We start from the raw sequence: 57,671 nt of genomic DNA, 5'->3' as shown, positions 1-57,671 counted from the left end.
TGAAAACTTAGAAATTATAGGTTCAGATAGAATCTATGTAGGTTCTTATAAAGATTATAATATAAATAAAAGTTCAATTTTATTTGAATTAGAAGATACACCTTATGCAAAATTAGAAAATATTAATGATAATACTTGTAGAGTTATTATTTCAAGTAATTCTAATTGTATAGGGAAATCTATTACATTAATTGCAAAAAATAATAATGAAGTTGTAGATAGAAAAAAAATATTAATAATTAGTTAGGTGGTGTTTACTTTTGTTATATGGAAATCCAAATAAAATAATAAGTGAAGTAGGCACTAAATTAATGAATAATCAAAGATTTGCAAAATTATTATATTATGCAGATAAAAATGGTTATGATTATATTGATATTGATGAATTGCCTGATGTAGAAAACCCTATAGAAACTTTAAAAAATAATAAAGTATTTTATGGAAGAAGATTCGGTAAAATATATAAAAGTGCTGATGCAGGGGTTTATATAAGAATGGGTGAATTTAGTTTAGAATCTAGTAAGTTCATTGATAGAAGTTACATTGAAATAGGTGTAGTTTGTCACGAGAAATATTTAGATACTTTAAACGGTGATAGAAACTTATGTTTGATAGATACAATCCAAAAAGTAATAGATGATATGAGATATATAGGGGATTTAAAATTTAGAAGAGCATTACCTATCAGAGATTTACCCGTTGAATATGAAGGTTTCTATATGGCTATAGAAATATTAGACTATAATGGAAATAACCTTAACAGATAAATTTATATCAGGGTGTGATATAAATTTAAGCAATAAAAAATTAGGTATAATTCATCAACCTAAAATAAAAGAATTAATAGAAAAAGATATAAAAATTTCAGATATTACAACTTTATTTTCTTTGATAGAACATTCATATTGGAAATTAAGTAGAGATATTTTTATAGAAAAATTACCTAGTAAATTCATTTTAGCTTTAACAATTGATAAAATAAATGAGAATAAGACAAATCATATAAATAATTTATTTATAGCATTATCTATTTTATACGAAGTTGATATAAATAATATTATTATTGATAGTTTTGATAATGAGATAGCAATATTAATTAAAGATAAAAATGTTTTAATAAACGAAGATAATTTTGATATATTTCTTGATGTGGTTTTAAATATGTTTAAAATAGATAAGAATGAATTACATAAACCTTTAAAAAAAGAAGATGAATGGGTGGAACTTTCAGGAACACAAAGAGAAAAAGATATGATAGAGTTCTTTAAAAAAAGAAAAAAAGAAAGAGAAGAAAAAGAAAAATTACATTTAAATGATTATATAAATATAGTTGTACATATAGGTAAATATACTTATGATTATGTAATTTCTTTAACTTATTGGCAATTAATGAATAGTTTAAAATCATTACAAATAATAGAAAAATATAAAGAGATGTTGGGTTATACTTGGTCTTATAAATTTGATATTAAGAGTGAAGATAATCCACATTGGATAAAAGAAATTAAATTAGAACAAGACACTATTGAATTATAGTGTCTTTTTTTATACAAAAAATTAAAATAAGAAAGGAAATGATTAGATGGCTCAATTTGCTATAAAAGACGCAGGTAATATAATAATGAAATCTAATGCTACTGGTAAACCTTTATTCTACTCAAGAGCATTAAACAAATTCAACTTCAAAGTTGATTCAGAATCAGTATATGCAAAAGCTAAAGGAAGTAACTACATAGCTTTTGACGGTGCTATAACAGCTACTATAACTATGGAACAAGAAGTTATAACATTCCCTCAGTTATCTTTAATACTAGCTTCTGACTTAGTGGAAGGTGAAGCTAACATATCTCAAAGACAAATAGGTGAAGCTGACGGACTTAAAAAAGTTACATTAACTAATGTTAAATTCATAAATGGTTCAACTTCTGCCTTCTTAGTTGAGGAAGATGGTGTAACTATAGGAAAAGAAATAGAAGGTAAATTCACTCAGCAAGATAGCAATCTTGAGTTCCTTGCAACTGGAACATTAGATGAAGGTACTAAAGTTGCTATATTCTATTCTATAACTAAACCAAACGTTAAGAAAATAGTTGTTAAAGACGAAGCATCAGCATCTAACTACAGAATAGAAGCAGATATAGCTGTTAAAACTGCTGAAGGTAAATATATGACACTTTATGCTACATTCTTCAACTGTAAAGCACAGAGAAGTATAGAATTTGGTCTTGATGCAGAAAACCCAGTAAACTTCCAAACTACACTAGATGTTCTTCCTAATGAAAAAGGAGAATACGTTGAGTTCTCATTCGTAGAAGATGATCAGGCAGAAGCTATGGCTATGTTCAATGCTATGGGTGTTCCAACAAGAAAAGCATCTAAATAGTTTATAAAACAATTAAATAAAGAAAATAAATAAAGTAGAGGGTACTTTTGTACCCTTTACCATTTATTCTTGTTTGTGTGTTTAGATGTGGAATATAGAAATAAGAATAAATGAAGGGGTGATAATATGTTTTATTCTCCAAATTTTTCTTTTGATAATATAGACAATGATATGATGGATATTGTTTTAGTAACAACAATTAATGATGATATATTAAATAATATAGGCACAACTTATATAGAAAGTATAAAAAGTCAAAATACAACAACAGACAATCCGTATTATTTATTAGAATCAAAAGAAACGGAAACTTTATTGCTAGAATTTGCTTATGTAGATTTAAGAGATAATTCTCCTCTTGTTTGGGATGAAGATAAAATAGATGAGGTAGTTAATTGGTTGTATAAAGATAGTTTTAAACCATTTGTATCTCAAGATAACGATGAAATTACTTATTATTTAAAAGCTACAAAAATATATAAAAGATTTAATAATGAAATGAAGGGTATGCTTGAAGTTGAGTTCCAACCATATACAGCATACGGTTATAAAAATTTTATAAAAAGAATAATATGTGAAGATGAAATAGAGAGTAAGATAAATAATGAATCTACAACATCAGAAGAATATTATGAACCTGTAATTGAAGTAATAGCAAAATCTGATGGAGATATAGAAATACAAAATTTAAGTATAATAGAAGATAAACCTTTAATAATTAGTGATATGAAAGCTAATGAGAAAATTATAATAGATAATTTTACTTATACTGTTCAAAATGAATTGGGAGAAAATAAATTTCTTTCAGTAAATAGGAATTGGATAAGATTAAAAAAGAAAAAAAATATATTAAAAATAAAAGGAAATTGTGAAGTTTTGATAAAATGCAATTTTCCTAAAATAGTATAATGAGGTGATATTTTGGTAAATATAGATAAATTCAAAGCAAATGAAATTAGAAAAATATTTGAATTAGAAGATTCAGAAGGCAATATAGAAAAAATAATTTTAAAAAATCCAACAAAAAAAGTTAGAACTGAATTTAGCGATGTTGCTACAAAACAATCAGAAGATAATTTTAATTTAATCGAATATTTAATAAAAGAATTAACTAATATAGAATTAAATAAACCTTTAAAAGAAATATTAGAAGGGGAATATGTAGAACCTGTATTAGAAGATGTTGTAAAAGAGTTATCTACAATAGTATTAGAACTTGTAAGAGGATATGTTCGTGCTAGTTCTGTAAATATAGAAATGAAAGAAGCAGAAGATACATTAAAGGAATTCTTAAAAGAAAATGGTATTCAATAGTTTAAATGACTTAAAATCTTATGTAGAAAAAAAACATAAACAAACTATAAAAGTAATAGCTGAAAAAGAACAAAGAATATTAAGAGATGAAGTAATGTCGCAAGTATATGAAGCATATAGTCCTAATTGGTACACTAGAACTTGGGCATTATATAATAATATACAATATACAATCAATGGTAATTCTGTATCATTAAAATTAGCAAATAATGGAAATTGGCACTCTGTTTATAGTGGTGAAGAAGTATATGCGTTAGCTACTTTAGACGCAGGTACAACTTGGGCAAGAGGTGGAACGAATGTTCAAGAAAAAACATTAAATAGAGTTTCAAAAGAATTACCTAAAGTGTATAAAACAACAATGAATAGTTTAGGTGTGCCAGTAAAATAAATATAATAAAGAAGTTGATAAAGGAGGAGTAACTAAAATAGTTACTCCTTTATTTTTTTTAATTAAATTTTTGTGTGTTTAAGCAACTTCTTTTTTTGTGTAGTTTTCTATAAATAAAAAGTCAATTTTATTAAAAGGGAGTGGTTGTTTGAGTGCAGAAGAATTTCAAATTAAGACCGAAGTCAAATTAGATACAAGTAAAGCAGAAGCAGAATTAAAGAATTTTACAAATAAGAATGATAAAAAAATACCCGTATCTGTTGATTTAAAGATAAAGAATATTGGTAAAAATTTAAACTCAGATTTAAAATCTATAAGTAAAAAATTAAATCAAAATTTACAAATAAACGCTGATACTATTCAAGGTTTCCAAAAACTTGACAATATATTAAAAAATATAAAAAGTACATTAAATAGTTTAGAGAATAGTTTAGGAAGTTCAAAAATTAATATATTTAATATGGACGGATTGAATCCTAGAATATTTGATGAAAGTATAAATTCTATAGAAAACTATGTAAATAAAATTGAAAATGCAACAAAACGTTTAAATAATGCACAAGATAAAATAAAGAAAAATACTTCAACTAATGAAATAAAACCTGAGGTAGATACAAGTAAAGCCGAAGAACAATTATCTAAATTTGAAAACAGAATGGAAGTATTAAGACATAAATTCAATAATTTAGATATAAAAATTGTTGGTTCTAATAATATAGAAAGTATAAATCAACAAATAGATGGTATTATAAATAAAGCTAAAACTAATTTATCTAATGGCTTAAAAATTAATACACCTGAAGTAGATTTAGATGTTAAAAATTTAAGAGAACAACTTAATTTATTAAAAAAGATACAAACTCAATATAATAATTTTAATAACATTAGAATGAATTTAAGTCCTGAAATAGATACAAGTTCTTTGAAGGAAGTTGATGATGCCTTTGAAGATGTTTTCAGAAGAATAACTAATATGAAGGACTTAAATTTAGATTTAAATGTAGATGGATTATTAAGTTCTATAAAAAATTTAAATAGTGAATTAAAACAAACTAATACTGATTTTTTAGGTATAAAGAAAATTGCTAGTGATTTTAGAAATGAAGTTGCTTCTTATTCTATTGGTGAGGTATTAGGTGATGCAACAGCAGATTTTGCTAGAAGTATAGGTCAATCTTATATAGAATTAGATAGGTCTATGAGAGAAATTAAAAAAGTTGCACAACCTAGCGATATAGATACTAAATCAGAATTAAATGCTATTAGAAAAGAAGCTATAGGGATAGCTAAAGATGTTGGTATGGCATCATCAGATGTTCAAAATGCTATAGGTTCAGCACTTCAAGCAGGTATAGGTGGTATGAAAGAATCTATAGAAGTTGCTAAACAATCTATGATATTAGCAAATGTTGGTGATATGACACAAGATTCTGCATCTAAAGCTATAAATACGGTTGTTAAATCTTTCGATTTGAATCCATTGAAATCCTATCAAGTAGCAGTTAATGGAACGATTAAGAAAACTACTGAATTAAAAAATGCAATGGATATGATGAACTTTGCAGGTAATAATTATGCGATTGGTACAGATGGTATAGCAGAAGCTATGAAACGTGGTGGTGCTGTATTATCTACATATAATGTATCTTTAGCAGATTCTATAGGTTTAATAACTGCAACAAATGAAGCACTACAAGACCCTGCAAGAGTAGGTAATGGTTTAAAAACTATTGCAATAAATTTAGCAGGTATGAAAGCAAGTGCAAAAGATGGTTCATTAGATATGAACAAAACAGCTATGGCATTAAAACAAATAGCTGATGTAGATATTTATTCAGATAAAAAAAATGGTGAACTTAAAAATATGGTTCAGATTCTTGATGAAGTTCAAGGTAAATGGAAAACTATGTCTGATGCTGAACAAAAAGCTTTATCAGAAGCAATAGCCGGTAAGATATTTGTTGCCAATCAATAAAGAGATTTATTGATGAATGGTGGGGTGTGTCGGTCAACTAGATTATAAAATCAAGGTGGTAAGAGAGCCTAAGTCCTAAAAGGATATGGTAATACCGAGGGTTGTAATATCTAATACAATCTGTAACGCATAGGTACTGACCGTTATAATGAAAGGAATAATGTACCCAAGAGCCTCCACCACGATATATTAAAGATATATCACTTATAGAGGTGGCTACTATAAGTCCTAACGTAATACGAGGGTGAAAATATATGCTTGTCTTATAAGAAATTATAAGAAGTAATAGGATAAAAAACCTATGAAGTAAAATAACGAAACAACAAGCCACAGTTTTCCAATCTTTAATGCAAAACTATGATGCTTTTAAAGAAATACAACAAAGATTTGCAAGTGGTGAACATTTCCAATCAGCACAAAAGGAAAATGAACAATATGTAAATTCACTAGATGGTAAATTAAATAAATTAAAAGAAACTTGGGTAGATACTTTTTCTACAATAGTTAATTCTGATTTTGCTTATGGAGCATTAGATGGTTTAATTGCAATATCAGAAGCTATTAATAAAATAGTAAATGCCTTATCTAAAATAAAAGGTGGCTTAACAGGTGGTTTATTTGCTACCATATCAATGCTTAAAAATATACCAAAAGCATTTGGTCTAGAAGAAAAAAATCCTATAAGTCAAATTAAAAACTTAGACAATATAAAATCACAATTAGAAGAATTAAAAACATATATGTCTAATACAGCAACATCTACAGAAACAGATTCTGAGAGAATTAGAAATGCTACAGAGAACGCTACAAATGTAGATATAGATAATGAAACTGAAAGAAGAAATACACCTGAAACTTCTGTAGAAACTGTTATGGAAGATTTAAGCGAAAATTCCAGACAACAAGGTATTGAAATAGGTACTGAAACAATAGAAGGCATTAGTGAGGGTATTGAGAGAAATAATAGAGATATAGAAACTCAATCAAGAAATATAGGCAACAGATTCTCTCAAGGATTCGGTAATGCAGTAGAAAAAGGTAAAGAGAAAATAACAGGTTTTAAAGAAAGCATAAAATCTGTAGGTTCTTCTTTAGTTTCTATTGGTAAAGATGCTTTAATGTCTTTCGGTGTAGGAATGGCTTTAGAATTAGGTGCTAGAGCAGTATATGGCTTATATGATTCTATAGCACATAAATATGAAAATCAGAAACAAGCTATACAAGAAAAAACAGAAGCTATAAAACAAGAAAGTCAAGCACATAAAAGTAATCTTAATTGGATGCAACAAAATGCTAATAGATATGATGAATTAATTAAAAAAGAACAACAATATAATAAAATAGATAAATCTCAATGGTCTAATAGTCAAAAAGCCGAAATGGAAGAACTAATGGGAATGAAACAAGAATTAGCTGAAATGTTCCCTGAATTAGTTGCAGGTTATGATGAAATGGGTAATCCTATTATTGCTATGACGGATAGTATGCAAGGTTTAATTAATAAGACTAAAGAACAAATAGCCTTATTAGAATCTCAAAGAAAACAACAAGCTATAAGTTTAGGTGATAGTGCAAGAGAAGAATTGCATAAAAAAAATATAGTAGGAGTAACTCAAGAAAGTAAAACACAAGATAATTATGATTCTATGATTAATAGTGCAAAAGAATTACATAATTTAAGTGTTTTAAATTCAACTGATGTAGATTCATATTTTGATAAACGAACTAAACTACAAAACCAACTAACTGATTCTCAAAAGAAATTTAATGAAGAATATCAAAAAACAGCACAATTAGAAAATGAAATACAATCAGGACAACTAGCAAAATTTCAAAATCAAGGAAATTATCAAAAGCTACAAGCAGACCGGCAAGGTAATATCAATAATTTAATTTCTTCTTTAGATTGGGGAGAATTGAATGATAGTGAACTTAGTGAATGGCAAGTTGGAATAGACAAAATAATTAACCAATATCCACAATTAGGTAAAGGTGCTAATGATATAATAAATAAATTAAATGATGTTAATTCAGCATTTGCTGGTAATAAAATAGGTACATCAGATTATATTAAACAAATTGATTCTTTATCTAGACAATTTTCAAAATTAACTGGTATAGATTACAATACTGTAAAAAAAGGCTTTACGCAAATGTTTACAGGTTTTGATGAAAAAGCACAGGGCAGAATTAATTTATTAAAAGCATTTAATAAAGAATTAAAAGATGTGGAAACAGATGCTATAGCAAAAAGTTTAGTAGACCAATATGATGATGCTATAAAATTAGATGATTTAATAGCAGAAGGTAATGTTGATACAATTCTTAAATTCACAAAGAGTGGAAATTCTTTATCACAAGAAGTTAATGATTATGTTGCAAATGCTGTAAAAGATGGTAATTTAAGCGATATAGAAAAGACAGTAACTATTTTCTTAAATGAAGTTGTAAAACACGGTGGTGTGGCAAATCAAAAAGATTCAGATTATCTCCAAAAAATATTAGATGGAGATATAAGTGAAAAAGAAATAACAGTTGGAATTAAAATGGCTGATGGAACAGAATATACAGCTGAACAATTAAAACAATTAGTTGGTATTAATGATTTAGAGGGTATTAAAGGTACTCAAGGAGAAATCAAGGTTGCAGATATCTTTAATACGGATGGGCTTGAAGAAAAGAAAAATCTTATTAATAATGCTTTTAAAGAAATAACATTTGGTGCAACTAGAAAAGAAGCATTTGAAGGAATTAAAAATTCTTCTTTAAGTACAAAAACAGAAATAGATTCGTTAGCACAAGCTGTTAGTAAAATACCTGAATCAAAAAGAACTAATTTTGTATCTAATTATGCAGATGCTTTTAAGGGTGTAGAAAATATGGAAGAAGGTATTAAAAACCTTCCTGATGAAGCAAAATTAGTATATAATATAGGTATAGAAAATGGTAGTGATTTAGAGAATTTACAAAAAGAGTTAGATTCTTTAAAAGGTAAAGCAGGACAAAAAATTACTACTTATTTAGAATTACAACAAATAGGTGTAGAAGATTTTGAAGCTTTTGTAAATTTAGATGATACCCATAAGCAAATACTTATAGATTATTTAGAAAATAATCCTATGAGTGCTGAATTATTTAAACAATTAGTTACTGAATATCCAGACCAAATAGATAAATATATAAATATATTAACTGATAGTGGATTAACAGAAGAAGAAATATCTAAAATTAAATCTGTAGATGAATTAATTGAAAAGTTACCACCTGAAGCTCAATCTAAGGTTAAATTATTAGTAGATGATTCTGAAAAGAAAAAATTAGAAGAACCAACTACTAGTGGAGAAGTAAAAGTTACTAAAAAGATAGATAAACAAGGTAATACTAAAGCTAATATAGATACAAAAGATGCTTCAAAAGCTATAGATAATTTAAATAGTAAAATTCAAAAATTAAAAAGTAAAAAAATTACTATTACTGTAGCAACACAAACAGCTCGGAAAAATATTAGTGGTTTAATTACAAGAATTAATCAAGTTAATACTGCATTAAATAGTATTAAAGGTAAGACTATAACTGTTAATACTGCTCAAGCTCGGCAAAATATAAGTGGCTTAATAAGAAAAGTAGAAGAATTTAATTCTAAAGTAGGAAATAAAACTGTCACTTTTAGTTCTAACACAGCACAAGCTAGTAAAAACATTACAGGATTAATAAAAAATGCTGAAAGATATAAAGGTAAGACGTACCACGCTAGTTTTATTGCCCATACTGCTCAAGCATACCAAAAGATAACAGCTTTAATTTCTAAATGTAAAGCATATGGTGGTAAAACATATCACGCTAGTTTTATTGCCCATACTGCACACGCATATTCAAAAATTAGTGCATTAGTAAGCAAAGCTCAATCTTATGGTGGAAGAACATTCCATGCTAGTATGACAGTTACAAAGAATATTATTACTAATACTAAACCTAGTGGAAAGCCACAGAAAAGTATTGATAATATAACTAGAACTGTTACAACTACTTATGATAATGAAGGTATAATGCCTATAGATGAACCTAATGCTATAGACGATTCTCAAGTTGTTAATGTAAATACTAGAGCAAGTTCTTCTAAAGATAATGAAAAAGAAGTAAAAAAACGGACAGAACCTCTTAAAGAAGCATCTATGTTAATGCACGAAATGATAAATAAAATTATCAAAGATACAGTAGGACGGACAGAAAAGTTAAGTAATATTATAAAACAAGGAACTACTGTTGTATTAACATCTATTACTAATAATGTAAAAGATATATTAGATGCTTTAAAATTTGATATTAATAGATTACAAGAATTAGATAATACTATTGCTAGGATATCTCATAGTATAGAAGTATTAGATAAGAGATTGGATAATAGTGTTGGTAGTGAAAGGATATCATTTTTACAAAGACAAAATACTGAGTTAAAGAAAAGAATAAAACTTAATGAAGAACTTCTTAAACAAAAGAAAAAAGAAAAAGATATCTATAAACAAGAATTAAAGAAAAAAGGTATCAAATTTACAAAAGATGATAATATTCAAAACTACGAAGAAACTATGCTGAAATTAAAAAGAGAGATGGAAAAGCTTGATGAAGCAAGTGAAAAAGCATCCGAAAAAGAAAGTAAGCGTAATGAAAAACGTAAAAAAGAAATAGAAGAACTTATCAAATTAATGGAAGCCTTTAACAAAATTGTTTATGGGGATATTTTTGATATAGAAAGTTCTATAGTAGAGGATTCTAATCAAATAGAAGAAAACGAATTAGAAATTAAACAAATAGAATATGAAAAATGGGTAGTTGGTTTAGAATCAGCATTTAAAAATGTTAACAAAGAATTACAAAAATTAACTAACCAATTAGATATGCTAGATGTTAAAATGGAACACGCTTGGGGTAAAGAAAAATTAGATTTAATGCAAAAACAAATAGATTTAATCAAACAAAGTCAAAGTGCTTTAAGAGATAATTTAACTGTTATGCAATCTGCACAAAATTCAGCAAAAGAAAAACTTATAGAATATGGTTTCAAGTTTAATTCTAATGGCGATATAGAAAACTTTGTTGAACAAATGAATCATTTAAAAGATACTTCTAAAGAATTTGATACTATTCAAGGTTTAGTAGATGGATATTTTGATTTATATTTAGAACAAATTCCTGAAGCTGAAAGAGAATTAGCTGAGTTTACAAATCAAATAAAAGATATCTATAAAGAACAGCTTAATGCTACCAAAGAGCTTGAAGATAAAATTATAGATATGTATAAAAAACAACTCGAAGAACGTAAAAAACTAATCGATGAAGAATTAGAAAAAAGACTAGATGCACTTAAAAAAGAACAAGATGCTTATAAACGTGCTAGAGAAGAACAAAATTATAAAAATGATTTTAATGAACAAGCTGATAAAGTAAAAGAGCTTGAAAAACAAATTGAATACGCTAGAAAAGATACTTCTTTAACAGGACAGAAAAAACTTAAAGAATTATTAAAGCAGTTAGAAGAAGAAAAGAAAAAACTTGATGAAATTACTCAAGATAGAATAGACCAACAAGTTGATAACGCTTTTAAAGATGAAGAAGATAGACTTGAACAAGGTGCAGAAGATGAAAAAGATAGATTAGATAAAGAATTCTCTGATGAAGAACTTCTTAAAAAGGCTCAAGAAGCAATTAAGAATGGACTGTTTATAGGTATAGACGGTGAAGTTAAAAATTTACAAAGTGCTTTACTTGAATATATAGATAAATGGGAAGAAGGTCTTTCAGCTACTGGAGCAATAATAAAATCAGAATGGATAACTAATCTTGAAATTGCTACAGATGTTGCAGGTAAATTATCTAATATATTAGATAACATTGGTTTAGGAAGTCTTAATACTAATGATGTTTACACTAAGAGTGGTAGAAATGTAGAAACGAATAGTAGAAATTTAGGTACTTCTATAAATTATAATGAACCATTAGTTGTTGTTCAAGGTAATGTAGATAACAATAATATAAAACAAATTGAACGTACTATTAATGAAGCTATAGATAGAAATAACAGAGAAATTTTAAGAAAAATATAGTCTATTTGTTGTTAATATTGGAGGAGTTATGAATAAAAAAAATATATTTATAATATTAACAATAATAATACTTTTTATAGGTGGATTATTTTTGTTTAAATCTACAAAATCTAATGAAAATTTTTGTTATAATATAGACTGGAATGACAATATAAAAGAATTAAGAAATAAAATGACAGAAATGAAATTTTATGATTATGAAAATAAAGAAAAAAGACCTGTTAGTGGTGATGAGGTGTCTAATGATAATAGAAGTTCTCGTATTAATATAAGATATATAAAAGCCAATTCACCATCATTAAGTTTAGATGATATACCTTTAGAATGGTATCGATGTATAGGTTTTTTTGACGATAAAGAAAATATAACTTATTTAGAAGAAACTTATCGTGCAGTTGATTATAATTTTGACGAGAATCTTACCGAATACGAACGGTATGAAAAATCATATAGAGATTTAGAAGATATATATGATTCAATAATTTTAAGTTTAGAGGATAATGGTGCAGAATATATTGAAGAAAAATTTGATAGTACGGGTTTAAATTCTGAAGGTTTATTATATAAATTTAAAGACCATTATCTTTTAGTTAGAAAATTTGATGATGAATATTTAAGAGTTGAAGTAGAACACTATAATCCTAAATATACAAAAAAAGAAGTATTAAAAGGCACTTGGTTTGCAGATACAAAAAATAGTGATATATAAATTAAAAGAGCTACCTTTTTGTCAGGTAGTTCTTTTTATTATAAATAAAGTAGGTGGTAATTATAGAAAACAAATTATATTTAAAAGAAATGAAAAAAGATTATTCTTATATATTAACTAATACATCAGGAAAAGTAATTGGAATGATACCACCACAATATGTAGATTTTCTTACTAGAAAATTAGATGATATAGATGAATTACAATTAACTATTCCTAAGTATATAGAAAATAGAATAACATTTGAAAAAGAAGAATATTTTTTGTATAAAGAAATATTAAATGAAAGAGTAATTTTATTGAATAATGAAGCTTTTATAATAAAGGATATCCAAGATAAAGGTGAAGATTATTTAGTAATAACTGCTTTTTCTAAAGAAATTAAACTACAAAAAATAGATATTAAATTTGAAGAAGCATATGTAAGATTATTCACAGCTAATCTTGATGATAATATATTTTCTTTAAATGATTTACTCTATGAACAAACAGGTTGGAGAGTTGGTTATGTAGAAGAAAATATAGCTTATACTATTACAACTAATGAAGATGGGAGTATAAATAAAGAAGAAAATATAAGGTGGCAAGATAGCGTAAATACAAATTGGTATGATTATTTACATAAAACTATAGCAGAACAATTTAATGCTTTTATATTTTTTAATACATCAAATAAAACTATAAACTTATATAGTGAGAAAAATTATGGTGAAAGATTAGGTTTATACTTAGCTAAAGACCAATATATTACAGAAATAACTAAAAAAACTGATAGTAGTGATATAACAACTAGGCTTGAATTAATAGGTGATGAAGAAATGGATATTGTTGGTGCTACTGTTACAGGATATTCATTTTTAGAAAATTTCTCTTATTATATAGAGAATAGAGAAATGAGTGATGAATTAATAGATGCTTTAGCATTATATTACAAAATGGTAGAAATAAGAACGCCTGAATGGAATGAATTACAAAAGGTAAAATTAGAAAAACAATCTTTATTATATGATAAACAAAGAGATTTTGCTAATATAGAAGCCAATATTATAGCTTGTGATTCTATGATTAAAAGTTACAATGCTGTTAAAGATTCTGTAAATGAAGCATTATGGGTTACTAAAAAAGCTGAATATATAGACCAAGAAACAATATATAAAAATGAAATTAAAAAATTGCAAGATGAGATAGCATTGTTAGATGAAGCTATACTTAATATTACATTATTATGTAAAAAAGAAACAGCAACAGATGAAAACGGAAAATTAATATTTACAACAACATTATTAGATGAATTAAAAGAATTTGTATCTACGGACACATATCAAGAAGATTCTTTTCTAAGAGTAGAGGACTTTATAGAAGCAGGGAAACTTAAACTTGAGAAAATATGTAGACCTACAAATTCTTTTTCTATATCTGTAATTAATTTTATGGCTAGATTATTAGACAATGATTTTAGAAAACATTGGAATGGTGTTATTGGATTAGGTGACATAATTATATTATATGATAAAGAAACAAAACACGAAGAACTCATATTCTTAACAGAATATACCCAAGATTTTTCTGAAAACGAATTATCTTTAACATTATCTAATAAAAAGAAATCTAGTGATAATGCAAGAGATATTGCAGATTTATTAAGAGATGCTAAATATACTGCAAGAAGTTTAAATGCTAAAAACTATTTATTAATGAGAGAAAAATACAATAAATTATAAGAGGTGTTTAATATGAACGAAAAAATATTTATAGAAAAAGCAAGAGAACTAGTTTACGAATATACAAATGATAATAGAATATCTGTAGATGATGTTTATGTTGTTTGGAGTTGTAAAACTCTACAAAATAACAAAGCATTATTATCAACACCAATAGAAGATGGTATGTATTATGAAATTACATATAATGGCGATAAGAATGAAATATATTTTGATGCTTATAAAAAAGTATTAAACAAAAAAGTAGATTTATAAAAATAACAATTTTAATGAGAGGTGATTTAATTGGGAGTATTTGATAATTCACCTACATCGCATTATATAAGATTAACGGGAATTATCGTAACTTATAATGATAAGATATATAATGTAGAAGATTTTTACACAGATAAAAAATATATTTATTGGGAAGCAGATAACCCTTATGTTTTAAAAGCAGATAATCTTTTACTCAATACAAGTTTAAGAAGATTTTTAATAATGCTTAATGATAAAGGTATGTCGCAACCCGTAGAAAGTCCCGTAGAGGGATTTACAGTTTCTTATGATGGTAACTCTATTGAAAATATCAGAAAAGATATAATTGGTATCCACGATAGTGATGAAATTATGGGAGATAGAGTTACAGCAATAGAAATAGATGTTGAAGGAATACATACTACTGTAGGTAAATGGGATGAAAAAGACGGAAGTATAACTGAAAGCATTACTCAAATAAAACAAAATGCAGATAGTATAAGATTATCCTTAGAGAAAACTCAAAAGGAATTTTCTGATAATACAGAATTAGTACTTTTAAGAGAAAGGTTAAATAAATCTTTTATAGATTTAACTGCAAGTCTAGGTATTGCTAAAGGTGATTTTACAGACTTTTTCCACGATACTATTATAGAACAAGAAGTTGAAAAGCCTAAAATACTTACGCATTTAGAAGTGTTAAAAAATAAAGAAGCTAAATTATATTTAGAATTAGATACTGTTATTGCTTTAGTTGAAGCACAAGGACAAACAGAAAGTCTTAATGCAATAAAGCAAGGAAAAACATTATTAACAAATTCTATGAAAAATTTATATGATATGACAGAAACAATAATATCAGATGGAACTATTGTGCCTTCTGAAGATGTTACTGTTGTTACCTTATTCGGTAAATGTGAATTTGCAATAACTTCTTTAAAAAGAACATTAGATGATATAGTGTTCTTAGGTTCAGGAGGTATGCTAACAGAATATATAGCTGATATATATTATACTGTTAATGGTGTTAAAGAAACATTTACTGAAACCATAACAAATATGAAAAATCAAACAAGTATTTTAAAAGCTGAGTTCCAACAACAAGTTAATGATGTTACTAATGCTTTAAATACTTACAAAGATTATGTTAGTAATGCTTTGAAAGATGGAATAATTGACGAAGCAGAGAAAAAAATAATGAAACAAAGACTTGATGAGTTGGAGAAAGAGAAAAAAGATATAACTTATCAGTACGATAAATATAAAGCTGACCCAATGATTTCAGATGTAAGCAGAGCAACATTAACTAAAGATTATGAAGATTATATTAATAAACACGAAACATTAATTCAAACCGTAGAAGATGTTATATCAGATAATATGACAGATGATGCAGAAAAACTTAGAGTTGATACTGCATTTACAAATTATGCTACTTCTTTAAACAATTTTAAAACTACTATGGATAAAACTATAGATGAGTTAAATAAGAACAAATATAATCAAGCTATTGAAGAAGCTAAAAAGAATACAGAAAAAGAATTGAATGATGTTAGAAATGAATTAGATAATCTTAATAATGAAATGAATACTACTTTCAAAGATAATGTGATAGATGAAACTGAAAGAAGAAATATTGAATTAGATATGCAAAATATTGAAAAAGAAAAAGTAGATATTGATAATCAGTTTCAATTATATTACAATAACAAATCTCTTGACGGACAAAAGAAAACTGATTTTAAAAATGCTTATGATACTTATATTACTGATTATAATGCTTTACAGAAATTAGTTCAAGGAATTTTAGCCAAACAAGAATTAGTTACTGAAAAAGATAAAGATGATATAAAAAATGCAAAAGAAAAATTATTTGCAAGTTTAAATTTATTCTTAGATAATGCTAAAAAAGTAGTTGAATATATTAATACAAAAGAAAATGATGCTCTTAAAAATGAAATGAATAATGAGTTCGGCGATGTTAATAACGCACTTGGAGCATTAAAAGATGAAATGAACACTTCATTTAAGGACGGAGTATTAGATGAAGTTGAAATAAAAAGTCTAAATGATAGACTACTTCAAATTGAAAAGGAAAAGAAAGAAGTAGATGAAGTATATAATGAGATATACAATAACCCACATTTAATATAAGAGAGGTGATATGAATAAATGGCTTGGAGTATTAAAAATATTGAAAACCAAGTAAGTAATGTTGAGGGTGCTTATACATTAACTTATGCTATTGAAGGTATGCCAACAATTAAGAAACACGAATTAAGTACTAACAATGGTGTATTTTATAAAGAGATAACCCCAGTTGGAAACTTAACGGGATTCTCAGTTAATGTAGAAGCTACTTCAGAATTAAAGAACTGTTATATACGATGCACAGATTCTGAAGGACATTCTCAAACTTCAAATTTATTTACAGTACAATTTGTATCGCCATCTTCAAATAACCCACCAACAATAAGCAACATAAAAATACAAAATGTAAATCAAAGTGGTGTATATCAAATTGTATATGAAGCTACTGATGATAGTAGCAAAGATTTAACTCATTATCTTAAAATAGATAATGAAGGTTATAAACAAATTACACCTATTAAATCTGAAAATACTTATACTTATAATGGTACAAGTTTATCAAATGGAACTCACGTTTGTAATTTAAAAGTTTCTGATGGAAGTGTTGAAACAGAATCTTCTGTATTTCAAATAATTATACCTAAGATAGTAAATACCCCACCAAAAATATCTGAGGTAACAGTTGAAGAAACAAGTTATAAAGGTAGATTCAGAATATCTTATACTGCAACAGATATTGATAAAACAGATTTAATAACACACAAATTAAAAATTGATACAAATGAATATGAAATTATCAAACCAATATCGGTAGATAATAAATATGTATATAATGGATTAGGTTTAACAGAAGGTACACACGAAGGAATTATACAAATTTCTGATGGTGTAAATGAAGTTAATTCTAGTCCATTTTCTATTGTAATAAATGCTCAAGAGGGTGTTGGACTTAAACAACAACTTTCAGAAGCTAAAGGTCATTATGATACTTCTTACAATTCTTTAATGACAACTGTTAGAGATGTTATAGATAAAATGACTAATGATAAACAATATGACAATAGCATAGGTGCTAATTTAGTTGAACAAGCATATAAAGATTATACTGACAAATCTGTTAAGTTAAAAGATATATCTCAACAAGCAATAGATTTAATAGGAAGTAAAAAAACTTCTGATGCAAAAGAAAATTTAGCTAAAGAGATAGGTGATTTAACAAATTCTTTAGGTTCTTTAGACCAATCAATGAACGATGTATTTAAAGATGGAATATTAACAGAAGCAGAGAAAATAACCATTAGACAACATTTACAATCTCTATCTTTAGAAAAAGTAGATGTTGATAATCAATACAATTCTATATTAGGTAAATTTAATAAGACAGATTTAGATTATGCCGAAAAAGGTGTTTACCCACCAGTTACTGTAGAAGGTACTAGTTCTAAATATCCTGATAAAAAGTGGTATTTAAAAGTATATAAAGATTTTCAAAGTGCTTATGAAAGTTATTCTAAGAAATATGAAAATTTAATACTTATTATAGATTATATTCTTAAAAAAGATGGAATACTAGACGATATTGATAAAAATAAAAAAAATAAAGCATTTGAAGAATATACTCTTGCGATAGGAGAATATTCTAAACAAGCAAGTTTGGCTATAGAAGCTATAGGAAGAAATGAAACCGAAAATAATGAAACATTAATTCAAACTTTTAAAGGTGAATATGTTAGAACTAATAGAGAAAATAGTGCTAAATTAACTGCACTAACTCAAACTACGAATGGCTTAACTGAACAAGTTTCTGAATTTAAACAAACAGCTGATAGAATACAAACACAAGTTACTCAAAATACAAATGGTTTAGCTAAACAACAATCAACTATAACTCAATTATCTAATGAAATAAAATTAGCTGTTACAGAAGGTGAATTTGGCTCTTTAATTAGGCAAAATGCAAATAGTATAGTTATAGGTTTACAAAATCAAGGAATACTACAAACGAATTTTGAAGTAAATGGTAAATATGGAACTCTTTGGAATGGATTTTTAGCTTGTGATAAATTAACTTCTCCACCAGGTCATTATCCTATTATAAGTTTATTTGGAGATTCAGCTAATGGTAACTGTGCTATAGACGCTACAAATGAAAATCATACTGGTTGGGGTGATTCTATAAGACTTCAATGGGATAGAAGTAATTATATAAGGGTTTCAACAAATTGGTTTGCTGTATATCAATCAGGATATGGTAGTGGTAGAGCTAGAATATTTGAAATTACAAATGATGCAATACAATTTCGTGGTGACAATATAGTTACTTATAATGCTAATGGTAAATATCTAAATGCTTACCAAGTTACCGTAAACTCTATAGGCGATAATGGTAGAGGTGCTATATTAATGAGAAGTGATTTAGATGGTCATAGTAAATCTTTGGGTTCATCAAGTAGTAAATGGAGTGAAGCATACGCAACTACTTTTTATGGAAAAATGAGTAGTTCTTCGGATATAAACCTAAAGGAGAATATACATTACCTAAACAACAATAAAGATAATGGGGATAAATTGCTTATAGAAAATACTATAACAACAAATGATTTATATAACTTTGTAAAGAAAGACCTTAAATTAACAACATATAACTATAATGAGAAATATTATGGAGATTTATATGATGCTCAGAATGTAGATACTGAATTAGGTTTTGTAGCTCAAGATATAACTGGTACTAGTGTAGAGAACTTAGTGTTAAGAAAAGATGATGCAGATAATTTAGCTTATAGTCTTAATGGTTATGTATCAGTACTTGCAGGAGCATTACAAGTAGCAATAAACAAAATAGAAACTTTAGAAACAGAAATAAATAATCTTAAAAATGGAGGAAATCAATAATGGAATTAGATTACAAGAGATTACACGAAACAACAGTAAGGGAATTAGTACAGAAAACTGAACAAAGTTTAATGTACGAAACTTTAGCTATGCAATTAGATGAAGAAAAAAGAAAATTAGAAAATGCTATAACTGAAAAAGATACAGAAATAGCTAGATTAAAAAAAGAATTAGAAGATAAGGAATTACTAGAAACTGATATACAAGAATAATAAAGGGGTGATTTATATTGCCAATAGATAATTCATATATTGCAAAAGATTTAACTGTAAAAGTTAAAAAAGATGATGTCAAATTGAGTACTAAGCCTTATGTTTATAAAGGTGATACGGGTATGATATTTGAAATTGCTGTTGACAATTGGAATTATTATTTTGATAGAAGTCCTAATGGAGAAGTAGATGTATTTACTTCTGATTGTAAAGCTATGATTGAAATAGTTAGACCTGACGGAAAACTAACAAAATTAATGGATGTTCCAATAGTTGATAATGAGATACATTTTAGAATTAATAAGAATATATCTGATTTAGTTGGGATATATCAAATATATGTAAAAGTTATGAAAGGTAGAGTGGTTATAGCTACTATACCACCATTTGATTATGAAGTAAAAGATAAGCCTGATTTTGGAAATACACTTCCAATGGATAGAGGTTTTTTACAAGTAGAAGATAATTCTTTACTTTGTTACGATACTTCTTTAGATGATTATGGTATAAAACATATATCTGAATTAACTAAAACAGATACAGAAAAAGATTTAGATGAGTTAATTCTTCAACAAAATGGTATAACAACTTGTATAACTGTAGGAGATTTCTTAAAATCTACTAGAGATACTGCAAAAAATTATACTGATACTACTGCAACAACTATAAGAGGAGAAGTTTCTGATTTAGATACTGAACATAAAAATTTAGTAGATACAACTAAGACAGAATTGACAGAATTAATAAATAGTAAAGATTCTTCTCAAAGTAGTGCTTTAGATACTGCTAAACAAGAATTAACAAATTTAATAACTCAAAAAGATACTGCACAAACAGAAGCATTACAAAATACTAAAACAGAATTAACTGAATTAGTTACTCAAAAGGATAATGCTCAAACTAATGCTTTAAATTTAGCTAAAGATGAATTAAATCAAACAATAACAACTAAACATACTGAAGCTAAGCAATACACAGATACAGAAGTTGCTAAAGCAAATTCTCATTCAGATACAAATTTAGATACTGCAAAAAAATATACTGATGCTAAAACATTAGAAACTTTAAATAATGCAAATAGTTATTCAGACCAAAAGTTAGTTGAAGCTAAAACTTATTCTGATACTAAATTAGCAGAAGGTAAAGAATATACAGATACAAAATCTACTGAAGCATTAAATAATGCTAAAAAATATTCAGATGGTAAATTAACAGAAGCTAATGCTCATACAGATTCAGAAATAGTTAAAGTTAAACAATATTCAGATACTAATTTAGTTACTGCGAAAGGTTATACTGATACAGAATTAGGTAAAGTTAAAACCGAATTAAAAGGATATTCAGATACTAAATTAAATGAAAGTAAAGAATATACAGATGCAGAAATACTTAAAGTAAATAATAGTGCAACAACTAATCTTGCAGAAGCTAAGAAATATACAGATACTAAATTAGTAGAAGGTAAAGGTTATACAGATACTAAAATTAAAGAATTAGTAGGACTTGCACCTGAAGAATTAAATACCATAGAAGAATTAGCAACTGCGTATAAAAATAACAAAGATATTTTAGATGCAACTGGGGTAGAATTAGCTAAAAAAGCTGATAAAGTTCATATACACGATATAGCTACAGATAGTACTAATGGATTTATGAGTAAAGAAGATTTTACTAAGTTAAAAGGAATATCAGAAGGTGCAAATAATTATACACACCCTAAAACACATCAAGCAAGTATAATAGTTCAAGATGCAACTCATAGATTTGTAACTGATGAAGATAAAGATAAATGGACTAATATTAAATTAGATAATGTTAGTATAGAAGGGCAAGAAATTGTTTTTAAATCTGAAAATGTAGAAAAATTCAGATTACCATTACCAAAAGGTTTTAGTGGAGATTATAATGACTTAACTAATAAACCAATTCCTTATACTTTACCTATTGCAAGTGATTCTGTATTAGGTGGTATTAAAATAGGTGTAGGTTTTGAAAAACAACCTGATGGTACTGTTAATGTTGTTAGTGGTGGTAAAGCAGATAGTGTTGAATGGGAAGGTATATTAAATAGACCTACTGAATTTAACCCTACAATAGCTAGTACTACTAAACTTGGTGGTATTAAAGTAGGTGAAGGCTTATCTGTTACAGAAGATGGAACACTAAGTGCCAATGTTAAAAATATAGATTGGAGTGGAATACAAAATAAACCTTCTACATTTGAACCTTCTACACATAGACACACTAAATCTGAAATAACAGATTTATTTATTGTAGAAAATGCTTTAACTTCTAATTCTGTAACAAATGCCTTATCGGTTGCTCAAGGTAAAGTTATAGATGATAAAGTAAATGCTTTAAGGGGAGAATATGATACTACCGAAAATGAAGTAGGAACGTTAAAAACTGATGTTGCTGACTTAAAAGGTAAAGCACATACTCACGTAAATGCAACAGAATTAGCTAAAATTACAGATGGCAAAGTTGTTAGTTGGGATAGCAAAGCAGAAGGAACGCATACTCATACAAAATCTGAAATAACAGATTTATTTGAAGTAGAAAACGTATTAACTTCTGAAAGTACTACAAATGCTTTATCTTCTGCTCAAGGTAAAGTATTAAATGATAAAATTACACAATTAGAACAAGGAGTTTCTAGTGTTCACACACATACTAATAAAGCTACATTAGATAAGATTACAGAAGGAAATCTTACTGATTGGAGTGCTAAAGAAACTACAGAAGGCTCTCAAGCTAAGGCTACAAAAGCATTAAATGATGCAAAGGCTTATACAGACCAACAAGTACGGGGAAATGTTGGCAGAGAAACATTCTTTGGTGAAATAGTTAGTTGGACTTCTCAAGATTCTATGTACAAAGCAACTGTTACACATAATCTTAATTCAGACAAACCAATAGTAGCTTGTATTGATAAAATAACTAAAGAAAATGTAATTGTTTCTTTTAAAATAATTGATGTAAATTCTATAGAAGTAACTAGTGATAACAATACTAATTTAGATATTATGATAGTTGCAGGTGCATTAAAGAAAATAAAACCATCTATAGGAGCAGAAATCGAGGATTCTTCTTCTAGTACTACAACTACTTATTCTTCTAATAAAATAGATACTTTGATAGCTAATGCAAAACCTAATTATCAAAAATATGAAATTAAATATAATTCAGATAGAGATAGTTTAGATTTTGTATATAATGCTCCTACTTTATAGAAGGTGATATTATGATAGTTGGAAGAATTTATAAAGATACATTATTATTAAAAGATAGCCTAAAGGAAGGTTGTAATAACGTATCTTTTAATAAAGAAACATTTGAAGTAAATGAAATAGTAGAAGATTTAAGACAAGGTGAAAATCCTTATATAGATAAAAATAAAAATTTACACGTTTATGAAATAAGAGAAAAACAAATATTAGAGTAGGTTTTATACCTACTCTTTTTTATTATAAAAAGAAGGAGTGTGATTAGATGGCAATTTTAAAAAATGGTTCAAAATTTGAAGATAATAAAACAATAGTAAAAAGTATAAATGGTCAAAATGCTGATACTAATGGAAATGTAACTTTAAAATCATCTAAACATAATATAACTTTAACTCACACTAATTGGACTGGTGCAGAAGCACCTTATAACTATGCCATAACAATAGAAGGAATGGATGCAGATAAAAATTGGGAAGTAACAAATTCAGTTGAACCTTTAATGACAGAAGCTGAACTAACTGCATTTGGAGAAGCTAAAATAATAGCAGGTTCTCAAACAACTAATACCATAAATTTAGTTGCCTATGGTAAAAAACCAACAATGGATATAAATATACTAGTAATCGTAAGAGGTGATTAAATGAGTGGAATGATTAAAATAAGTGGTAATGGAAATAGTGTTATTAAAGCTATTATTAAAAATTTAAGAGTTGATGGAAAAATAACTTCTAGTGGTTTCACTATAAAATATAATGTAGAAAATTTTAAATCATTAAATTTAAAACATTTTATAAATATAAATGGTGAAAGAAAAGAAATAACTAAGGATGTTATATATGATAAAGAAAATAATGAATTTTCTTATACATTAAAATCTTTAACTAGTGGAACAGTATATAATATTCAAATTGAAATAAATGATTCAGATATAATTTCTAAAAGTGAAATATTACAAGTTAAAACAGAAAAAAGTGTAATATATGGCATCAAAGTTGATAATACAAATTCTAATGTATCAACTTCTATAACATATATAGAAGATTCTATAGATTTTACACCTGCTACAAATGATTCTTTTAATATTTGGCAAAATAGATTCCCATTTAATAAAATCAAATTAGTAGGATTTAAAGAAGGTAAAGAAACAAAATATATTAATGTTACCAATAGAACACAATATATTGATGGAAGTTTTGCACCTACAGATGTAGATATTATGGTAAAGATACCTAAAGTATATTGGAATTTTAAAAATACTTCTAATGGATATGAATTAAGAATTTCAGATTCAAAAATAGATGATAATTGGGATTGTTATGCTCATAAAGTAAATGGAATCGAAAAAGACTTTATTTATGTGGGTGCTTATTTAGGTAGTGTTATAAATGATAAATTAAGAAGTTACAACTCTTCTATGCCGACAACTAGTAAAACATTAACTCAATTTAGAAATTATGCTCGAGCTAACGGAGAAGGTTACCAATTATGGAATTGGAACACATTAATATTAATTCAAATACTTTATTTGATGGCTTATAAAAATTTAGATTCTCAAATAGCTTTAGGTCAAGGTTATACTGGTGTTGGTGGTAAAACTACTACTGGTGGTACTAATAGAAGAAACTTATGTTATGGAAGTATAGATAATAGTATTCAAATGTGTTTTCTTGGTATTGAAGATTTATGGGGTAATTGTAGACAATGGGTTGATGGAATTGTTTACAATAAAAATGGAGAAATTTTAGTTACTCCTGATAATAAAACTTTTAATGATGATGGTAGTAATTATAAAAATTTAGGAAAATTTTCAACACCTAAAAATGGATATATAAGTGATATATCTCATACTAATGAAAGTGGATTTTTCCCAACTGCATTTAATGGAAGTTCAAATACTTATTATAGCGATATGGCAAGAATATCCATTAATTGCATACCAGTTTCAGGTGGATATTATAGAGATATGAATAATGCAGGGATATTTAATTTAAGTGTTGAATTTACTGCATCAGGTTCAGGCTCAGGTGTAGGAACAAGATTATGTTATTTAGGATAGAAGGTTATAAGACCTTCTTTTTTTAATGCAAAATTTTAAGAGAAAGGAATGATATGATGAGTGGAATTATAAGAATTTCAATGAGTGGTGGAAAAGGTAACAACCCTCCTACTATAAGAAATTTCAGACAAGAAGGTAAAATAGAATCAACTTTCTTTGATATTAAGTATATAGCAGAGGACTTTGAAAACACTATACTTCGTCATTATGTGTATATAGATGGAAGAAAACAAGAAATTACAAAAGAAGTCGGTTATGAAGTTGTAAATAATGAATTTACTTATAGAGTTAATAACCTAAATCTTAATACAAAATATCAAATTCAGATAGAAGTTACAGATGGTATAGATACTGTAAGAAGTGATACTATTTCTGTTACAACTGCAAATTATCAGATATTTGGTGTAAAAGTTATGGAAAACAATTCAAATCCTAATAGTTGTTGCACTTATATAGAAGATGCTGTAGGAACTTCTGTAGCAACAAAAACTAGTTTAGGAGGATGGGCAGATAAGTTTCCATTCAACAAAATAAGAATGGTTGGATTCAAAGGTGGAAAAGTTACAAAAGAAATTAAGCCAAGCAATAAAACTCAATATATAGATGGTTCAACAGTTCCTAATGATGTAGATGTAATGGTTGAAATTCCTAAAGTTTATTGGAAGTTTACTAATGTAACTAATGGATATGAAATGAGAATATCTAACTATAAAATAGATAGTTCTTATGATTGTTATGCACATAAGGTTGGAGGAGTAGAAAAAGACCATATATATGTTGGTGCTTATCTTGGATATGTAGAAAGTAACAAATTAAGAAGTAGAAGTGGAGTTTCTCCAACAGTAAATACTACATTAACTCAATTTAGAAATTATGCTCATAATGTAGGAAGTGGTTACCAACAATTCAATTGGTTTACATTAATGCTTTTACAAAACTTATATCTTCTTGCATATAAAAATCTAAACTCACAAAATGCTTTAGGTTATGGATATGCAAATAGTAATAGTAATAAAACTAATACTGGTGGTACTAACACAAAAGGTATGATATTTGGTGAAACTGGTGGTAAACAACAAGTATGTTTCTTAGGTATAGAAGACTTCTATGGAAATATATGGCAATGGGTAGATGGTATGTTCCATAATAATTCTTATCAAGTTACTGTAACACCTGACAATAAAACATTTAATGACAATGGTAGTGGATTTAAAAATGTTGGTAAGTTTGTAAGCACTTATGGTGGTGGAAAAATCTCCAAAGTTGCACATACTAATGAAGGTGGATTTTTCCCTAAAGAATTTAATGGAAGTGATACTACTTACTATTGCGATTATGGTTATGCTAGTTCGGGCTCTTTCGCTAGGTTCGGTGGTCATTGGGATTATGGGCTTTATGCTGGTGCTTTCTATTTGTATGTGAGTTGTTCGCCTTCTTATTCTAGTTCGTATTTGGGTTCTCGCCTTGTCTTTTTAGGATAGCAAGTTAGAGAACCAATTAAAATTTAATATAAAACTGAATATAAAAACTAAATATTAAATCCTATATACAAGAATATATAGGTGGGCAATAAAAAGATTATAGTTATACTAATTCAGACTATTTCACTAAGTTCAGTAGTAATTGGAATAATAGGCTTAATGCTAGTACTTTCAATTTGAATGTGAATTATTCACCTTCTAATTCTAATTCGAATTTAGGTTCTCACCTTATCTTTTTATAAAATTAAATATTATGAACACAAAGAGAACTATTGCCTTGCCTCTTGGCAAAACATAACAAAGATTTGATATAAAGTGTATTAGTAGGAATATCCGAAAATTCGCTAAAAATAAAAAGACTTTTTAAAATAGGAGTAAAATTTTAAAATGAAAAGATACAACAATATATTTCCAAAAATTGTGGAAATGGATAATTTAAGATTAGCTTATAGAAATGCTAGAAAAGGTAAATCTTATTATGAAGAAGTTAAGATAATTGATGAAAATCCTGATTATTATTTGGAGCAAATACAACAAATGTTAATAAGTGGAAATTATAAAACAAGTGAATATGTAATATTCAAGAAAAATGATAAAGGTAAAGAAAGAGAAATTTATAAGTTACCTTTCTATCCTGACAGAATTGTTCATTGGGCAATAATGTTACAAATTGAACATATATTTATGCAAACATTTACAGATTTTACAAATGCTAGTCTAAAAGATAGAGGTATTCACAGAACTCTAAAACAATTAGATAAAGCACTTAAAGACGAAAATAATACAGAATACTGTTTAAAAATAGATGTTAAAAAATTCTTTCCTAATATCAATCACGATATTTTGAAGAATTTACTAAGAAAGAAATTTAAAGATAAATTATTATTAGAATTACTAGATGAAATAATTGATAGTGTTGAAGGTAGTAAAGGTGTACCAATAGGAAATTATTTGTCGCAATATTTTGCTAATTTCTATTTAAGTTACTTCGACCATTGGTTGAAAGAAGAAAAGAAATGCAAATATGTATTTAGATATATGGACGATATTGTCATATTAGATGGTGATAAGAATTTTCTACATAATCTAAAAAGAGAAATTGACGAATATCTTAAAGTAAATCTTGATTTAAAAGTCAAAGAAAATTGGCAAATATTTCCAACCAATGTAAGAGGTATAGATTTTGTTGGCTATAGAGTATTTAGACACTATAAATTATTAAGAAAATCAACTTATAAAAGAATGAAAGAAAAATGTAAGAAATTAGTTAAACAAGATAGTTTATCATTTAGTAATTTTTGTACAGTTAATAGTTATGTGGGTTGGTTAAAATGGTGTAATTCTTATGATTTATCTTTGAAATATATAAATCCTTTATTGATAAAGGAATTTGAAAAGAATCCAAACAGTAAGAAGGTGATAGAAAATGCTAGAAATTAAAGGTGTTCAAGGTACTCAAATATCTATTCCTGAAGTAGAAGTGAATGTGGATACAGTTTATAAGAGAACCAATATTGAAAGAAAATCTCAATTAGATGAACATACTCAGCAACAAATGGAATATTGGCAATATGATGAAATCCAATATACATTCAGAGAATGGTTGCAAGTTCTTAGTGATGAGAACAAACAAATGCAAGAAAGTCAAAGATTACAAGATGTAGATATTAATGCAACACAAGAAATGGTAGACTTCCTACTAATGCAAAGTGCAGAAATGCCAATGACTTTAAATTTAAAACAAAATAAATCAAAAGGGGTTGATAGTATGGCTATGTATATAGTTATAAGAGTTGAAAAGAAAGCAAGAATAAGTGTAGAAGAAGGACAGAAAGCATATAAAATGTTTTTATCAAATCCTAACTTCGCACATCTAAAAGATGATGTAGACACAATGTTATTAGCAGATGGAAAGGATAATCTTATAGTTGATTTAATATAGTCGGCGGAAAATACATACACTCTCACTAATATCATATATATTATAACATTTCAATAGATATATGTAAAGTGGGAGTGTTAAATTTATAAAAAGGAGTTGATTAAACTTGAATATTAAAGATTTATTTAAAAAGATTGCCAATATAGGTGATTTATCAACTTTAAAAACAAGTAAAAAAGATACATTAGTTAATGCTGTTAATGAAGTTAAAGATGGCTTATCTAATACAACAGAAATATCAGATACGACAACTACTACAACTTCTACTTGGAGTTCTCAGAAAATAAGTACTGAATTAGGAAATGCTACACCTTCTGATTATGAGCAAGTAAAAGCAGATGTTGAAAAATTAAAATCTGATGTTGGTACTGCTAGAACTAATTTAATTAATAGTGTTAATAGCACTATTGATAATTTATAGGTGGTGAAGTAGATGTCTAATATAAGTGAAATAGATAAAAGTTTAATTCCGCAAAATGTAGTTTTATGTAAAAAAGGAATGAGAACAAAAAAAATATACTTAAATGAGGATGATTTAACAGATGTTTCTGTAAAAGAAAATATTTTTGCACAAAATGAAACTGAATCATTAAATTTTAAAAATACTTATATGGGTCCAGCTACATCAATAAACATTTATTTAAAAGAGAATGGTATGAGCAAGGAAAGTACAATTGTTGCAGAAAAAGTAAATGGAAATATACATCTGAAAAAAAGTTTTGTAGTAACAATAGACAAACCAATGGAGATACTATATGATGCACCAAAATATATTTATTGTATAGAAGAACTTCCACCACCTGAAATAATACCAGTAGACAAAGCACCTTCTACTACTACATTAAATGATATAACTAACTATATAAATAAAACAACTGAAAGTATAAAAAGTTGTAAATCTTATATAGCATATATTATTAATAATAAAGGTGGAAGTGCTACAGATACAGAAACATTAGAATCCTTAATTGATAAATTAAATGATGTATTTCAAATTTCACCTGATAACCCCACACCACCATTAGATATGATGGTGAAACCATCTAAGTTAAGACTTAGTGCAAGATTTCATGAAATAAACTATAAATTACAAGAAATAAATGATTTATTAAAAGTAAGTAGTGATAATTTAAAAACTATAATGGATGCTAATAATTTATTATATGAACCTACTGATAATTTTAGTACATTAGTTAAAAAGTTAAATAATGAACCAATAAACTTTTTATTAGAAGGAACTAAAGTTAGAGATATATTAAGAAAACATATAGGAACGATGATTTATGCACCAGATGCAGGTGCTACATATAATGATTTAATGTTTACCGATTCTTTGCCTTCTGATGCACAAGATTTGAAAGAGGATTTATCTCAAAAACAAGATGGTAGTATTTTATTATTAAAAAAAAGTATATCAGATGGTGGCAGAACCTATGATACATATTATATATATTCAAATAAAAAAATTTATGCAAATAAAAATTCTAGTTATATGTTTAATCTTGGTGTAAATTATTTTAATAATATATATTTTAATAATTTTTATGGTGAATATATAGAAAATGCAAGTCATTTATTTGATTATGTAACATATTCCAATGCTAGTGCTGTATATGTTACATTGAATAAATTTGAAAATGTAATATTAAATAATTTAGTAAATATAGATTATATGTTTAATGATTGTGCTATAAAATTAAATCGTTCTATAACAATAACAAATAAAATAAAGACATATAATAATTTTTATTCTAAATTTAATAGTTATCAAGAAAGTTACGGTTCAATTACATTAAATTATATAGATAATGAATCTAAAAAAATAGCTGAATCTATAATTTCAGAAGTAAATGATAATTTTGTAAAATTAGGAACATTAGTTACACAATAGAATATGTTTATATAAGAACTGATTTAAAATCAGTTCTTTTTTATTATAAAGAAAGGTGATGATTATATGAAGTTTAATATTTCGGCAGGACACAACCCTGATGGTAAAGTAGCTTGTGGTGCTTCAAGTAGAAGTACTAATATGTATGAATCGACAGAAGCTAGATATTTAACTAAAAAAGTAATTGAATATCTAAAAGCAGATGGTCATACAGTATATAATTGTACTTGCGATAATGGTAGTGGTCAAACTGATGTACTAAACAAAATAATAGCAAAATGTAATGCACATTCAGTAGATTTAGATGTTTCAATACACTTTAATAGTGGTGCAGAAAACGAAAAAGGAAATGGAAAAACTACGGGTGTAGAAGTATTATATGTAAATGATAATGTTATTCCTAAATGTGAAATAATAGGAAAAAATATAGCTAGTATAGGTTTCCATAATAGAGGAGTTAAAGAAAGAACTGGTTTAAAATTCCTAAACAAAACTAATTCAAAAGCATTACTTATAGAAGTATGCTTTGTAGATGATTTAGATGATGCGAAAGTTTATAAAGCTAACAAAGATAAAATAGCTAGAGCAATAGCAGATGGTATAGAAGGAAAAACTTATAAACCTTCAACTAGTACTGTTAAACCAAAACCACAAACAAATAACACTAATAAGGGAGATGTTTATATGAAAACTTTAGTAACTTACTTAGGAGATGCCGATGTATTCGGTGCAATAGTATTAGCACAGAAAAATAAATGTGCTTTAATGAAAGTTTCAGATTATGAAAAAGAAAAAGCCAATTTAAAGGTAGATAAAGTAATACAAGTTGGTGGTAATGCAAATGACACTAATAGATTTGAAACTTTCAAAAATGTAGCTAAACAATTATAGTAAATATTAATTTAACTTAATTAGATTTAATTAATATAAAATAAACTTTAATAAGAAAGGCAGAGTGATGAATAAAATGTTAATTTTATCTAAGCCTACTGCAACAAAAGACCAAGTTATGCAATTCATCAAAAACACAAAAACTGCACACTCTTTGTGTTATGCTATTGTACCTATGATATATGATGAAGCTATAAAAGTTGGTATAAATCCAGTAGTTGCTGTTGCACAAGCACTTAAAGAAACTGGTTATTTTAATTATAAAGGTGTATTAAGACCAAACTTCTGCAACATTTGTGGACTTAAAGGTTCTTATGGTGGAGGAGATTATGACCCTAATGCACATAAAAGATTTGAATATTGGGAAGATGGAGTGAAAGCATTTATAGACCATCTTGCTTTATATTGTGGTGTGAAAGGTTATCCAAAATACAGTAAAGAAACAGAATTATACTATAACGGAAAAGGTACTTTTTATGATGTTAATAAATATAAAAAGAATGGGACTACATTAGACCCAAGACACTTCACTTATCTTTTAGGAACAGTAAAAACAGTAGAAGATTTAAGTGGTAAATGGTGTCCTTCAAAAACTTATGGTGAAGATATAATAGCTATAGTTAGAAAAATAGAAGGAACTAAAATTTCTGAAGATTCAAAAGTAAATAAAGAAAAAATATTAAATTTAGCTAAAGAAATAATATCTGAAATAGAAGGGAAGTAATAATATATGTTAGATTTTAATGTAATGAATATTGATTTAATGGAATTTATTCCACCTGAATTATTATTAATGGTTGTTGGGTTATATATTGTTGGTGCTTATTTAAAATCTTTAAACAAAATACAAAATGAATACATACCAGCTATATTACTACCATTAGCAATAGTTTCTGCTTGTTTATTCTTAGGAGGATTTACTATAACTAATTTCTATATAGGAATAGCATCTTGGGGAATAGCTATAGGAGTAAATCAAGTTGGAGTACAATACAAAAAAATAAAAAATAAATAAAGGATAATCAAATGAAGGAAATTGCAGAATTAGTTAGTCAAATAGGTATCTCATCTATAATAGCTTTGCTACTTTGGAACTTCCTTAGAGATTATATCGAGCAAGATAGACAAAGGTATGAGGAAGATAAATCTTATCTTAAAGATGAGATAACTAAAGCTAACCAATTGGCTAGTAGAGAAAGAGATGCCTTTAAAGAAGAAAGGGTTGAGTTTGCTAAAGAAAGAAAAGAAACAATGGAAAAATTTTTAGACCAACTCAATCAGATAACAAATATAACAAATAATAACTCAATTAATATATCTAGGCTTACCGATAAAATGGAAGAAATAAGTGAAGATATAACAGACATAAAAAGAAATTTGAATGATAAAGAGTAGGTATTTTCCTACTCTTTATTTAATTTTTAATTAAATATAGAAAGGAAAATACAATGGCTCAGAAATATAATAAATTTGTAACAGAAGAAAATTGGAAAAAGGTAAATAAGTATAATAAAGAATTGATAGATGATTATATGCTTGAATTAAAAGCTCAAGGAAAAGCAGAAGGCACTATTTATCAATATAATAACGATTTAAAAATACTATGTGTTTATGTTTTAGAAGAATTAGAAAATAAAGAATTATATAAATTAAAGAAAAAACATTTTAGAAATCTTGTTTTATATTTTAAAGAAAAAGGTATGAGTAATGCAAGAGTAAATAGAATAATGAGTTCTGTAAGAACACTTCTTGAATTTGCTTCCAATGAAGAGGATTATGAGGATGAATTTGAAGTAAACTATGCTTCTAAAGTAAAAGGACTTCATAAGGAAGATATTAGAGATATAGTATTTTTAAGTTGGGAACAAGTAAAAGGATTATATGATGAATTAATATCAAGAGAAAGATATCAAGAAGCATTATTATTAGCATTAGGAATAGATTCGGCAGGTAGAAAAAATGAATTATATCAAGTTAAAAAAGATTCTATAACAATGGATGGAAACTTCACAAATGAAGTAATAGGAAAAAGAGGTAAAAAATTTAGACTTATGTATAATGAATTAACTAAAGAAGCTTATACATATTATATGGATTGGAGAGGTGAAGATGATGTAGAAGAACTTTGGGTTATAAAAGATAGTAATGGAGTTAGACCTGCATCTTTACCTAGTGTATATGCTTGGGTTAAATCTTGGAGAGAAATTTTAAATTATAAATTTGATATAGATTGCGAATTAAATGTTCATTCACTTAGACATATAGCTTTAGAATTACTTTCTACAGGAGAACATTATATTTGTAAAAATCTAAATAAAAAGTTTGAGTTATCTGAATTAAAATTATTAGCACATCATAATGATATATCTACAACAGATTCTTATTTAAAATCAAAAGATGAAGATTTATTATTAGAAGCATTTGGAATTTAGATGTTTACAATTTATAAAAAATATATTATTATATATAGTATAAAAGATTTAATTCTTTTAATTTGATTGATTTTTTAATTTAGAGAGCCACCTATATAAGTAGGTGGTTTTCTTTTGTTATATATAACTATTCGTTAAATGTAGATTTACTGAATAGTTTAAGTTTTTATAAGCAATATTTACTTTAATGTATAAAATATAGTATAATATTTGTTAGTTTAATAAATATGTTCAAAGGAGAATAATATGAATATTCGATTAAAAAATGATATTGGAATGATAAAAGAATGTAAAATAGGATTTAGTTGGACTAACTTTTTCTTTGGATTCTTTACACCGCTATTTAGAGGTGATTGGAAATGGATGTTAATAATGATATTATGTGCAATATTTAGTTATGGTTTAAGTTGGTTAGTATTCCCTTTTATATACAATAAATTATATATAAATGATTTATTATCAAAAGGTTTCTATCCTTCAACAGATGAAGATAAGCTTATTTTAATTAATAAAGGTTATATAACCGTTTCTAATATTGATAATTCTGATAAATCAGAAATTATAAAATAATTTTAAAAGACTACTTAATTATTTAGGTAGTCTTTTATTTTTTTTTGAACTTACATCTTATGTACATAGATTTACCACTTTATAAAAAATCGACCTTCTAAAATCGATTCTAAGAGGTTTTAAATTTGTTTCTTTATGATTTATCCTTGAATATTTAATGCTTCTTAAAATTGATTTTTTACTTTACATATAATAACATATTATATGTAAAATACTATAAAACATTGAAAACAATGGATTTATTTTTATTTTTATAATAAAAAGTATCTAAAAAGTATCTAAATATTATTGTTTTTGTATATTTTTTATGTTATTATATATGTAAGGAAATGTAAAAAATTGGAAGAAGGTAAATAAAAATGATGGTAAAAATACAAAAAAAAATATTAAAAGATAATAGTATAGTGTATAGACTTTTAATGAATTATAAAAAAGAAGATGGAAAATTTTCAAATAAATCTCTTGGTAAATCTTCTCAAAATTTAAAAGAGATGGAAAATTATAAATATAGGATTGATTCTAAAATAAAACAAAATAGAATCAATAATTTAGATGAAGCAATTGAAATAGCAAATGAAGTATTTAAAGAAGATGGATTTATGATAAACTCAAGAATACATTCTACTACTACTTTTATAAACTATTCTAAAGAAGTAATAGATTATAAATTTAAAATAAAAAATATAAGTGAAAAAACTTATAATTCTTATTTAACAGCTTTAAATCATTTAATAAACTTTTTTGGAAATATAAAAGTTTCTGATATAAAAACTAGAATGATAAATGATTATATTGCAATAAAATCTTCCGAAATAAGCACTTCTACTTTAGACCAACATTTAACGGTTTTAGGTATAGTAATTAAATCTGCATTAAGAGATGATATATTAAATAAAGATATTATGGTCGGTATAGAAAAACCTAAAAAATCAAAAAAAGAAACTTATATATATTCAGAAGAAGAAGTTGGAATGTTGATAAAAACATTGAAAAAAAATGGTTCAAAAGAATTAAATTTAAGGGTTCAATTAATATTAAAATTAGGTTTAAGAAACTCAGAAGTATTAGGATTATGTTGGGATGCTATAGATTTTAAAAAACAATTAATACATATACATAGAATAACTACAATAATCAAAGAAAAAAATCAATTCGATAAGTTGGTAAATAAGGTTGTGTTAGAAGACAGGGCTAAAACCAAAACATCAGATAGAGTTTTAAGATTATCTAACCAACTTACAGAAGAATTAAAAGAATATAAAAAATATCAATTGGCAAATAATATATATGATAATCAATTATTATTCTGTAAAAATGATAAACCTATATCAGAAGATGTTTTTTCAAGAGAATTTAAAAAATATTTAAAAGATAATAATTTACCTGAAACAACGCTTCACGGATTAAGACATTTTTATGGTTCACTTCTAATAAAGAATCATAGACCTATTACAGAAGTTGCAAAAAATATGGGACATTCTTCACCAACAATAACATCTAGTATATATATACATGAATTAGATGATGTAACTAAAAAATCAACAGAATTAATGGATGATTTATATGCTAATATATTTTAATATAAGAAAGGTACTGATTAATTTCAGTACCTTTTATTTTTTTATTTTTCAAATTTTCCCCAGTTATCGCCATTAAACATTTTACTATATCCTAATTTAAGCATTTCAGGAGTTAATGTAAAGCCACTTGCCTTTTGATGACCTCCTCCTCCATATTCTTCAGCTAATTTAGATAAGTCTATATTGTTTCTTCTAGTTCTAAGTGATACTGTTTTTCCATTTAAGATAACTAATATTTCCAAGTCTATTCTTCTCTTTAGGATAGTACTTGCTAGTTCAGATATATAATTTTCGGCAATTACAACTCCAGCATTTAAACCTTTTATATTTACCTCAACTAAAAACTTTTCTTTTTCATCTATATATTTATCTATTTTTATCTGTCTTTTGTATAAATCATTTAAATCATCTAAGCTGAATACTTCCAAACCATTATCTATCTTATATAACATAGAAGTTATGAATTTATCTTGACCTTTCATAAATAATAAATCATTTAATCTTTTAGGTTCTAAATTATCATTAGCTTCCCATTCCCATGTATCGTATTCTCTTACTAAATTTACAAATTCTATTAAAGTTTTCATAGATTCTTTTGGTATCTTTGATATTAAAGATGGCTGAATTGCATCGAAAAACATTTTAGTACCACAATTTTTAAAACCTTCAGGTCTATCTGAAGTTATAGTTCCATCTATAATTTCTTCTACATTACACCAAGAATATTTATTTAATTCTAATGCTGACCTATGATGGTCTAATAATTGTTTCTCTATATCCAGTTTATCTATTTTCTGAGCCACTTCATCACTAACAGATATATCAGTAAATAATAGCATTGTATTTTCCTGAGGGTTATTTAAATAATCTAATGTCTTAGAATTAATATCTATATAAGAACAAGTTTCAAAATTTAGTTCTTCATAAATACCATATTTAACTAATTGCTGTGCTATTATTATATTTCCTATTCCGTCTAAATCATTATGAGTGAAAAGTTTTAATTTCATAGTTACCTCCCATATAAATATATAAGGTAGAAATTAATCTACCTTATATTCTTCTACCATATTATTATTCCAAATATTATCGCAATTATCAATTTCAAGTAAATAATATGTTTTATTTGTTTCAAAATCTTCTATCTTTAATATTATTTTACTTGATTTTCCTTGAAAACGCAACATTTCTTTAGTTACATTTTCCAATTTACTTATATCCTTCTTTATGGCTATTGTCCGGCAAGACATATAATACATCTCCCTCATCATAACATTCTTTCATTTTATTAAATATTTCTGTAGCTTCTTTAACATCTACATCTTTTTTAATTGTTGTTAAAAATGGAAAACTATCTGCATTTTTGGGAAATATTACTAATTGTAATTCTTTTTCCCAATCATCATATACCACTATATCTTTATCTAATATTAGCATATTAGATTCTAAACCTTTTTTAACTTTGAGATTTTCTCTTTTTTCAAAAATATTGATATTATTATCATTAACATTTTTAGAAATCTTTATTACTTCTTGTAATAATTTTCTATTTTTTTGTACTAATAATAACACCAATAAAGCTAGAAATAATATTATATAATGTAACATTTTTCAACCTCCCTTTATATAATTAGAGGGAGAATTACTCTCCCTCATTTTTAATTTTTTTATCATAAGCTACAGCTATTGCAGTTGCATCATATATATCAGAAGTTTTTTTCTTACCTGCTTTATCTGAATATTCGCCTATATCTATAATATTACCTCTTATATATTTTGCCACTTCTTCTTTCTTAGCTTTGCCATTATTAAGAAGTAATTTCCTAACAGTTGTTGGATATAGATAATCTAATTCTAATCCCATTTCATATACTAAATACATTATTGCACCTAGCATTTTTCTAAGAGATAATACTGTTTTGCTATTTCTAGCCATAAACTGTTCTTCTATTACAACTCTATTAACTTTATTATCAATCATTTTTTTAGCTAATTCTTTACATATATAAAATATTCTTAAATCTTCATTTTTAAAATCATCTTTTTTAGTTTGAATAACACTTGTTTCTATTATTTCTATTATTTCACTATTTGATTTTGCAATACATACTCCTGTACTAGATAAAGAAGCATCTATTCCCATTATTACCAACTATAAATCACCAAACTTTCTTTTACTTTTATCTATTTTTTTTCTTAGTTCATCTGCTGTAACTTCTACGCACCATTGAGGATATATAAATATATTTTCACCTTTATAAGTGTATAAACCAACTACTTTAGAACTATCTGAAACTAAAGAGAATGTGTTTCTATTATCTTCTAACTCTTTAGCAAAACCATTTAAACCTTCCCTAAGACTTTCTCTTATTTTTTCTTTTTCATACTCTGTTGTGGCTCTTTTAATTCTTTTTTTCATATCTTTTTTATATTTTTTAATACTAAAAAGGTATATTTTTCTTTTGTCAAAATTTTCCATTTATTTTCCTTTCTTAGAAGTTTCAACTTCTATTATGTTATTTATTTTAGATATAGTCTTATGTAAGTCTATATTACTAACGGTATAAAGTTTATCTTTATCGTTTATAGAAGATTTCTTATACTTATTTATATCGTGTTTTAATCTTCTTTCTATTTCTTCTTCAGGAGTACCTCGTTCTTCTAATCTTTTTATAAGTACACTTATTGGCACATCTAAGAATATTCCTACTACATTATCATTAAGAAAATTATATTTAATTTCTTTAAATCCAATTAAATCAGTTGACATAATGACATTATCGTTGCTATTAAAGGCTCTTTTATCAAAAGCATAAGACCAAACTTCATTATTCCAAACTTTGAATTTTCTTATAGCTATAAGATTTTTAAATTCTTCTGCAAAGTATTCGTTATCATAGAAGAAGTAATCTATTCCGTTCTGCTCTCCTTTTCTCATTGGTCTTGTAGTTATAGGTACTACCTTTCTTACATCATAGTTATTTGATATTTCTTTTACTACTGTATCTTTTCCTGATGCAGTATATCCCATTATGCAAAATATATTCATAATATAATCCTCCTATTTGTTTTTTACTAAATACATTATTTCTGCATTACAAATTCCATTACAATCACGAAATTTATTTACTAATCTTATATCTTTTATTTCAAAATCTATTTTATAAATTTCTATATCTTTTGCAATCATTCCTGATAAAGTTTTATTTCTAGGAACAACATATTTTTTAAAATCTACTCTATCTATCATTTTATATCACCTATTTATTGAAATATATTATTATCTCTAAATTATCTAAACCTTCAATTTCATCTTTTTTATTAGGATATTTATTTATATACATATCTGAAACAAGTTCAGTTGATTTTAACAAACCTTCATACATTCTATTAAATGTTGGATAATTAGTATAAAATTTATCTCTATACCATTTTTTTCTAATTTTAAATTTAAGATAGCCTATTATATTAGTAAATGATAACCAAATATGTATAAGTTTAATTTTCCCTTCTGTGATTTTCATAAACTCAATAAAATATACTAAAAATATATCTAAAAAATCATAAAAATTTTTAAATTTTCTTTCAAATTCTACATCTTCTTCTTTCTTTATTTTCTCTAAATATTCATGAAACTCTTTTGCAAAATCTTTATCTTCCATATTTAATCACCCCAGCTAATAATATATTCATAATCATTATTTGATATTAATTTCTTTTCAAACTTAAACCCTCTTTCTTCAAAATAAGATTTTAAATTGTTCATTATTATATCAAATCCTCTTGGTGTAGTATGTAAATTTATCCATTCTATACAATCATTTTTAGTTATACAAATTTGAAAAACTTCTTCTATAGCTAAAGCTATAATTTTTTCTTTTATTATATTTTTTAATTCATTTGTACACTCTTGTGTTAATTTATTTATTTCTTTAAAATTAGTTTGTTTAGTTTTTAAAGTTAATTCTTTTAAATTTTTTTTATTAAATTCATAATCTATTTTCCATTTCTTTTTAAATAACATATTATATTTCACCTTGTATTACATTTAATTTTACAGCTTCATCAAAGAAAATATTCCAATCATCTTTAATATGTTCGTCTAACATATCTTGAGTTATGTTTGTTTTTTCTATTATTATTTTTTCTAAATTTTTCTGTAATTTTTCTGATGTTTCTAGTCTTTCTTTATGGAACTGTAGCATATCATAGCCATTATCGTATCCTAAAGTATGATATAAAAACCTTGTATTTTTTCCAGCATATCTCTCATCTCCAGCTAACATAAGCCAAAAACCAGCAGAAGCACAAAGTCCAAAACCTCTAGTTATAACCTTACATTTTAGTTTCGATAAAGCATCATATATAGCATTGAATCCATAAACTAAACCACCAACAGAAGTAATATTAATAGTTAAATCTTCTAATTCTTTATGGTCTGTTTTTAATAACATTTTGCTATTAGCTTTTAATATTTTATTGTCTTCTTTTTCTATTTCAAAAATTTTCTCCAAAACATCTTTGATTGTTTTATCATTTATTTCACCAATTATATTTATAGTTCTCATATTAACCTTCCATTTCTTCAAATCTGTATTTCTGCTCTACATTAGGATATTTTTCTTTATCTACTTCTGATAAAAACATATCTACAGGTCTAGCATAATTAAATGCTTTTTTTACATCGCTCACACAATAATATATAACTAAAGGTCTGTTATCAATTTTTTTATAATGATAATATTTATCATTGATTTTAGAAATTATTATGCTCTTATTCGTTTCTGTATGAAGACACATTAAGTGTATTGATTTTTTATTTTGTTTATGTTCTTCACTATATTTATCTGTAAATTCTTCAGATGATAAAGGATAACTGACAAATTTAGTGCAATATATATCTCCTTTAAAATGTTTATATAAACAAGGATATTTAATTTTTCGCATTTTAATTTTAGTTATATCACAACTTGTAGTAGCATATAATACATTACATCTTAAAATTCTACTTAATATTGAATCTACATCATCTATTAATACACCATTACTAGGATTGTAAGAACATCTTAATTTATCTTTTTCATAAATACTTAATGGTTCAGGTATTTCTAGTTTCATTTCTTTAGCCATTTTCTTTATAATTCCTACCGTATTTTTATCTCTACATATTATTGGTGCTTTTGTTTTATTTGATATTTTTATTAATTTTGTAGTTTTTCCACTACCTCTTTCCATACTTAATATCTCCATTATTTACCTCCTATACTAAGCTATAATTTATTATTAATACACACATTATAAAATTTGTAATAATCATAAGAAGATTTATTTTAAATTTTATATCTTCTTTAGAATTAATCATTTTTATAATTAATACTACACTTGTGATAAAGATATATAGAATTAGTTTATCCATTTCAACTCCTAAATTAAATTATTTATTATAATCCAAAATATTATAATTAAAAGTGCAACTAAATAATCTAAAAAAATTTTTTGCTTTTTATCTAATATGTCAAAGAATAAGATGATAATATACAAATTTATTAGTTCTTTAGTCATAGTTTTCTATTTCTTCCTCTATTTCTTTTTTAGATATTCTTCTAAATTTTTTATTATTTTCTTTTTTCATTTTTCCAATAAATCTATAAGAGTTACATCTATACTTTCTATCAAATTTATCTTCAAAAGTCTGTTTTTTATGATTATTCTTCATAATTTCACCTCTAATAATCTAAATCTGATTTTAATATTCTTAATCTCATTCCTCTATTTATAGCTAAAGGTGTTGATACATTAAAATATTCTGCAACATTTTTCATATTTACCATACCTTTTTCATCTGTATTTTCTTTTACAATTTTTCTATATTCATATTCAGGTAATAATAGATTATGAGCAAAATATATGGCTTGTTCATTTTGTTCTTTATTCCATTCATAAGTATAAAATACTTCTCCTATAGAAATATCTTTCCAAGTTGATAAGTCTAATTCAAAGTATAAGAAACTTAAATGTAAAAATAAATTACCCAAACATTCTGCAAAAAATTTATATAAACCTTTTTTATCTCTATCAAACACATCTTTATATAATATAAAATTATGTTCAGAATTTTTTTCAATAGCACCAAAATCCCAAAGACAATCTGCTTTTTCTATTCTTCCACCAATAGAATAAATAAAACTAACCAAACTATCATAATCTTTAATATGATTTTCTTCTCTTATTTGCTCTGCAAATTCTTTTATAAATACTTTAGTGTTATTCTTCATAAAATTTATCACCACCAAACTCCCAAACTGTAGTTTTAATATCTTTTCTTTTTACATTATGAAAATCTCTATAATGTTTATCACCAAATTTATTTTTTACTAATATTCTCGCTATATAATCTATAATCTCTTTATTGTTTTTACTTATCCGGTATACTTCTATTGATTCATCTAAATACTCATTATATATTTCCTTATAGAAAAGTAGCTTATATTTATTTACTAGTTCACCGGATTCATCGTATTCACCAATTTCATTAGAATTTATTTCTTCTTTATCCATTTGTTTAAATTCATATTTATTCGAGTTTAAAAAATCTAACATATCTTTTATTAATTTATTCATAGTTTTCCTCCAAGAAAATATTTATTTCTGATTCTGTCAATACGGAATTTTTTATACAATTAGGATAATTTAATAATATAGAGTTTGCTTTTTTCCTTCAATTCTTCATTAACTTTAACGTATTTAGCATTATCTATGTATAAAAAACCATTGTTAAGAATATCTAATTCTATAAATCTATATTTATAATCACCTACTTGTAACATTGTATCTACAATACATTTACCAAATTTAGATTGAGGAAGTGTTATACATATTAAAGTTTTGGATAAAGGTATTTCATAATCTAATATAGTTATAAGATAGTCATAACCATATTTTTCATCTGATAAAGTTTCTATAATATAATCTAAATTCATAATTTACCTCCAAATATTTATAGGATTTTCTTATCAATATATTCTTTATTAAATCTTACTTCATATTCTGTACCACATTTTTTACATTTAACTTTAAAAACAGTTATTATTAAAACATCTTTATTGTTTAGTTCATTTACATATTTTCTATTTTCTAATTTTGCATTTTCTTCAAATTCTTCTGATTTACAAATAGGACACATACTTACCTCCAATAAAATCGTGATTTTATTTACAATATCAATCTTTAAACATACGTAATTTGTTTAGTTTTTTAACTTCGTGTGTTCCATAATTTAATTTTCTTTTATTTAGTCCATAAATATGGTTATAATTTGTAAGTAACCAATTGATATATCCATCATTAGTATAGTGATTAATTCCGTATGTTATTTTACCTAATATATCACAAAAGTTTTTATCTAAGAATCTATCATAATATTTTACATTTGTTTCTAAGTATTTAAATTTGATTTTTTTATTTCTTAAAACTTCATTTTCGCCTAATTTTTGAATCAACTCACTTTGATAATTTAAAATTTGATAATATTTATCTTTATTTATTTTAAGATAATATAAAATTAAAGGGTTAAATATTGCTATTTCCTTTTTAAACTCATTACAATATTCTTTATCTAAAAATTCTTTATAATATTCGATTCCTTCATTTATATATAACTTCCTGAAATTATTCATATTAGATTCTATATTGTTAACAAGTATAATCATTAAATATTTATCAGAATTATATATTTTAAATATTATTAATCTGAAATCTAAAATATCTATTGTTTGATATTCTTTTAGTCTAAAAAAATCTTCTTTACAATATAATGTATTTTTATTTATATATAACAAATAAATCACCTCTAATATTTATTTTATTTTCAAATATTCTTCTTCTATATGATTATGAACAAAATATTTATTATAATCACTTTGCTCTATATAATACCAATCACCTTTATGACCATTTTTTAAATAATCATATAATGTATATGTTGGTTTACCATCTGCACCTATCATTTGTCTGAATGATAATTCATTTATATGATATTTTTTAACTAACCTAACTATTTCTTTTACTATATATTCATTAAAGTGTTCTTGAACTACAAACACTACTCTTATAATATTTTCAAGTCCAAGTAAATATCTTAAATATACTATTCCTTCTATTTGTGTAGGTGTTATACAATGAAATACAACTCTTTCACATTTTTTATAAGGGAATGTGTAATCAACTATTGAAGTATGTAATTCAAGTCCTATATTATATTTATCTAATAAATCAAATAACTTATCATAAAATTCTTTATTGTTTTCATAATTATACAGAGGGTCGCCACCACCTGATATACTTATTAAATTTTCTTTATAGTTTTTTAATTCATTTTCCAATTCTTCCCAACCAAATGAATCTACTGTTGTTTTAGGTATGTTAATATTATTACTTTTATAAACACAATACGGACAACTAAAATGACAACCAAAATTAGTTAATATTGATAATATACTTATTTCAGAAGTATTTTTTACAGAATCCATATTATTTCACCTCCATTTCTGTAAGTATTTTTTTAAATGTTCCTTTAAGTTTATCTATATTTAATGCTTCCATATCCTCTTCTGTTAATATGCCACACCAATAGCTTAAAAACATTGTAGTTAGCATTATAGGTTTAACTTTTTGCTTAGCTTTTATAAATATATTGTATGTTTCAACTACTTCTTTTATACATTCTTTCCATTCGTAAGAGTATATCTGAGTGTATTTTAAATATAATTCATCACTTATTACTGTGCCAAAACATTGATACATTATTTCATCTTCGTATTTTATTAATAAATCTTCTAATCTCAAATTAATTCACTTCCTTTTTGAAAAATCGACCTTATAGAATCGTTTCTAAGGCTTTCGAAAATACCTCATTGATATTTTATACCTTTAAGATTTTATATTGCCAATTGATTTGTTTCCTTTTTTATCTTTTATTTTATTATTACTTTGTTTAGGTTCTTTAATCTTCATATTCTATTAGAAATTCTCTCCTTTTATTACTTCATAACTTGAATTTATTTTTTCTATATCTTTAGGCTCAGTAAAGTCTATTTCCTTTTTTAAAGGACATCGTAATAATAAATCACAAACTCCACAGTTATGATTAAATTCTTTCTTTGAGTAATTACAATATTTTCTTATATCATATAATTTACCTTTTAAAACCAATTCTTCATCAGGAACATATAATTCCCATTCGTCTAATTCAATATCATCAAAACTATCTATATATATTGTTTCTTCTTCTCCCTCATTATTATATAAACAACCACATTTCATATATATGTATGAATCTTCTTTCCAATCTCTTTTTCTTAGTTTTTTACCATTTTTAAGAGATTTACACGCATCAAACAGTTTCATAATTACCTCCTTATTTAATTAGAAGTATATAGACCTTACAAATCTATGAGCAAAATCTATACTTCCTCCTCCCATTATTGTGAAGTATTCATTAAATTCATCTTTATATATTTTCTTAAATATTTGTTTAGTGAAACCTTTTACAAAAGAAATGGAAACATTTTTAATGTATTTTGGAAATACGATAAAATTAATTCTATCCCAATCAATGCAATCTCTTACATATCTAACATAGAAATATTCTCCTACTTCTTCTCCTGCTAGACTTCTAGGTATTTTTTTAAATTCAGAATCTAATACATTATCTAAAATTATTATATTAATTTTTCTTTCCATTATTTTTCTCCAATCTTGGTGTAATAGCCACACCATTTTCAGAATAAACTATTATATACTCTTGTTTATTTTTTTTATCTATTAACACATCTATATCAGACCTATTAAAAACATCTACTACATTTATATTAGTTTTTAATTTAATAAAATCTTTCAATGTTTTACCTTCTGCATAAGTATCAATACAACCTATTACTGTGAAAGCTATTACAAGTATTGCTATCACATAAGCTACAAGTTTCTTTTGCAATATTTCACCTCCACAATATCATTGTATAAACATCTAGTATTTAAGCATAAGATATTATAATCTATGTGCATATGACCGAAATACCAATAGTCAAAATCTACAAATTCTTTAAAATATTCTAACTTCTTAGAGTAATCATCTGCTCGATATTCACCACCTACCCAGCTTAATGCTTCAGGATAACAAGTATGAGTAAGTATATAATCTACTTTATTGTTACATTCATTTAAAGCTATCATACCTTTTCTAATAGTATCGTCAGAAGGAACTTCTTGTTTCCACCAAGTTTTATTTTCTATTCTATACTCTTTATCTGTTGAATTTGCACCACCCATAACAAAGAATGTTTTATTATTGATAGTATATATTTCACCATTCATTAATTGATATATATTATCTCTTATTTTTCTAACTTTACCATTGTATCTATCCTCTATAGGATAAGTTTCTAGTAAATTATAATTTTCGTGATTTCCTGCTACGAATAATATTTCAACACCTATTTTATCAAGGTAATTTAATTGTCTTTGTTCTCTATCTGAACCAGTCCAAACATAACCAAAATCTCCACAAACTATTAAATGGGTACAACCCAACTTTCTTGCTTTATATACTTTTGTAAAATTTAATTCTCCGTGTGTATCTCCAGTTATACCTAATATCATAATTACCTCCTATTTTGAATAAGATAAAAGTATAATAAAATCATAGAATATATTATTTTTAAAAATTCCAAATTCTTTATAAAGCATATATTCAAAATTACTTACTTCTCTATTCAATATTATTCTATCTTCTATACTAGAAATTTTTTGAAATAATTCCATAGCTTCTTTGTTGATTTCTGTTTTTAAAAAATGTAAACATTCTTTTGTATTTTTTATTCTTAATTCATTTTTAGTTTTTTCAGTTATATGTTTTTTAGAAAAATCAACATTAATTTCTGTAATTTCTCCATTATATCTATCCATTTCTAAATATAATTTTTCTAGTTTATTTTTATTTTCTTTATCTCTTATTTCTTTTTCTATTTTATAATCTTTAAACCATTCATCAGTTGTTTTATTATACATAAATACCTCCTAATATAAAATTTATTGAAACCCATTATGATACGAATCTTTTATAATATTATCCATAGCTTGTTCATATTCTAAAAGAAATATTTGTTCAAATGTTATATCATCTATGCACCATTCAGTTGTTTCTCTTATTTTTTCAATTTCTTTTTTATATTTAGTCATTATTTCTTTTGTTTTTGAGTTTATGTTTTTTGAATAATTGTTTTTTCTTTCTTCAACAAAATCATAAAAACTTATTTCAAGTTTCTGAAGCATTACTACTAATTCACAAGCTATAAAATTATAATTTCTCAATGTAAGATACAACTCTTCTAATTCAGTTTTGTTTTCTTTATTCTTTATTTCTAGGAAAATTCTTATTTTACTTTTTGCCATTTTTATTTTCCTCTTTAGCTTTAATTAAATCTTTTTTATATTTTCTTTGAAGATTAAACCAAAGATTAATTGATGTATTTAATTTTCTTGATAATAAATAAGCTATTTCACTATCTACACCAATTAATCCTTTCATAAATCTTCTCATTTTAAACATTTGTATATTTTCTTTTCTAACCAAATCTAAGAAGGTCATGTCATATTGTTCCAATAATTCTTCTACTTTACAAGAAGGATGTAATGCTATTGTTTTAATCCCTTTATATATTTTAGGCATAAGTACACCTCCTATATATCCCAACCAAGACTTAATTCATAATCATAATCTATTTCTTCTTGAAGTTTTTCACATTTATTATCTAATTCTTTTAAACATTTAATTATTTCACTTTCAGAGAATAAAGATAAATCCCCTTTTTGTAAATTTTGTATATTAACTTTTTCTAGTGGTAATCTTATTGGATATGTTGCAATAAGATTAAAAGCCATATTTTTATCTTTTTCTTTCCATTTATTAATCATTTCTTCTTCTAATTTTCCTCCATATATATTACAACCATAATAGTTCCTACATATTTTTCTTATTTTACAAAATACACAAGAATCAGCAAGATTATCAAACAATCTAAGATTCATATCACAATTTTCTGCTATTATTTTATTTGTATTCATTTTTACCTCCATAAAAATTTAAAAGAAAATAATCGAAGACATCTGATGATTTTTTATATGGAATATAGTATCTATCATAAAAGTTTTCTTTATCTATATATTCAAAAACTTTGCTTATAGTATAAAATTGAATAATATATTTATCATCTATTTTAAAAATTATAACTTTTTCATTAGGTATTGCTACAATTATAATTACTTCCACTTTAAATCCTCTTATTTTAAATTGTTTAATAACTTTGTCAAATATAGATTCATTAGAATTATTAGTTTTTATTATAGCTAAAATTAATTCATCTTTATTTATTCTTGCCATTAATCTTCTCCTTATGTTCTGAATCTGTACTATATAATAATTCTGCAAAGTTTACAAACATTACTATATCCATAACATTTTTGTATTTAATCTCAATTTTTTCTTCTTTATACTCTAAATAACATTTATAAGTATTATGATTAAATATTAGTTTGATTTTCTTATCTATAATTATAATTTCATTAAGTTCTGTATCACTTGTATATTCTGTTGTTACTATAATCTGTTTGAATGGATTTATTTTTCTAGTAATAGCATATTCATTTTCTACAAGATACCCTCTTAAACCTAATATTTTAATTAATTTAGTTGTTATAAATTCATTTGATTTTTCTATTTTTTCTGTTTCATTCCAAATAAACATCCATTTACCTATTATATCTTCCATCGTCAAACAAATCCTTTCTATACTTTATTTCAAAATCAAATTTTCTTTCTAGTTCTTTTAATTCAACTTCTAATGCTACTATATCATCTGCTAAATTATTCATTATAATTTTAGTTTCTATAATATGATTAGCTAACACTATTCCTATTATCATTAAAACTATTGGTATTAACACTAAGACTAAACCCATTATTCAAATACCTCCCAAGAACCTTTATTCCACCATAAGAAGTATTTTAAATCATCGTAGCTTTCTATGTGTATTTCATAAGCAAGACCATTACTATCAGTTAATAAATTATCTTTATCTACAAATATATAATAACCCTCTCTCCAAGTTGTATTTCTTACTTTATTACCTTTTTCAAGTTCCCGCATAGCTTCAAAGAAATTCATACCTCTATTTTTATTACCTTCTAATAAGTTTATTAATTCAATAGTTTCTGATTCACTTAAACTCGGACAAAATTTATTTATAATATTATAAGGATATTTTTCACATTTTTTTAATATTTTTAAATTTCTGTCTGGAAATTTTTCTATCATAATTTTAGTTCTATCTTTAGTAGTTATAAAAATATTTCCATTATTTACACTTACTACATAGAAATATTCTTCATCAGAAGAGTTTTGATATATAACTTTATCTCCTATGCAAAATCCATCTTTATTATTTATTTTTTTACTTCTATATTTTTTAATTATTTCTTTATCTGTTACAATCATTTGAATCACCTCTTATATGTTTTTAGCTATATCTTTTATACCTTTACTACCATTTTCATAGTCATAAGTTATAACTTTACTTTTTAATATATCTAACCTATCTTTATGTATATAACTAGTTGTTGCAAAGAAAATAGTAGTAAATAATAAAATTAATATCACTACTCTTTCCTTATTAAACATTCTATTTTTGCGTTTTTCTATTCTTTCTGACAGATTCATAATTTTATTCACTCTCCTCTTTTTATTAAATATAAGTTTAAATTATAGGATTCTCAAACAAAATCTATAATAACATTTTTTGATATTATCCTTGAGAACTATGTCAAATTATAGGGTTCTCAAACCCCAAACTTTTTTAGTACAATAAAAGGTACTTTGTAAAATATTTTTAAATTTTAAAATTTAAACAATTATGCCAAATATAAGGTTAGGCTATAGTATAATAAATATATATTTATTAAATATAATTTGATAAACCTAATTCTTATTTTTTAATTTAACAAAGTCTTGCCGAGTGGATATTATCCCTCAGCCTTCAGACACAAGGTTGCCTGTATATTTAATAAGTTCAAAGGTAGATTATGCTACCTTTTTCTTTTTATTATTTTTCTTTTTACCAATTATAAAATCAGTAGAATTAGCTATATTAATACTTGCATTATAATCTGCATTTAAACTATTACCACATTTCTTACAAACAAATTTTTCTTGTTCTAATCTGTTTTCTGAATCAACATAACCACATTTACTACAAGTTTGAGAAGTATAAGCAGGATTAACAAATCTAACTTTGATACCTTCCATTTCTGCTTTATACTTAATATATTGTTGTAATTCATAATAAGTCCAAGTGCCAAGCATTTTCTTATCTGTAAATGAACTACCTTCAAGATATTCCATATTAATATATTCACATTGATTTTCTTTAGCAAAATCAACTATTCTTCTACTAATCTGATGGTTATAATTCTGTGTAAATCTTCTTTCTTTATCAGATAAAGATTCAAATGCTTTTAATTTTTTCTTTTTACCTTTTCCACCTTTAACATTTCTTAATTGTTGTTGAAGTCTAGTTCTTCTAGCTTTAAACTGTTCTTTAGCTTTAGTTAATTCTAGTACATCACCGAATTTACTTCTTATATAAGACTTATCTGATACACTAGCATAAGCCGGAATTTTCATTCCTAAGTCTATACCTAATGTTCTGCCTTCTATATAAGGTGCTTTTTCTTTTTTAGGAAAATGTATTGATAAATTAAGCATTAAATTATTACTTTTATCAAAATATAAAGAAGATTGTCCAAGTTTGTATTCTCCATTGATTATTTTATGAAGTGTATGAGCAAGTTCTGTATTAACGTTTTTCTTGTTGGCAGATAATATAACTTTAAACCTTATTTTGTTTACCCACTTTATAGTTATATTATTTTCTTCGTCATATTCAAACTTTAATGCTCTGCCATTAGTCATTAAAGGGAAATCTCTTTTATAGTTATTAATACTTCTCTCACCCTTCATAAATCCATTTTTAATTGCAATAGAGAAATCATCTTGAACCTTTCTTCTAACTAATGATTTAGTATCAACACCTTTACCATATTCTATATTATGTTCAAAGATAAAATCTTTAGTACTAAGTTTATATGCCTCTTTATATCTTTCAGATTTTAAATCCATTTCTGATTGATAAAATTCACTTGTTAGATAACTCATATATCTATTAAGCAACTGATATTGCCGATACTGAGCATCCCTTATAAACTTATATTTTTCTTTTCTTACATTTTCATCTTCATCAATTACACATAGTTTTAATTTTCTTACTAAGACATTTGTTTCTGCCATTTTTATTACCTCCTTTAGTTCTTTCTCCTTTAGACCTATGTAATTTTATATATTTCTAAAACCTCAAATCTACTACATAGGCTTATCGAGTGAATTAATACGGACTATTAATTCCTCAACCTTTGGATGAAAGGTCACCCAATGTGTAAACACTATTTAATTTTTAAAATCAGGTATCAACTGATTAAAAAAATATATATGAATTGGAATTTATAATGAATGACTAAGTTTGATTAATAATGAAAGGTTGGTAAAAGAAATTCCAATTCATATATGCAATTTTAATCTAATTTAAAATCATATATAAAGGTTGAAGATACAATAATTAAAAAGGAGATGACGAAAATTATTTGCCACATATCTTCAATCCTTATATTTAATTTTAAATTTAGAGGGTAACCGAGAAGAGGAGAATAGTTACCCTCTAGTAATAGAAATCATACTTATTAGGTACAACTTCAATTTAGTTAATTATTTTATAGAACTTATTAAAGAAGTAGTTTCTTATCCCTTCTTTAATTATATTATAGCATATTTTAAATTGGGTATCAACATATTTTTATAAATTTCTTATAAATTTTTTATTTGTTCCATTAAACTAGTAGTAGTCATAAGTCCTACACCGTTAGGTACTTCAGTAAATAAAACTCCTTTTTTATTTAATTTTTCGTACTCATTTTTGCTTATATCACCACATATTTTGCCATCGTCATCGAAGTTAATTGACACATCTATTACTATTTGTCCTTTTTTAAAATTATCTGCATTAAAATAATTAGCTTTACCTATTGCAGTAATTATTATATCTGCATTATCTATTTTATCTTGTAAGTTTTTAGTTTTACTATGAGCAACTGTAACTGTGCAATCTTTATCAGTTAGCATAAGTGCAAGTGTTTTTCCTATATGGAAACTTCTATTTATTATTAATACATCTTTTCCTTCTAAATCCGTTATAGATTCTAATATAGTTAATATTCCTTTAGGGGTACAAGGGTATTTATTTGAATGTCCTGCGACTATTCTGCCTAAAGTTTCATATCCAAATCCATCTATATCCATAGAATAATCTATATTATGTACTAAAGTTTCATCTAAGTGTTCAGGTAATGGTAATTGTACAAATAAAGGTAATCTCATTAAATTTGCCATACCTATTATCTCTCTAAGTTTTAAATTATCTATTTCATCTTCTTTGAATTTTTTTAATTCAACCTCTATTCCTAATTCATTACATTTTCTTATTTTATTTTTTATATATCTATTGGAATCCTCTCTATCTCCTACTTGAACTATACATATTTTTTTAAGTATTTTTTCTTTTTTCAATTCCTTCATTATATTGTTACTTAGTTCTGTACATTTCATTATTATATTCCTCCATTAAGACTATTTTTTTCTGTTTTCTAGTTTCATTCATATCTATAACTCTTTGATTACTAGAACCTCTATATTTAAGATTTATATCTCTATTTTCTAATTCAAATTTTCCATCAACTAATACATCAATTAATTCTAATATATTCTTAGTATCTTTTCTTTCAACTAATTCTTCTAATTTGTATCCACTCCAAAGCCATATAGTTTTATTAGGATACATTCTTTTAGCACCTTTAATTATTCCTTCTATAACATCTATGTTCTTAGGGTGCATAGGTTCACCACCTAATATATTCATTCCAACTATATTTTCATTATCTAAATAATTCATTAAAGTGTTCATAGTATCTAATGTAAATAATTTACCACTATCAAAACTCCATAAATCTTCATTAAAACAACCTTTGCAATAATGTTCACATCCTGTACAAAATATAGTTGTTCTAACACCTTCTCCATTAGAAACATCATATTTTCTTATTGTTTCATAATTCATATAATCATCTCCTTAATACAATAATTCAAGTAGCAATTCTATACATATATTAAAATATTCATATAATACATCATATTTTTCATAAGCGTCTTTTTCTATATTGTAGATAAAATCAATATAGTTACTCATTTTCTTTATATGTTTAGTATCTATATCTTCTCTTTTTTTGTTGTCTATCAACTTATTCAATCTTCTTCTTAGGATAATACACCGTTCTGCATAATAATAATTCTCAATAGACCAAGCAAAACTTGTTATTTCTATCAGATATTTATTTATTTTTTCTTGAAGTATTTCTAGTTCTTTATTCATAGTTTTCTTTTATCCATTCTATTTTAATTATATCGCTCTTTTCTTTTATTGCTTTTTTATAAGATTCTTCTTTCCTGCTAAGTATAACCATTTCCATTGACTTACAATTTCTATACTTTAATATAATTGAATCTATTATTTCTTTAGATTCTTCTTCTATATCTATTAGTTTATCTATTGGTTCATCAATATTATCTCTACCATAATATTTGAAAACTCTATAGACATTCTCTACAGAAGCACCGTATCTATAAGGTAGTAAATCTTCTATAAATAGAATCCTATTGTATTTTTTTAAATGTTCCTTTTGAACAAAATATAAAAGTTTATTTAATTTTAAATTATTTATAAATATATTTTCTTTATTACATTTATCTATTATATAGTTAGATATATCCATAGCAGAATATATTTCTTTTTCTACATTAATATCATTTTCTATTTTATAAAGAACTATTTTAAATTTAGCTATTGTATCACTAAGACCTTTTATCCGTTTTCTTAATTCACGTTCACTCATAATTTTCTCCTTATAATTAAAGGGGTTATTTGTATAACCCCTTTAAAGTTTAATTTATTTTATAAATGTAAAACTCTATCTCCTATCTCTTGAGTTCTACCCTTATTCCAAAAATCAGTTCCTATATCCTTTATACCGTAGCTTTCGCTATACTTTAACTACCAATTTAATGGTACGGAGTAGACTATCCCATATAATATATACAATTAAATTTATTTTATTATTGTTTAATAATTCCACTTATAAATTTTCCGTCGATTACACTTTTATCTAATCTTCCTAATTCCATAGAATAATATACATTTTCCTTTTGAGTAACCCATTCAAGATTTTCAACATTATTATTTTGAACATTACAATCTATATGATTAACAACATTACGTTGGTTATTCTCTTTAGGGATAAAATGTTCTGCAACTAATCTGTGAACATATCTATCCTTTCTTTTATTTGTTTTATCCTCTCTCATATAAACTCTTAAATATCCGTTTTTATTAGGTCTAGGTTTTATTTCATACATAGGAACTCTATTCCCATTTCTTCTATTTCCTTTTCCTAATGTACAATAAACTTTGCCTAAATTTGAAATATAATATCCCTCAAACCCATTAATTTTTCTTATTATTTCTATATAAATACACCCCATCTTATAATTGTATATATTACCCGATATTATAGTCGTTGAGCCTTCAACTGTTCTAGTTGCTTGGTTGCTTTTGATTTTCCAATCCTTAATGTTTTCACCATACCGAATCCGTTACTATTCGCCATTGTTATATTCCTATAACAACTTGGTAATTAAGGCTCTAAGGAGTTTCCAGCAATTTAATCAGTTTAACGTGGACTAATAAGTCAATCCACAAGTTCTTCTCATAACCTGCATATTCTTCTCATCTCTATTTCCACAAGAAGGACAATACCATTCTAAGTTTTCATCTAGTTTTATTTCACCAGTAAAATCACATTTATAACAAACATCAGGTCTACTGTTAATTTCTGCATATTGTATATGGTTATATATAAATGTTATAAGTTGTTCCATAGCTTCTAAGTTTCTGCTCATATCAGCCACCTCCACATAACTGATGCAACCTCCTGAGCTAATAGAATGGAACTGAGATTCAAATTCTAATTTACTAAAAGCATCTATTTCTTCACAAACATTGATATGATATGAATTTGTATAATATAATTTATCAGTTACATTAGGTATTACACCATATTTTTCTTTATCGTAAGAACAGAAACGATATACAGTATTTTCGGCAGGAGTTCCGTATAAACTAAATCCTAAGCCATCTGTTTCTTTTTTCCATTCTTCGCATTTATCGTGCATATAATTCATAACTTCTAATGCAAATTTTTCACCTTCAGGAGTTGTATGAGATACGCCCATCATAGCTTGTACTAATTCGTGTATGCCTATATATCCTAAAGATAATGTAGAATACCCATTATGTAAAAGAGGGTCTATAACATCGTCTTTATCTAATCTAGCTATAGCACCGTACTGCCAATGTATAGGTGAAGTATCTGCTTTAGTTCCTTCTAATAAATGATGTCTAAGAAGTAATGCTTCTTTACATAATTCTAGTCTTGCATCAAAAATTTTCCAAAACTTATCAAAATCTCCATTAGCTATTATACCTATTTGTGGTAAATTTATTGAAACTACACCTTGATTAAATCTACCATACCATTTTAAATGACCGTCTTTATCTTCATAAGGACTTAAATGGCTTCTACATCCCCAAACATTCACTAAGTTCGCAACACTTAGCAGTTCTCTTATGAACTTCCCTATGTCACCATAGGATATTAGACTATTTCATAATCTTAATTATTATATATTAAGATTCCTACCATTTCGATTTAATTGGACTTATTTTGCACAATGCCAAACCATCATTAGCTTATGGCTCTACGTTACTCATTAAATCCTAATTGCAAGGATTCTTTTCACTAGTCGTTACGCATTTATTACAATATTGAATATTTAATATACCCTTTTTATTATAGGTATTCATTTCTTTATCTAACCAATTTCTAACTTGAGTTATATTTGTATTCATTCTTCTAGCAAAAGCAGTTTTATTATCCCAAATTTCGACTTTTCCATCATTGAATACTACTACAAAATATCCATTCCAATGACCTTTTAAACCATTTTTTATTGCGTGTATCTCATTTTCCATTTGAGTACACCATTCCAAGTTCTCAACTGAATTATTTAATTTATTGCCATCTATATGATTAACTTGGGGTTTATTTTGTGGATTAGGAATAAACGTTTCTGCTACAAGTCTATGAATAAATACTCTTTCTTTATTATTTTTATCATAAAAAATAACTCTTTTATAACCACAATTATTAGTATCTAAGGCTCTTAATTTACCCGTTCTAACACTTCTAATTTTGCCCGTATTACTAACCTCATATAAATTCTCCCAACCTTTAACTTTTCTCCATTCTTCTATAATATCACCTCATTTTAAATTATTTTCAATATTGTAAATTTAGCACGAGATTTTCTCTATTTGAGATTTCCCTCGTTTAGATAGGTTTTCATAGAATATCACTACTCTATGCCACAAGTTTTATGGGTGCAAAAGTATCTCCATAGTTCTGTCGCATTATCTTTGCACTTTGATAATCAGGAACTAATCTCTTAGCACTACATTCTGCACTAAGTTTAGTTAAATACCAATATTTAGTTCCTTCTTTGTAGTTATTTTCATCTAACAGATAAATTAACTTAGGAAAGGCTTCCCCTATAGGTTGTCCTTTATAATTCTGCATACCATCTAATCTCTGTCTTATCATTTCTTCACAAATCAAAGCCATTTCTTTTTCGTATTCATCGCCTTCTCTAACTTCAAGATATATTGTAGCAAAAGGCGACTGACCATTACTTGTTTGTAAAGTAGATAATTGGTATCTTATTGTTTGAACACCATCTCTTAATTCTTTACGAGTTAATCTTTCTGCTATTTCCTCTTTATTATCTTGGTCTTTAAATAGATTTAGATATTTATAATAAGTTTTTCTTAAATATGGAGCTAAATGAGCTATAGTTATACTCTGCCCACCATACTGATTACTTGCTACTTGAGCCATTATCTGAGTTGTAATAGTACAAGCTGTAGCAAAACAACTTGGAGAATTAACTTTTTTCTCATTTATAACAGTTCCATTATCTAACATATCTTGAAGGTTTATTAAACAACAATTGAATATAGGTTGTATTATATAGTCCATATCGTGCAAATGAATCATTCTATCTTCGTGTGCTTGAACTAAATGAGCAGGTATTAATCTTCTCTTTGCTATATCTTTAGAAACTTCTCCTGCTATTAATAGTGATAGGTAAGACTTTGATTTTATCTCCATCTTTTCCCCCACTCCACACCGTACGTGAGACTTTCACCTCATACGGCGTTCCAACAAATTTTAAATTTAAATTATA

At 25.7% G+C, this 57,671-nt stretch carries 71 protein-coding genes and 2 pseudogenes (1 of these 73 running past the window's edge); 31 read left to right on the top strand and 42 right to left on the bottom strand.

The annotated features are described in order from the left end of the window. The 31 genes from ACK2WN_RS02270 to ACK2WN_RS02120 all read left to right on the top strand — a co-directional run. Positions 1 to 247 carry the final stretch of a hypothetical protein gene (locus ACK2WN_RS02270; RefSeq protein WP_416154714.1) on the top strand. It extends 731 nt beyond the left edge of the window, so only the last 247 of its 978 coding nucleotides appear in the window; its start codon lies off the left edge, out of view; it ends in the stop codon at positions 245 to 247. A 13-nt stretch (positions 248 to 260) separates the two neighbouring features. After that, on the top strand, positions 261 to 767 hold the full coding sequence (locus tag ACK2WN_RS02265) for a hypothetical protein (RefSeq protein WP_416154713.1): 507 nt from the start codon (positions 261 to 263) through the stop codon (positions 765 to 767). After that, positions 745 to 1,536 carry a hypothetical protein gene (locus tag ACK2WN_RS02260; RefSeq protein WP_416154712.1) on the top strand — a complete coding sequence of 264 codons (792 nt, stop codon included), beginning with the start codon at positions 745 to 747 and terminating at the stop codon, positions 1,534 to 1,536. The genes ACK2WN_RS02265 and ACK2WN_RS02260 overlap by 23 nt, the downstream gene beginning before the upstream one ends. Positions 1,537 to 1,582: 46 nt before the next feature. Then, positions 1,583 to 2,383 carry a hypothetical protein gene (locus ACK2WN_RS02255; protein WP_416154711.1) on the top strand — a complete coding sequence of 267 codons (801 nt, stop codon included), beginning with the start codon at positions 1,583 to 1,585 and terminating at the stop codon, positions 2,381 to 2,383. Between the two features lie 126 nt (positions 2,384 to 2,509). Then, positions 2,510 to 3,292: a phage tail domain-containing protein gene (locus tag ACK2WN_RS02250; protein WP_416154710.1), complete on the top strand. Its 783-nt coding sequence runs from the start codon at positions 2,510 to 2,512 to the stop codon at positions 3,290 to 3,292. A gap of 12 nt (positions 3,293 to 3,304) precedes the next feature. Then, the gene (locus tag ACK2WN_RS02245) at positions 3,305 to 3,697 is read left to right on the top strand and encodes a hypothetical protein (RefSeq protein ID WP_416154709.1); all 393 of its coding nucleotides are present in this window, start codon (positions 3,305 to 3,307) and stop codon (positions 3,695 to 3,697) included. Next, complete coding sequence (locus ACK2WN_RS02240; protein ID WP_416154708.1) at positions 3,684 to 4,088, top strand: hypothetical protein; 405 nt, start codon at positions 3,684 to 3,686, stop codon at positions 4,086 to 4,088. The genes ACK2WN_RS02245 and ACK2WN_RS02240 overlap by 14 nt, the downstream gene beginning before the upstream one ends. Before the next feature lie 148 nt (positions 4,089 to 4,236). After that, the gene (locus ACK2WN_RS02235) at positions 4,237 to 6,063 is read left to right on the top strand and encodes a phage tail tape measure protein (RefSeq protein WP_416154707.1); all 1,827 of its coding nucleotides are present in this window, start codon (positions 4,237 to 4,239) and stop codon (positions 6,061 to 6,063) included. 347 nt (positions 6,064 to 6,410) lie between these two features. After that, on the top strand, positions 6,411 to 12,164 hold the full coding sequence (locus ACK2WN_RS02230) for a hypothetical protein (RefSeq protein ID WP_416154706.1): 5,754 nt from the start codon (positions 6,411 to 6,413) through the stop codon (positions 12,162 to 12,164). 28 nt (positions 12,165 to 12,192) lie between these two features. After that, entirely contained in the window at positions 12,193 to 12,873 is a 681-nt protein-coding gene (locus ACK2WN_RS02225; protein WP_416154705.1) for a hypothetical protein, read from the top strand. 89 nt (positions 12,874 to 12,962) lie between these two features. Further along, positions 12,963 to 14,594 carry a hypothetical protein gene (locus ACK2WN_RS02220; RefSeq protein ID WP_416154704.1) on the top strand — a complete coding sequence of 544 codons (1,632 nt, stop codon included), beginning with the start codon at positions 12,963 to 12,965 and terminating at the stop codon, positions 14,592 to 14,594. Between the two features lie 12 nt (positions 14,595 to 14,606). Continuing rightward, a complete protein-coding gene (locus ACK2WN_RS02215; RefSeq protein WP_416154703.1) occupies positions 14,607 to 14,849 on the top strand; it encodes a DUF6275 family protein in 243 nt (80 codons plus the stop codon). A gap of 30 nt (positions 14,850 to 14,879) precedes the next feature. Continuing rightward, positions 14,880 to 16,985: a hypothetical protein gene (locus ACK2WN_RS02210; RefSeq protein WP_416154702.1), complete on the top strand. Its 2,106-nt coding sequence runs from the start codon at positions 14,880 to 14,882 to the stop codon at positions 16,983 to 16,985. An 18-nt stretch (positions 16,986 to 17,003) separates the two neighbouring features. Then, on the top strand, positions 17,004 to 19,817 hold the full coding sequence (locus ACK2WN_RS02205) for a hypothetical protein (protein ID WP_416154701.1): 2,814 nt from the start codon (positions 17,004 to 17,006) through the stop codon (positions 19,815 to 19,817). Continuing rightward, positions 19,817 to 20,029, top strand: a complete 213-nt coding sequence (locus ACK2WN_RS02200; protein WP_416154700.1) for a hypothetical protein — start codon at positions 19,817 to 19,819, stop codon at positions 20,027 to 20,029. Before ACK2WN_RS02205 ends, ACK2WN_RS02200 begins: the two co-directional genes overlap by 1 nt. 17 nt (positions 20,030 to 20,046) lie before the next feature. Then, complete coding sequence (locus tag ACK2WN_RS02195) at positions 20,047 to 23,262, top strand: hypothetical protein (protein WP_416154699.1); 3,216 nt, start codon at positions 20,047 to 20,049, stop codon at positions 23,260 to 23,262. An 11-nt stretch (positions 23,263 to 23,273) separates the two neighbouring features. Continuing rightward, entirely contained in the window at positions 23,274 to 23,474 is a 201-nt protein-coding gene (locus ACK2WN_RS02190; RefSeq protein ID WP_416154698.1) for a hypothetical protein, read from the top strand. A gap of 47 nt (positions 23,475 to 23,521) precedes the next feature. Further along, positions 23,522 to 23,896, top strand: a complete 375-nt coding sequence (locus ACK2WN_RS02185; RefSeq protein ID WP_416154697.1) for a hypothetical protein — start codon at positions 23,522 to 23,524, stop codon at positions 23,894 to 23,896. After that, on the top strand, positions 23,897 to 25,312 hold the full coding sequence (locus ACK2WN_RS02180) for a hypothetical protein (protein WP_416154696.1): 1,416 nt from the start codon (positions 23,897 to 23,899) through the stop codon (positions 25,310 to 25,312). Between the two features lie 53 nt (positions 25,313 to 25,365). After that, on the top strand, positions 25,366 to 26,793 hold the full coding sequence (locus tag ACK2WN_RS02175) for a hypothetical protein (RefSeq protein WP_416154695.1): 1,428 nt from the start codon (positions 25,366 to 25,368) through the stop codon (positions 26,791 to 26,793). A gap of 387 nt (positions 26,794 to 27,180) precedes the next feature. Further along, positions 27,181 to 28,233: an RNA-directed DNA polymerase gene (locus ACK2WN_RS02170; protein WP_416154694.1), complete on the top strand. Its 1,053-nt coding sequence runs from the start codon at positions 27,181 to 27,183 to the stop codon at positions 28,231 to 28,233. Beyond that, positions 28,220 to 28,735, top strand: a complete 516-nt coding sequence (locus ACK2WN_RS02165; RefSeq protein ID WP_416154693.1) for a hypothetical protein — start codon at positions 28,220 to 28,222, stop codon at positions 28,733 to 28,735. The genes ACK2WN_RS02170 and ACK2WN_RS02165 overlap by 14 nt, the downstream gene beginning before the upstream one ends. Positions 28,736 to 28,841: 106 nt before the next feature. Next, positions 28,842 to 29,156, top strand: a complete 315-nt coding sequence (locus ACK2WN_RS02160) for a hypothetical protein (protein WP_416154692.1) — start codon at positions 28,842 to 28,844, stop codon at positions 29,154 to 29,156. A gap of 12 nt (positions 29,157 to 29,168) precedes the next feature. Beyond that, the gene (locus ACK2WN_RS02155; protein WP_416154691.1) at positions 29,169 to 30,626 is read left to right on the top strand and encodes a hypothetical protein; all 1,458 of its coding nucleotides are present in this window, start codon (positions 29,169 to 29,171) and stop codon (positions 30,624 to 30,626) included. A gap of 66 nt (positions 30,627 to 30,692) precedes the next feature. Further along, positions 30,693 to 31,517: an N-acetylmuramoyl-L-alanine amidase gene (locus ACK2WN_RS02150; RefSeq protein WP_416154690.1), complete on the top strand. Its 825-nt coding sequence runs from the start codon at positions 30,693 to 30,695 to the stop codon at positions 31,515 to 31,517. Between the two features lie 67 nt (positions 31,518 to 31,584). Further along, positions 31,585 to 32,241: a glucosaminidase domain-containing protein gene (locus tag ACK2WN_RS02145; RefSeq protein WP_416154689.1), complete on the top strand. Its 657-nt coding sequence runs from the start codon at positions 31,585 to 31,587 to the stop codon at positions 32,239 to 32,241. Positions 32,242 to 32,247: 6 nt separating this feature from the next. Further along, the gene (locus tag ACK2WN_RS02140) at positions 32,248 to 32,532 is read left to right on the top strand and encodes a phage holin family protein (protein WP_416154688.1); all 285 of its coding nucleotides are present in this window, start codon (positions 32,248 to 32,250) and stop codon (positions 32,530 to 32,532) included. A gap of 11 nt (positions 32,533 to 32,543) precedes the next feature. Continuing rightward, positions 32,544 to 32,912 (top strand): hypothetical protein, encoded by a 369-nt coding sequence (locus ACK2WN_RS02135; protein WP_416154687.1) that lies wholly within the window; start codon positions 32,544 to 32,546, stop codon positions 32,910 to 32,912. Between the two features lie 53 nt (positions 32,913 to 32,965). Then, positions 32,966 to 33,949: a tyrosine-type recombinase/integrase gene (locus tag ACK2WN_RS02130; protein WP_416154686.1), complete on the top strand. Its 984-nt coding sequence runs from the start codon at positions 32,966 to 32,968 to the stop codon at positions 33,947 to 33,949. A gap of 246 nt (positions 33,950 to 34,195) precedes the next feature. Beyond that, on the top strand, positions 34,196 to 34,519 hold the full coding sequence (locus ACK2WN_RS02125; RefSeq protein ID WP_416154685.1) for a hypothetical protein: 324 nt from the start codon (positions 34,196 to 34,198) through the stop codon (positions 34,517 to 34,519). A 359-nt stretch (positions 34,520 to 34,878) separates the two neighbouring features. Further along, positions 34,879 to 36,099 carry a tyrosine-type recombinase/integrase gene (locus ACK2WN_RS02120; protein ID WP_416154684.1) on the top strand — a complete coding sequence of 407 codons (1,221 nt, stop codon included), beginning with the start codon at positions 34,879 to 34,881 and terminating at the stop codon, positions 36,097 to 36,099. A gap of 41 nt (positions 36,100 to 36,140) precedes the next feature. Here the strand turns inward: ACK2WN_RS02120 and ACK2WN_RS02115 are convergent, their stop codons facing one another. The 42 genes and pseudogenes from ACK2WN_RS02115 to nrdD (ACK2WN_RS01910) all read right to left on the bottom strand — a co-directional run. Beyond that, complete coding sequence (locus ACK2WN_RS02115; RefSeq protein WP_416154683.1) at positions 36,141 to 37,109, bottom strand: DHHA1 domain-containing protein; 969 nt, start codon at positions 37,107 to 37,109, stop codon at positions 36,141 to 36,143. A 33-nt stretch (positions 37,110 to 37,142) separates the two neighbouring features. Further along, on the bottom strand, positions 37,143 to 37,307 hold the full coding sequence (locus ACK2WN_RS02110; protein WP_416154682.1) for a hypothetical protein: 165 nt from the start codon (positions 37,305 to 37,307) through the stop codon (positions 37,143 to 37,145). A 1-nt stretch (position 37,308) separates the two neighbouring features. Continuing rightward, complete coding sequence (locus tag ACK2WN_RS02105) at positions 37,309 to 37,707, bottom strand: hypothetical protein (RefSeq protein ID WP_416154681.1); 399 nt, start codon at positions 37,705 to 37,707, stop codon at positions 37,309 to 37,311. A 34-nt stretch (positions 37,708 to 37,741) separates the two neighbouring features. Beyond that, positions 37,742 to 38,242, bottom strand: coding sequence for a crossover junction endodeoxyribonuclease RuvC (locus ACK2WN_RS02100; protein WP_416154802.1), 501 nt, complete (start codon positions 38,240 to 38,242; stop codon positions 37,742 to 37,744). A gap of 9 nt (positions 38,243 to 38,251) precedes the next feature. Beyond that, on the bottom strand, positions 38,252 to 38,578 hold the full coding sequence (locus tag ACK2WN_RS02095; protein WP_416154680.1) for a hypothetical protein: 327 nt from the start codon (positions 38,576 to 38,578) through the stop codon (positions 38,252 to 38,254). After that, positions 38,579 to 39,148 (bottom strand): AAA family ATPase, encoded by a 570-nt coding sequence (locus ACK2WN_RS02090; protein ID WP_416154679.1) that lies wholly within the window; start codon positions 39,146 to 39,148, stop codon positions 38,579 to 38,581. A 12-nt stretch (positions 39,149 to 39,160) separates the two neighbouring features. Next, positions 39,161 to 39,349 (bottom strand): hypothetical protein, encoded by a 189-nt coding sequence (locus tag ACK2WN_RS02085; RefSeq protein ID WP_416154678.1) that lies wholly within the window; start codon positions 39,347 to 39,349, stop codon positions 39,161 to 39,163. Positions 39,350 to 39,359: 10 nt separating this feature from the next. Then, positions 39,360 to 39,761 carry a hypothetical protein gene (locus tag ACK2WN_RS02080; RefSeq protein ID WP_416154677.1) on the bottom strand — a complete coding sequence of 134 codons (402 nt, stop codon included), beginning with the start codon at positions 39,759 to 39,761 and terminating at the stop codon, positions 39,360 to 39,362. A gap of 2 nt (positions 39,762 to 39,763) precedes the next feature. Further along, positions 39,764 to 40,123: a hypothetical protein gene (locus ACK2WN_RS02075; protein WP_416154676.1), complete on the bottom strand. Its 360-nt coding sequence runs from the start codon at positions 40,121 to 40,123 to the stop codon at positions 39,764 to 39,766. Position 40,124: 1 nt separating this feature from the next. Continuing rightward, positions 40,125 to 40,667 (bottom strand): ClpP family protease, encoded by a 543-nt coding sequence (locus ACK2WN_RS02070; protein WP_416154675.1) that lies wholly within the window; start codon positions 40,665 to 40,667, stop codon positions 40,125 to 40,127. Position 40,668: 1 nt separating this feature from the next. Then, positions 40,669 to 41,349, bottom strand: coding sequence for a hypothetical protein (locus tag ACK2WN_RS02065; RefSeq protein ID WP_416154674.1), 681 nt, complete (start codon positions 41,347 to 41,349; stop codon positions 40,669 to 40,671). A 304-nt stretch (positions 41,350 to 41,653) separates the two neighbouring features. Further along, on the bottom strand, positions 41,654 to 41,815 hold the full coding sequence (locus ACK2WN_RS02060) for a hypothetical protein (protein WP_416154673.1): 162 nt from the start codon (positions 41,813 to 41,815) through the stop codon (positions 41,654 to 41,656). A gap of 10 nt (positions 41,816 to 41,825) precedes the next feature. Beyond that, the gene (locus ACK2WN_RS02055) at positions 41,826 to 42,374 is read right to left on the bottom strand and encodes an ImmA/IrrE family metallo-endopeptidase (protein WP_416154672.1); all 549 of its coding nucleotides are present in this window, start codon (positions 42,372 to 42,374) and stop codon (positions 41,826 to 41,828) included. Continuing rightward, positions 42,364 to 42,720 (bottom strand): hypothetical protein, encoded by a 357-nt coding sequence (locus ACK2WN_RS02050; protein ID WP_416154671.1) that lies wholly within the window; start codon positions 42,718 to 42,720, stop codon positions 42,364 to 42,366. The genes ACK2WN_RS02055 and ACK2WN_RS02050 overlap by 11 nt, the downstream gene beginning before the upstream one ends. 59 nt (positions 42,721 to 42,779) lie before the next feature. Further along, complete coding sequence (locus ACK2WN_RS02045; RefSeq protein ID WP_416154670.1) at positions 42,780 to 43,079, bottom strand: type II toxin-antitoxin system RnlB family antitoxin; 300 nt, start codon at positions 43,077 to 43,079, stop codon at positions 42,780 to 42,782. Positions 43,080 to 43,096: 17 nt separating this feature from the next. Then, a complete protein-coding gene (locus ACK2WN_RS02040) occupies positions 43,097 to 43,282 on the bottom strand; it encodes a hypothetical protein (RefSeq protein ID WP_416154669.1) in 186 nt (61 codons plus the stop codon). A 37-nt stretch (positions 43,283 to 43,319) separates the two neighbouring features. After that, a complete protein-coding gene (locus ACK2WN_RS02035; RefSeq protein WP_416154668.1) occupies positions 43,320 to 43,937 on the bottom strand; it encodes a hypothetical protein in 618 nt (205 codons plus the stop codon). 18 nt (positions 43,938 to 43,955) lie between these two features. Continuing rightward, entirely contained in the window at positions 43,956 to 44,627 is a 672-nt protein-coding gene (locus ACK2WN_RS02030; RefSeq protein ID WP_416154667.1) for a radical SAM protein, read from the bottom strand. Position 44,628: 1 nt separating this feature from the next. Next, positions 44,629 to 44,943: a hypothetical protein gene (locus ACK2WN_RS02025; RefSeq protein ID WP_416154666.1), complete on the bottom strand. Its 315-nt coding sequence runs from the start codon at positions 44,941 to 44,943 to the stop codon at positions 44,629 to 44,631. 174 nt (positions 44,944 to 45,117) lie between these two features. After that, complete coding sequence (locus tag ACK2WN_RS02020) at positions 45,118 to 45,504, bottom strand: hypothetical protein (RefSeq protein ID WP_416154665.1); 387 nt, start codon at positions 45,502 to 45,504, stop codon at positions 45,118 to 45,120. An 18-nt stretch (positions 45,505 to 45,522) separates the two neighbouring features. Continuing rightward, a complete protein-coding gene (locus ACK2WN_RS02015; RefSeq protein WP_416154664.1) occupies positions 45,523 to 45,840 on the bottom strand; it encodes a hypothetical protein in 318 nt (105 codons plus the stop codon). After that, positions 45,824 to 46,090, bottom strand: coding sequence for a hypothetical protein (locus tag ACK2WN_RS02010; RefSeq protein ID WP_416154663.1), 267 nt, complete (start codon positions 46,088 to 46,090; stop codon positions 45,824 to 45,826). Before ACK2WN_RS02010 ends, ACK2WN_RS02015 begins: the two co-directional genes overlap by 17 nt. Next, the gene (locus ACK2WN_RS02005) at positions 46,072 to 46,755 is read right to left on the bottom strand and encodes a metallophosphoesterase family protein (protein WP_416154662.1); all 684 of its coding nucleotides are present in this window, start codon (positions 46,753 to 46,755) and stop codon (positions 46,072 to 46,074) included. The genes ACK2WN_RS02010 and ACK2WN_RS02005 overlap by 19 nt, the downstream gene beginning before the upstream one ends. Before the next feature lie 9 nt (positions 46,756 to 46,764). Further along, entirely contained in the window at positions 46,765 to 47,163 is a 399-nt protein-coding gene (locus tag ACK2WN_RS02000; protein ID WP_416154661.1) for a hypothetical protein, read from the bottom strand. Positions 47,164 to 47,184: 21 nt separating this feature from the next. Continuing rightward, positions 47,185 to 47,547 (bottom strand): hypothetical protein, encoded by a 363-nt coding sequence (locus ACK2WN_RS01995; protein ID WP_416154660.1) that lies wholly within the window; start codon positions 47,545 to 47,547, stop codon positions 47,185 to 47,187. After that, positions 47,534 to 47,824: a hypothetical protein gene (locus ACK2WN_RS01990; protein ID WP_416154659.1), complete on the bottom strand. Its 291-nt coding sequence runs from the start codon at positions 47,822 to 47,824 to the stop codon at positions 47,534 to 47,536. Before ACK2WN_RS01990 ends, ACK2WN_RS01995 begins: the two co-directional genes overlap by 14 nt. An 11-nt stretch (positions 47,825 to 47,835) precedes the next feature. Further along, positions 47,836 to 48,219, bottom strand: a complete 384-nt coding sequence (locus ACK2WN_RS01985) for a hypothetical protein (RefSeq protein ID WP_416154658.1) — start codon at positions 48,217 to 48,219, stop codon at positions 47,836 to 47,838. Then, positions 48,206 to 48,535 (bottom strand): hypothetical protein, encoded by a 330-nt coding sequence (locus ACK2WN_RS01980; protein WP_416154657.1) that lies wholly within the window; start codon positions 48,533 to 48,535, stop codon positions 48,206 to 48,208. The genes ACK2WN_RS01985 and ACK2WN_RS01980 overlap by 14 nt, the downstream gene beginning before the upstream one ends. Then, positions 48,519 to 48,923, bottom strand: coding sequence for a hypothetical protein (locus ACK2WN_RS01975; protein WP_416154656.1), 405 nt, complete (start codon positions 48,921 to 48,923; stop codon positions 48,519 to 48,521). Before ACK2WN_RS01975 ends, ACK2WN_RS01980 begins: the two co-directional genes overlap by 17 nt. Then, positions 48,904 to 49,113, bottom strand: a complete 210-nt coding sequence (locus ACK2WN_RS01970) for a hypothetical protein (RefSeq protein ID WP_416154655.1) — start codon at positions 49,111 to 49,113, stop codon at positions 48,904 to 48,906. Before ACK2WN_RS01970 ends, ACK2WN_RS01975 begins: the two co-directional genes overlap by 20 nt. Next, a complete protein-coding gene (locus ACK2WN_RS01965) occupies positions 49,113 to 49,649 on the bottom strand; it encodes a hypothetical protein (RefSeq protein ID WP_416154654.1) in 537 nt (178 codons plus the stop codon). The genes ACK2WN_RS01970 and ACK2WN_RS01965 overlap by 1 nt, the downstream gene beginning before the upstream one ends. A 12-nt stretch (positions 49,650 to 49,661) precedes the next feature. Further along, on the bottom strand, positions 49,662 to 49,871 hold the full coding sequence (locus tag ACK2WN_RS01960) for a hypothetical protein (RefSeq protein ID WP_416154653.1): 210 nt from the start codon (positions 49,869 to 49,871) through the stop codon (positions 49,662 to 49,664). 360 nt (positions 49,872 to 50,231) lie between these two features. Continuing rightward, positions 50,232 to 51,497, bottom strand: coding sequence for an RNA-guided endonuclease TnpB family protein (locus tag ACK2WN_RS01955; RefSeq protein WP_416154652.1), 1,266 nt, complete (start codon positions 51,495 to 51,497; stop codon positions 50,232 to 50,234). 570 nt (positions 51,498 to 52,067) lie between these two features. Further along, positions 52,068 to 52,865, bottom strand: coding sequence for a bifunctional 5,10-methylenetetrahydrofolate dehydrogenase/5,10-methenyltetrahydrofolate cyclohydrolase (locus ACK2WN_RS01950; RefSeq protein WP_416154651.1), 798 nt, complete (start codon positions 52,863 to 52,865; stop codon positions 52,068 to 52,070). Further along, on the bottom strand, positions 52,843 to 53,373 hold the full coding sequence (gene nrdG / locus ACK2WN_RS01945; RefSeq protein ID WP_416154650.1) for an anaerobic ribonucleoside-triphosphate reductase activating protein: 531 nt from the start codon (positions 53,371 to 53,373) through the stop codon (positions 52,843 to 52,845). Before nrdG ends, ACK2WN_RS01950 begins: the two co-directional genes overlap by 23 nt. 12 nt (positions 53,374 to 53,385) lie before the next feature. Then, positions 53,386 to 53,685 (bottom strand): hypothetical protein, encoded by a 300-nt coding sequence (locus tag ACK2WN_RS01940; protein WP_416154649.1) that lies wholly within the window; start codon positions 53,683 to 53,685, stop codon positions 53,386 to 53,388. Then, entirely contained in the window at positions 53,678 to 54,205 is a 528-nt protein-coding gene (locus ACK2WN_RS01935) for a Panacea domain-containing protein (protein WP_416154648.1), read from the bottom strand. Before ACK2WN_RS01935 ends, ACK2WN_RS01940 begins: the two co-directional genes overlap by 8 nt. Positions 54,206 to 54,425: 220 nt before the next feature. Then, positions 54,426 to 54,851, bottom strand: coding sequence for an HNH endonuclease (locus tag ACK2WN_RS01930; RefSeq protein WP_416154647.1), 426 nt, complete (start codon positions 54,849 to 54,851; stop codon positions 54,426 to 54,428). Between the two features lie 198 nt (positions 54,852 to 55,049). Next, positions 55,050 to 55,967 (bottom strand): anaerobic ribonucleoside-triphosphate reductase, encoded by a 918-nt coding sequence (gene nrdD, locus ACK2WN_RS01925; RefSeq protein ID WP_416154646.1) that lies wholly within the window; start codon positions 55,965 to 55,967, stop codon positions 55,050 to 55,052. 178 nt (positions 55,968 to 56,145) lie between these two features. Continuing rightward, a complete protein-coding gene (locus tag ACK2WN_RS01920; protein ID WP_416154645.1) occupies positions 56,146 to 56,400 on the bottom strand; it encodes a hypothetical protein in 255 nt (84 codons plus the stop codon). Further along, positions 56,401 to 56,682: pseudogene (locus ACK2WN_RS01915) on the bottom strand (NUMOD4 domain-containing protein); the annotation flags it as partial. A gap of 121 nt (positions 56,683 to 56,803) precedes the next feature. Further along, positions 56,804 to 57,562: pseudogene (gene nrdD, locus ACK2WN_RS01910) on the bottom strand (anaerobic ribonucleoside-triphosphate reductase); the annotation flags it as partial. Between the last annotated feature and the right edge of the window lie 109 nt (positions 57,563 to 57,671).

The sequence above is a fragment of the Peptacetobacter sp. AB800 genome (genome assembly GCF_047807365.1).
GTDB lineage: Bacteria > Bacillota > Clostridia > Peptostreptococcales > Peptostreptococcaceae > Peptacetobacter.
Note: the sequence above shows the minus strand (reverse complement) of the source record. Positions and strands in the feature narration are given on the sequence as shown.

Bases quoted from the DNA above. Each gene is read 5' to 3' on its own strand.
- ACK2WN_RS02260 (WP_416154712.1), top strand. From the start codon at position 745: ATGGAAATAACCTTAACAGATAAATTTATATCAGGGTGTGATATAAAT.
- ACK2WN_RS02255 (WP_416154711.1), top strand. From the start codon at position 1,583: ATGGCTCAATTTGCTATAAAAGACGCAGGTAATATAATAATGAAATCT.
- ACK2WN_RS02250 (WP_416154710.1), top strand. From the start codon at position 2,510: ATGTTTTATTCTCCAAATTTTTCTTTTGATAATATAGACAATGATATG.
- ACK2WN_RS02240 (WP_416154708.1), top strand. From the start codon at position 3,684: ATGGTATTCAATAGTTTAAATGACTTAAAATCTTATGTAGAAAAAAAA.
- ACK2WN_RS02230 (WP_416154706.1), top strand. From the start codon at position 6,411: ATGCAAAACTATGATGCTTTTAAAGAAATACAACAAAGATTTGCAAGT.
- ACK2WN_RS02225 (WP_416154705.1), top strand. From the start codon at position 12,193: ATGAATAAAAAAAATATATTTATAATATTAACAATAATAATACTTTTT.
- ACK2WN_RS02220 (WP_416154704.1), top strand. From the start codon at position 12,963: ATGAAAAAAGATTATTCTTATATATTAACTAATACATCAGGAAAAGTA.
- ACK2WN_RS02215 (WP_416154703.1), top strand. From the start codon at position 14,607: ATGAACGAAAAAATATTTATAGAAAAAGCAAGAGAACTAGTTTACGAA.
- ACK2WN_RS02205 (WP_416154701.1), top strand. From the start codon at position 17,004: ATGGCTTGGAGTATTAAAAATATTGAAAACCAAGTAAGTAATGTTGAG.
- ACK2WN_RS02200 (WP_416154700.1), top strand. From the start codon at position 19,817: ATGGAATTAGATTACAAGAGATTACACGAAACAACAGTAAGGGAATTA.
- ACK2WN_RS02190 (WP_416154698.1), top strand. From the start codon at position 23,274: ATGATAGTTGGAAGAATTTATAAAGATACATTATTATTAAAAGATAGC.
- ACK2WN_RS02185 (WP_416154697.1), top strand. From the start codon at position 23,522: ATGGCAATTTTAAAAAATGGTTCAAAATTTGAAGATAATAAAACAATA.
- ACK2WN_RS02180 (WP_416154696.1), top strand. From the start codon at position 23,897: ATGAGTGGAATGATTAAAATAAGTGGTAATGGAAATAGTGTTATTAAA.
- ACK2WN_RS02175 (WP_416154695.1), top strand. From the start codon at position 25,366: ATGATGAGTGGAATTATAAGAATTTCAATGAGTGGTGGAAAAGGTAAC.
- ACK2WN_RS02170 (WP_416154694.1), top strand. From the start codon at position 27,181: ATGAAAAGATACAACAATATATTTCCAAAAATTGTGGAAATGGATAAT.
- ACK2WN_RS02165 (WP_416154693.1), top strand. From the start codon at position 28,220: ATGCTAGAAATTAAAGGTGTTCAAGGTACTCAAATATCTATTCCTGAA.
- ACK2WN_RS02155 (WP_416154691.1), top strand. From the start codon at position 29,169: ATGTCTAATATAAGTGAAATAGATAAAAGTTTAATTCCGCAAAATGTA.
- ACK2WN_RS02150 (WP_416154690.1), top strand. From the start codon at position 30,693: ATGAAGTTTAATATTTCGGCAGGACACAACCCTGATGGTAAAGTAGCT.
- ACK2WN_RS02145 (WP_416154689.1), top strand. From the start codon at position 31,585: ATGAATAAAATGTTAATTTTATCTAAGCCTACTGCAACAAAAGACCAA.
- ACK2WN_RS02140 (WP_416154688.1), top strand. From the start codon at position 32,248: ATGTTAGATTTTAATGTAATGAATATTGATTTAATGGAATTTATTCCA.
- ACK2WN_RS02135 (WP_416154687.1), top strand. From the start codon at position 32,544: ATGAAGGAAATTGCAGAATTAGTTAGTCAAATAGGTATCTCATCTATA.
- ACK2WN_RS02130 (WP_416154686.1), top strand. From the start codon at position 32,966: ATGGCTCAGAAATATAATAAATTTGTAACAGAAGAAAATTGGAAAAAG.
- ACK2WN_RS02125 (WP_416154685.1), top strand. From the start codon at position 34,196: ATGAATATTCGATTAAAAAATGATATTGGAATGATAAAAGAATGTAAA.
- ACK2WN_RS02120 (WP_416154684.1), top strand. From the start codon at position 34,879: ATGATGGTAAAAATACAAAAAAAAATATTAAAAGATAATAGTATAGTG.
- ACK2WN_RS02115 (WP_416154683.1), bottom strand. From the start codon at position 37,109: ATGAAATTAAAACTTTTCACTCATAATGATTTAGACGGAATAGGAAAT.
- ACK2WN_RS02105 (WP_416154681.1), bottom strand. From the start codon at position 37,707: ATGTTACATTATATAATATTATTTCTAGCTTTATTGGTGTTATTATTA.
- ACK2WN_RS02100 (WP_416154802.1), bottom strand. From the start codon at position 38,242: ATGGGAATAGATGCTTCTTTATCTAGTACAGGAGTATGTATTGCAAAA.
- ACK2WN_RS02095 (WP_416154680.1), bottom strand. From the start codon at position 38,578: ATGGAAAATTTTGACAAAAGAAAAATATACCTTTTTAGTATTAAAAAA.
- ACK2WN_RS02090 (WP_416154679.1), bottom strand. From the start codon at position 39,148: ATGAATATATTTTGCATAATGGGATATACTGCATCAGGAAAAGATACA.
- ACK2WN_RS02085 (WP_416154678.1), bottom strand. From the start codon at position 39,349: ATGATAGATAGAGTAGATTTTAAAAAATATGTTGTTCCTAGAAATAAA.
- ACK2WN_RS02080 (WP_416154677.1), bottom strand. From the start codon at position 39,761: ATGGAAGATAAAGATTTTGCAAAAGAGTTTCATGAATATTTAGAGAAA.
- ACK2WN_RS02075 (WP_416154676.1), bottom strand. From the start codon at position 40,123: ATGTTATTTAAAAAGAAATGGAAAATAGATTATGAATTTAATAAAAAA.
- ACK2WN_RS02070 (WP_416154675.1), bottom strand. From the start codon at position 40,667: ATGAGAACTATAAATATAATTGGTGAAATAAATGATAAAACAATCAAA.
- ACK2WN_RS02065 (WP_416154674.1), bottom strand. From the start codon at position 41,349: ATGGAGATATTAAGTATGGAAAGAGGTAGTGGAAAAACTACAAAATTA.
- ACK2WN_RS02060 (WP_416154673.1), bottom strand. From the start codon at position 41,815: ATGAAGAATAATCATAAAAAACAGACTTTTGAAGATAAATTTGATAGA.
- ACK2WN_RS02055 (WP_416154672.1), bottom strand. From the start codon at position 42,374: ATGAAGAATAACACTAAAGTATTTATAAAAGAATTTGCAGAGCAAATA.
- ACK2WN_RS02050 (WP_416154671.1), bottom strand. From the start codon at position 42,720: ATGAATAAATTAATAAAAGATATGTTAGATTTTTTAAACTCGAATAAA.
- ACK2WN_RS02045 (WP_416154670.1), bottom strand. From the start codon at position 43,079: ATGAATTTAGATTATATTATAGAAACTTTATCAGATGAAAAATATGGT.
- ACK2WN_RS02040 (WP_416154669.1), bottom strand. From the start codon at position 43,282: ATGTGTCCTATTTGTAAATCAGAAGAATTTGAAGAAAATGCAAAATTA.
- ACK2WN_RS02030 (WP_416154667.1), bottom strand. From the start codon at position 44,627: ATGGATTCTGTAAAAAATACTTCTGAAATAAGTATATTATCAATATTA.
- ACK2WN_RS02020 (WP_416154665.1), bottom strand. From the start codon at position 45,504: ATGAAACTGTTTGATGCGTGTAAATCTCTTAAAAATGGTAAAAAACTA.
- ACK2WN_RS02015 (WP_416154664.1), bottom strand. From the start codon at position 45,840: ATGGAAAGAAAAATTAATATAATAATTTTAGATAATGTATTAGATTCT.
- ACK2WN_RS02005 (WP_416154662.1), bottom strand. From the start codon at position 46,755: ATGATATTAGGTATAACTGGAGATACACACGGAGAATTAAATTTTACA.
- ACK2WN_RS02000 (WP_416154661.1), bottom strand. From the start codon at position 47,163: ATGTATAATAAAACAACTGATGAATGGTTTAAAGATTATAAAATAGAA.
- ACK2WN_RS01995 (WP_416154660.1), bottom strand. From the start codon at position 47,547: ATGGCAAAAAGTAAAATAAGAATTTTCCTAGAAATAAAGAATAAAGAA.
- ACK2WN_RS01990 (WP_416154659.1), bottom strand. From the start codon at position 47,824: ATGCCTAAAATATATAAAGGGATTAAAACAATAGCATTACATCCTTCT.
- ACK2WN_RS01985 (WP_416154658.1), bottom strand. From the start codon at position 48,219: ATGAATACAAATAAAATAATAGCAGAAAATTGTGATATGAATCTTAGA.
- ACK2WN_RS01980 (WP_416154657.1), bottom strand. From the start codon at position 48,535: ATGGCAAGAATAAATAAAGATGAATTAATTTTAGCTATAATAAAAACT.
- ACK2WN_RS01975 (WP_416154656.1), bottom strand. From the start codon at position 48,923: ATGGAAGATATAATAGGTAAATGGATGTTTATTTGGAATGAAACAGAA.
- ACK2WN_RS01970 (WP_416154655.1), bottom strand. From the start codon at position 49,113: ATGGGTTTAGTCTTAGTGTTAATACCAATAGTTTTAATGATAATAGGA.
- ACK2WN_RS01965 (WP_416154654.1), bottom strand. From the start codon at position 49,649: ATGATTGTAACAGATAAAGAAATAATTAAAAAATATAGAAGTAAAAAA.
- ACK2WN_RS01960 (WP_416154653.1), bottom strand. From the start codon at position 49,871: ATGAATCTGTCAGAAAGAATAGAAAAACGCAAAAATAGAATGTTTAAT.
- ACK2WN_RS01955 (WP_416154652.1), bottom strand. From the start codon at position 51,497: ATGGCAGAAACAAATGTCTTAGTAAGAAAATTAAAACTATGTGTAATT.
- ACK2WN_RS01950 (WP_416154651.1), bottom strand. From the start codon at position 52,865: ATGAAATGTACAGAACTAAGTAACAATATAATGAAGGAATTGAAAAAA.
- nrdG (WP_416154650.1), bottom strand. From the start codon at position 53,373: ATGAATTATGAAACAATAAGAAAATATGATGTTTCTAATGGAGAAGGT.
- ACK2WN_RS01940 (WP_416154649.1), bottom strand. From the start codon at position 53,685: ATGAATAAAGAACTAGAAATACTTCAAGAAAAAATAAATAAATATCTG.
- ACK2WN_RS01935 (WP_416154648.1), bottom strand. From the start codon at position 54,205: ATGAGTGAACGTGAATTAAGAAAACGGATAAAAGGTCTTAGTGATACA.
- ACK2WN_RS01930 (WP_416154647.1), bottom strand. From the start codon at position 54,851: ATGGGGTGTATTTATATAGAAATAATAAGAAAAATTAATGGGTTTGAG.
- ACK2WN_RS01920 (WP_416154645.1), bottom strand. From the start codon at position 56,400: ATGGAAAATGAGATACACGCAATAAAAAATGGTTTAAAAGGTCATTGG.